General features: G+C 47.2%; 45 protein-coding genes (1 of these 45 only partly in view). 6 read left to right on the top strand and 39 right to left on the bottom strand.

All coding sequences use genetic code 11. The annotated features are described in order from the left end of the window. Positions 1-102: 102 nt before the first annotated feature. The 30 genes from BMY78_RS30670 to BMY78_RS30525 all read right to left on the bottom strand — a co-directional run bounded on the left by BMY78_RS30670 (position 103) and on the right by BMY78_RS30525 (position 38932). Entirely contained in the window at positions 103-534 is a 432-nt protein-coding gene (locus BMY78_RS30670) for a VOC family protein (RefSeq protein WP_090905076.1), read from the bottom strand. Between the two features lie 299 nt (positions 535-833). Further along, a complete protein-coding gene (locus tag BMY78_RS30660) occupies positions 834-1061 on the bottom strand; it encodes a hypothetical protein (protein WP_053782996.1) in 228 nt (75 codons plus the stop codon). A gap of 293 nt (positions 1062-1354) precedes the next feature. Next, positions 1355-2227 carry a sugar phosphate isomerase/epimerase family protein gene (locus BMY78_RS30655; RefSeq protein ID WP_090905072.1) on the bottom strand — a complete coding sequence of 291 codons (873 nt, stop codon included), beginning with the start codon at positions 2225-2227 and terminating at the stop codon, positions 1355-1357. Between the two features lie 12 nt (positions 2228-2239). Further along, positions 2240-3115 carry a sugar phosphate isomerase/epimerase family protein gene (locus BMY78_RS30650; protein ID WP_090905070.1) on the bottom strand — a complete coding sequence of 292 codons (876 nt, stop codon included), beginning with the start codon at positions 3113-3115 and terminating at the stop codon, positions 2240-2242. A 139-nt stretch (positions 3116-3254) separates the two neighbouring features. Continuing rightward, a complete protein-coding gene (locus BMY78_RS30645; RefSeq protein WP_090905068.1) occupies positions 3255-6356 on the bottom strand; it encodes an alpha-mannosidase in 3102 nt (1033 codons plus the stop codon). Next, entirely contained in the window at positions 6353-8665 is a 2313-nt protein-coding gene (locus BMY78_RS30640) for a glycoside hydrolase family 3 N-terminal domain-containing protein (RefSeq protein ID WP_090905066.1), read from the bottom strand. The genes BMY78_RS30645 and BMY78_RS30640 overlap by 4 nt, the downstream gene beginning before the upstream one ends. A 44-nt stretch (positions 8666-8709) precedes the next feature. Further along, positions 8710-10932 carry a helix-turn-helix domain-containing protein gene (locus BMY78_RS30635; RefSeq protein ID WP_177185929.1) on the bottom strand — a complete coding sequence of 741 codons (2223 nt, stop codon included), beginning with the start codon at positions 10930-10932 and terminating at the stop codon, positions 8710-8712. A gap of 196 nt (positions 10933-11128) precedes the next feature. Further along, on the bottom strand, positions 11129-12766 hold the full coding sequence (locus tag BMY78_RS30630; protein ID WP_090905062.1) for a type 2 periplasmic-binding domain-containing protein: 1638 nt from the start codon (positions 12764-12766) through the stop codon (positions 11129-11131). Positions 12767-12894: 128 nt separating this feature from the next. Next, positions 12895-13803 carry a carbohydrate ABC transporter permease gene (locus tag BMY78_RS30625; protein WP_231952803.1) on the bottom strand — a complete coding sequence of 303 codons (909 nt, stop codon included), beginning with the start codon at positions 13801-13803 and terminating at the stop codon, positions 12895-12897. Positions 13804-13818: 15 nt separating this feature from the next. Next, on the bottom strand, positions 13819-14799 hold the full coding sequence (locus BMY78_RS30620) for an ABC transporter permease (protein WP_090905060.1): 981 nt from the start codon (positions 14797-14799) through the stop codon (positions 13819-13821). A gap of 314 nt (positions 14800-15113) precedes the next feature. Beyond that, positions 15114-16526 carry an alpha-L-fucosidase gene (locus BMY78_RS30615; RefSeq protein WP_090905058.1) on the bottom strand — a complete coding sequence of 471 codons (1413 nt, stop codon included), beginning with the start codon at positions 16524-16526 and terminating at the stop codon, positions 15114-15116. Positions 16527-16891: 365 nt separating this feature from the next. Beyond that, positions 16892-17950 carry a Gfo/Idh/MocA family protein gene (locus BMY78_RS30610; protein ID WP_090905056.1) on the bottom strand — a complete coding sequence of 353 codons (1059 nt, stop codon included), beginning with the start codon at positions 17948-17950 and terminating at the stop codon, positions 16892-16894. Between the two features lie 260 nt (positions 17951-18210). Next, positions 18211-19077: a sugar phosphate isomerase/epimerase family protein gene (locus tag BMY78_RS30605; RefSeq protein WP_090905054.1), complete on the bottom strand. Its 867-nt coding sequence runs from the start codon at positions 19075-19077 to the stop codon at positions 18211-18213. A 142-nt stretch (positions 19078-19219) separates the two neighbouring features. Beyond that, positions 19220-20641 (bottom strand): alpha-L-fucosidase, encoded by a 1422-nt coding sequence (locus BMY78_RS30600; protein ID WP_371129209.1) that lies wholly within the window; start codon positions 20639-20641, stop codon positions 19220-19222. 137 nt (positions 20642-20778) lie between these two features. Then, positions 20779-20949 carry a hypothetical protein gene (locus BMY78_RS33025; RefSeq protein ID WP_161490621.1) on the bottom strand — a complete coding sequence of 57 codons (171 nt, stop codon included), beginning with the start codon at positions 20947-20949 and terminating at the stop codon, positions 20779-20781. Positions 20950-21136: 187 nt separating this feature from the next. Further along, positions 21137-21325: a hypothetical protein gene (locus BMY78_RS30595; protein WP_024629467.1), complete on the bottom strand. Its 189-nt coding sequence runs from the start codon at positions 21323-21325 to the stop codon at positions 21137-21139. 101 nt (positions 21326-21426) lie between these two features. Next, the gene (locus BMY78_RS30590; protein WP_090905053.1) at positions 21427-24213 is read right to left on the bottom strand and encodes a glycoside hydrolase family 3 C-terminal domain-containing protein; all 2787 of its coding nucleotides are present in this window, start codon (positions 24211-24213) and stop codon (positions 21427-21429) included. 461 nt (positions 24214-24674) lie between these two features. Continuing rightward, on the bottom strand, positions 24675-25763 hold the full coding sequence (locus BMY78_RS30585) for a low temperature requirement protein A (protein ID WP_090905051.1): 1089 nt from the start codon (positions 25761-25763) through the stop codon (positions 24675-24677). Positions 25764-25822: 59 nt separating this feature from the next. Beyond that, positions 25823-26785 (bottom strand): ring-cleaving dioxygenase, encoded by a 963-nt coding sequence (locus tag BMY78_RS30580; protein WP_090905049.1) that lies wholly within the window; start codon positions 26783-26785, stop codon positions 25823-25825. Between the two features lie 68 nt (positions 26786-26853). Beyond that, on the bottom strand, positions 26854-27081 hold the full coding sequence (locus BMY78_RS30575; protein WP_090905153.1) for a DUF896 domain-containing protein: 228 nt from the start codon (positions 27079-27081) through the stop codon (positions 26854-26856). Between the two features lie 205 nt (positions 27082-27286). Continuing rightward, positions 27287-28303, bottom strand: coding sequence for an SPFH domain-containing protein (locus BMY78_RS30570; protein ID WP_090905047.1), 1017 nt, complete (start codon positions 28301-28303; stop codon positions 27287-27289). 71 nt (positions 28304-28374) lie between these two features. Then, positions 28375-29151 carry a TPM domain-containing protein gene (locus BMY78_RS30565; RefSeq protein WP_177185933.1) on the bottom strand — a complete coding sequence of 259 codons (777 nt, stop codon included), beginning with the start codon at positions 29149-29151 and terminating at the stop codon, positions 28375-28377. Between the two features lie 23 nt (positions 29152-29174). Continuing rightward, positions 29175-30206: a TFIIB-type zinc ribbon-containing protein gene (locus BMY78_RS30560; protein WP_090905045.1), complete on the bottom strand. Its 1032-nt coding sequence runs from the start codon at positions 30204-30206 to the stop codon at positions 29175-29177. Positions 30207-30251: 45 nt separating this feature from the next. Then, entirely contained in the window at positions 30252-30956 is a 705-nt protein-coding gene (locus BMY78_RS30555) for a PspA/IM30 family protein (RefSeq protein ID WP_177185932.1), read from the bottom strand. A gap of 206 nt (positions 30957-31162) precedes the next feature. Then, entirely contained in the window at positions 31163-32116 is a 954-nt protein-coding gene (locus tag BMY78_RS30550) for an alpha/beta fold hydrolase (RefSeq protein ID WP_090905041.1), read from the bottom strand. Between the two features lie 177 nt (positions 32117-32293). After that, positions 32294-33097, bottom strand: coding sequence for a carbohydrate ABC transporter permease (locus BMY78_RS30545; protein WP_256222531.1), 804 nt, complete (start codon positions 33095-33097; stop codon positions 32294-32296). Between the two features lie 69 nt (positions 33098-33166). Beyond that, on the bottom strand, positions 33167-34036 hold the full coding sequence (locus BMY78_RS30540; protein ID WP_090905039.1) for a carbohydrate ABC transporter permease: 870 nt from the start codon (positions 34034-34036) through the stop codon (positions 33167-33169). A 70-nt stretch (positions 34037-34106) separates the two neighbouring features. Then, on the bottom strand, positions 34107-35420 hold the full coding sequence (locus BMY78_RS30535; protein ID WP_090905037.1) for an extracellular solute-binding protein: 1314 nt from the start codon (positions 35418-35420) through the stop codon (positions 34107-34109). A 114-nt stretch (positions 35421-35534) separates the two neighbouring features. Further along, positions 35535-37121 carry a response regulator gene (locus BMY78_RS30530; RefSeq protein ID WP_090905035.1) on the bottom strand — a complete coding sequence of 529 codons (1587 nt, stop codon included), beginning with the start codon at positions 37119-37121 and terminating at the stop codon, positions 35535-35537. Then, positions 37109-38932: a cache domain-containing sensor histidine kinase gene (locus BMY78_RS30525; RefSeq protein WP_090905147.1), complete on the bottom strand. Its 1824-nt coding sequence runs from the start codon at positions 38930-38932 to the stop codon at positions 37109-37111. Before BMY78_RS30525 ends, BMY78_RS30530 begins: the two co-directional genes overlap by 13 nt. A 277-nt stretch (positions 38933-39209) precedes the next feature. Here BMY78_RS30525 and BMY78_RS30520 point away from each other — a divergent pair, with 277 nt between their 5' ends. From BMY78_RS30520 to pdxA, 4 genes are all read left to right on the top strand, one after another. Beyond that, on the top strand, positions 39210-40892 hold the full coding sequence (locus tag BMY78_RS30520) for a sigma-54-dependent transcriptional regulator (protein ID WP_090905145.1): 1683 nt from the start codon (positions 39210-39212) through the stop codon (positions 40890-40892). A 166-nt stretch (positions 40893-41058) separates the two neighbouring features. Continuing rightward, a complete protein-coding gene (locus BMY78_RS30515) occupies positions 41059-42045 on the top strand; it encodes a 2-keto-3-deoxygluconate permease (RefSeq protein WP_090905033.1) in 987 nt (328 codons plus the stop codon). A gap of 62 nt (positions 42046-42107) precedes the next feature. Continuing rightward, complete coding sequence (locus BMY78_RS30510; protein WP_090905031.1) at positions 42108-43403, top strand: four-carbon acid sugar kinase family protein; 1296 nt, start codon at positions 42108-42110, stop codon at positions 43401-43403. Then, positions 43400-44401 (top strand): 4-hydroxythreonine-4-phosphate dehydrogenase PdxA, encoded by a 1002-nt coding sequence (gene pdxA, locus BMY78_RS30505; RefSeq protein WP_090905029.1) that lies wholly within the window; start codon positions 43400-43402, stop codon positions 44399-44401. The genes BMY78_RS30510 and pdxA overlap by 4 nt, the downstream gene beginning before the upstream one ends. 121 nt (positions 44402-44522) lie before the next feature. On the opposite strand, the gene BMY78_RS30500 is transcribed toward pdxA, so the two are convergent. The 6 genes from BMY78_RS30500 to BMY78_RS30475 form a co-directional block, all read right to left on the bottom strand. After that, a complete protein-coding gene (locus tag BMY78_RS30500) occupies positions 44523-45653 on the bottom strand; it encodes a glycoside hydrolase family 88 protein (RefSeq protein WP_090905028.1) in 1131 nt (376 codons plus the stop codon). A 33-nt stretch (positions 45654-45686) separates the two neighbouring features. Further along, positions 45687-47561 (bottom strand): helix-turn-helix domain-containing protein, encoded by a 1875-nt coding sequence (locus BMY78_RS30495; protein ID WP_177185928.1) that lies wholly within the window; start codon positions 47559-47561, stop codon positions 45687-45689. A gap of 127 nt (positions 47562-47688) precedes the next feature. Further along, positions 47689-48021 (bottom strand): hypothetical protein, encoded by a 333-nt coding sequence (locus BMY78_RS30490; protein ID WP_090905024.1) that lies wholly within the window; start codon positions 48019-48021, stop codon positions 47689-47691. 49 nt (positions 48022-48070) lie between these two features. Continuing rightward, a complete protein-coding gene (locus BMY78_RS30485) occupies positions 48071-48955 on the bottom strand; it encodes a carbohydrate ABC transporter permease (RefSeq protein WP_090905022.1) in 885 nt (294 codons plus the stop codon). A 30-nt stretch (positions 48956-48985) separates the two neighbouring features. After that, positions 48986-49912 carry an ABC transporter permease gene (locus BMY78_RS30480; RefSeq protein WP_076291973.1) on the bottom strand — a complete coding sequence of 309 codons (927 nt, stop codon included), beginning with the start codon at positions 49910-49912 and terminating at the stop codon, positions 48986-48988. A gap of 81 nt (positions 49913-49993) precedes the next feature. Then, positions 49994-51682, bottom strand: coding sequence for an extracellular solute-binding protein (locus BMY78_RS30475; protein ID WP_256222542.1), 1689 nt, complete (start codon positions 51680-51682; stop codon positions 49994-49996). A 246-nt stretch (positions 51683-51928) separates the two neighbouring features. Here BMY78_RS30475 and BMY78_RS30470 point away from each other — a divergent pair, with 246 nt between their 5' ends. Further along, complete coding sequence (locus BMY78_RS30470) at positions 51929-53080, top strand: glycosyltransferase family 2 protein (RefSeq protein WP_090905018.1); 1152 nt, start codon at positions 51929-51931, stop codon at positions 53078-53080. A 167-nt stretch (positions 53081-53247) separates the two neighbouring features. On the opposite strand, the gene BMY78_RS30465 is transcribed toward BMY78_RS30470, so the two are convergent. The 3 genes from BMY78_RS30465 to BMY78_RS30455 all read right to left on the bottom strand — a co-directional run bounded on the left by BMY78_RS30465 (position 53248) and on the right by BMY78_RS30455 (position 56998). Continuing rightward, the gene (locus tag BMY78_RS30465; protein ID WP_090905017.1) at positions 53248-54102 is read right to left on the bottom strand and encodes an aldo/keto reductase; all 855 of its coding nucleotides are present in this window, start codon (positions 54100-54102) and stop codon (positions 53248-53250) included. 169 nt (positions 54103-54271) lie between these two features. After that, positions 54272-55522: a macrolide family glycosyltransferase gene (locus tag BMY78_RS30460; protein WP_090905015.1), complete on the bottom strand. Its 1251-nt coding sequence runs from the start codon at positions 55520-55522 to the stop codon at positions 54272-54274. Positions 55523-55744: 222 nt separating this feature from the next. Continuing rightward, complete coding sequence (locus BMY78_RS30455; protein WP_090905013.1) at positions 55745-56998, bottom strand: mechanosensitive ion channel family protein; 1254 nt, start codon at positions 56996-56998, stop codon at positions 55745-55747. A gap of 200 nt (positions 56999-57198) precedes the next feature. On the opposite strand from BMY78_RS30455, the gene BMY78_RS30450 reads away from it, so the two are divergent. Beyond that, positions 57199-57671 carry the 5' portion of a hypothetical protein gene (locus BMY78_RS30450; protein WP_090905011.1) on the top strand. Its footprint extends 250 nt past the window's final position, so the window shows 473 of its 723 coding nt (coding positions 1-473); the start codon lies at positions 57199-57201; the stop codon falls past the right edge of the window.

Genomic DNA, 57671 nt, shown 5'->3' with positions numbered 1-57671 from the left:
GCAGGAGTCACAAAAAACCTCCAGACACGTTACTCATGTCTCGGAGGTTTTGTAGTTTCATCATATATAGTGGAGGCACAAACTCGCAATTTCTACTGATGTTTACTGATGGTTGGCTGCAACACAGCTAATCTGGAACTGAACGCCAAATTTATCGATAACCATGCCGTAGGCCGGACTCCAAAATGTTTCCTGGATCGGCATTTTCACTTCGCCACCGTCTTGCAGTTGGTTGAAAATCGCTTTGGCTTCTTCGGCAGTATCTGTGTTCACCGTGACATTCACATGATTACCTACAATATAAGGCATGCCAGGGAATGTATCAGATAACATCAATACAGAACTTCCAATCTGCAAGGAAGCATGCATGATGCGATCTTTCGCTTCGGGTGGTACGGGGTGGTCTGGGTTGGAAGGACCATCGCCAAATGTCTGGAGAGCCAGCACTTCCGCTCCAAATGCCTTTTTATAAAATTCCACTGCTTCACGTCCGTTACCATCCGTTACAAGATACACATTCAAGCTAATCGCCATTCGTGCTTCATCTCCTTGATATCATGTAATTTAACCATTCCTGCCACTTGCGACATGAGTATATACGAATAGGTTGTCCGTTGACAAGAAGGGATTTCTGCAAGCTTCTCTATGAACAATTCCTGCCTCTCAAAAGGGGATCTGGCCACTTTGTCCCTCATCTTGGGCAGTGCTAGGTCAAAAAAGATCATCCATTGGTAGGATTGTCCTGTAATCCTTATTTTATCCTCGCTGTCTTCACAAAAAAAAACCACTCTCCCGAATCCTGTCGGTAAAATGGCGTGGTCGATCCTATGAGGTTAGCGCGTTTTTACGATGCTATCTATTTCACTTTTCAACAAGAGGTATCGGTGAACACTTCTCATGATCGGGACCTTAGTTAGTTTATTCTTGTCTACATAAAGTTTCATCTGATCTTTGGTCAGACCGAGCAAACTCCCTGCTTCAGAAACCGTCAATACAACCTCGGGATTCGTAGCATTAAACGTTTTTTTCACTTTCTGGTTCCAGTCCTCGAATACCTGCATAGATCAGTGATCTCCCCTATCCATAGCCAGTCATTTTCCAGGCTGAATAGATCCATTATACCATACTTGTGATGATCGTAACTTAATCCTTATGTAGAACCAATTAATGTTAGTAAATTAGGCTTCGCGAGCCAACACCTCGAACTGCCTTAATGCCGGGAATGGAGAGGCATCTGAGCACTTAATCAGTTCGCTTAACGTTACCCATTCCACGTGTATATACCTCAACATAAGAAGTGCATAAAGAGCCACTTCCTTCAAGTGGCCCCAAGATATAAAACTAAATGATTGCCTTAAGCCTCTTCCCAGAAGCGGCGCAGGTTGCTCATGGCGATTTTGGAAGCAGATTTGCATTCCTCCATGCCCTCAAACTCAATCGTAATGTTACCATCATAACCGGAGTCTTTAATCAGCCTCACAATTTTGCGGATTGGAATATCTCCTTGCCCCACAATGGCACCGCGTAGAAAGTTGCCGTAAGCGGTTGTGAACCATTCCCCTTCACCCGGATGCTCATCATAAGGGCGGAAATAGAAGTCCTTGAAGTGGACCAGAGAAGCGTACGGCAGATTTTTCATGACCCCGATAATCGGATTCTCATCCACGCACATGAAGTTGCCGATATCGAGTGTCGTTTTGAAGTTGGGACGATCTACGGCATGAAGCACACGCTGCACACGGTCACTGGCCTGCACACTGAAGCCGTGATTCTCAATGGTTGTTGTAATGCCAAACTGCGCAGCATAATCAGCGATGATCTGGCTTCCCTTCACCATCAGCGGCAAATGTTCCTCAAACCAGGCAATGGTCATTTTCTCCTTAGGCAAAGTAAACGCCGTTACGTCATGACGCATATGCTTTACACCCATTCGGTGTACAACATCGACATGTCTTTTGACCCGAGCTATCTCTTCTTCAAAAGCTTCTTCCGTCTCCTGCACGAAATTCGCAGGCATCGAATAGTTGGACAGCTCAATACCCGCAGAAGCAGCCCGCTCCCGAATGGCATCGGCGAGATCAGGATTATCCTCCACGGTGTAGCCATACGGAACCATCTCCATATGCTCGCCACCATTTGCAGCAATCCAGTCGATGATATCCAGAACCGTCATTTCACCCGAATTCAGATCGTTCAACAAGCTATACGTACTCAGGCCCACTTTCATCTGCTCAGCTCCCTATCGGTATTGTTGGATAAATTTAACCGCTTTGCGAATGTCCTGTTCCGGCTGATCGCCTACCTCGCGTTCAATCGTCAGATAACCTTTGTAGCCAATATCCCGAAGGGCTGCAAAGTATGCGTCAAAATCCACACTGCCCTCGCCCAGCGGTACCTCACGGAAGAACGTTCCGGAAGAGACCATTTCGGCAATTTTCTCATGATCCATAGGGGCATATCCTACTGCACCGTATACGTCCCTCGGGTCTACTTCCTTCAGGCGCACACCATCTTTCACATGGGTATGCACAATATAATCCTTGAGCAGATGAACACCTCGTGCAGGATCATCTCCGGTAACCATCACCATGTTCGCCGGGTCAAAATTCACCGAAACCCCGTTCGTAGACAGGGTATCCAGAAACCCTTTCAGGTCTGCTGCCGTTTCCGGCCCCGTCTCAATCGCGAAGTAGGCTCCTGCGCTTTTGGCGTATTGGCCCAGTTCCTCACATGCGGCATGCAGTGTGGCATACACTTCGGAGGAAGGATCGTGCGGAACAATACCGATATGTGTTGTAACGATATTCGTACCTAGATCCAGAGCAAGGTCCACGATGCGCTTGGACTTCTCTACTTTCCACGGATTATCTTCCTTGACCTGAAACCCGTGACCGCCCAAATCGCCAACCAGGGCAGAAATTTCAAGACCGAGAGAATCGATATAACTTCTTAACTCCTTGCGAGCTGCCGAAGAGAGGTTTTCGGGGTCCATCTCTCCATGGACTGCATAGATCTGTACGCCTTCTGCACCTACATCTTTCGCTTTGCTTAATCCTTCACGTACACCTACACCGAAGCTATCCACGATAACGCCAATCTTGTTTGTTAATTTCATGCCATACCCTCCCGTTAAATCAGTATTTGATTTTCCATTCCTGGTGAGCCTTCATGACGGACGGAATGCTCTATACAATTTTCGACCCCTACCCGGTCACTCCTTTTTCTCCGATCATTTCTTATCCGGTTTCCTGAGACTAATCTGTTGAAACCAGCTTCACGGTTTGAATTTCATATGGCTTGAACGTCAGCTCAAACTTCCCATCATGACAAGCTAGTGGTCTAATTTCATCCTCCAACAGATTGACTACAGACGTCTGTATACACGCGTCAGCCCATTGAACCTGAACCGTTTCTCTTCCACCAGATGACTCATAGAAACGAAGTATCGTTCCCGTGCCATCTTCGGAAGCCTTGATTGTATCCAGAATAACATGTTCACTATGGAAATGAACCCAGCTATGTTCTGCCGGCAATGTGCCAGAGTGTCGTTCACTCGCAACAACCCGAACCGGGTGGTTTAGTTCCATCGCACGTCGTACCACACCCGCTTCCCGCCAATCTCCCTGATGCGGCAGCAGGGAATAGATAAATTCATGCTCACCCTGGTCAGCATGTTCATCCGGCCATTTTGGAGCACGAAGCAGGGAAAGACGGATCGTCTGATCCTTGATGTCATATCCATATTTACAATCGTTCAGCAGGCTTACACCACTGTTGCCCTCGGAGATATCCGCCCAGCGGTGACCACACACTTCAAACTGGGCCTGCTCCCAGCTGGTGTTGTTATGGGTTGGTCGCTCCAGCGCACCAAACGGAATTTCGTAGGCTGCCTTGGCTGATATCAGATCAACGGGAAAAGCCACTTTGAGCAGCTTATGGCTCTCCGCCCAGTTCACCTTTGTCTTGAAATCAACACGTCGCTGATGACGATACAGGATAATATCCTGGTGAATCTCCGACTCGTTTAACTTCCAGTGAAACCGAAGGATATCCTGCGTTACTCCACGCTGTACTACTTCTTTGGAGATCAGCTCTGCCACTCCTGCTCGCTGCGATTCAAACCGCGGATCAATATCCCAAGCATCCCAATACGTTGGCCTGTCATGGAAAAACTGTAACTCATTCGCTTTATCGCCCGGCTTCAGCCACTCCCGTTGCATGGATTTGTCATACCATCTGGTGATCTCTCCTACATCGTTAAATTCAAGCGTGTAAAAGTCCGTTTCCCAGACAGAAGGGAAAGATTCATCCTGTTTCAATGCAGGCAGATTGGCATCCGGTTCATGGCGTAGCCATAACGTTGTATATCCAAAGGCCGGAATAGATCGGACATAGACTGACAATGTCAGCACGTCTCCATTTGCCTCCAGGTCACTCGGCAGACGAATACCCCGATGGTCGAACGCTGCTATACCGCTCAGTTTCTCGTCGCCTGTAATCGTAATGACTTCTCCCCGCTCCCAGCCTAGGCTATTAAATACAACATAGGGCAGACCGTCGAAGCCATCTGTCGCAATGCGGTCCTCAATACGGCCAAGAGTACCATCCATAGCCGATGTCCCCAGAGCCAATACTTTCGTATACTCTTCCGTAGATGTTACGTATACTTCGGGAATGGACGTGCCCGGGATAATATCATGGAATTGATTCAGCATAATCAGCTTCCAGCCTTCATCCAGATCACTTTTCGACTGAGCTGCTTCAACTCCGGCAAACTGCCCCCAGATTTCCGCTTCCCGATACAACACCTCCGCTTTGCGATTGCTCCGTTTGTTGCGCGCATGGGTTGTATAGGTTCCACGGTGCAGTTCCAGATATAAGTCGCCATGCCATTGGGGCAGCTTAGGATTGTTGTTCGAAATTTCTTCGAAAAACGCGCCAGCTGTACTGAAATTGCTGATGGGCTGCCCAACCATGAAATGGGATCGCTCTGCGAACGCAACCATTTCGTTCGTTACCCCTCCTCCACCATCGCCATGCCCATACAGCAGCATTTGCTCGGGGTGTACATCCTTCTGCTTGTAGGATTGCCAGTGCTCATCGACATCCTTGGGCCGGGTATGTTCATTCACTCCATGATTGAGATACGCAAGCACCGAGGTGCCGTCAATGCCCACCCAGTGGAACAGATCATACGGGAAAACGTTGGTATCATTCCAATTGAGCTTGGTGGTCATAAAATAAGGAATATCAGCCAGCTTGAGCAGTTGTGGCAGCGAAGCACAGTAGCCAAACGTGTCAGGAAGCCACTCGATGTTTGAACGCTTGCCGAACTCCTCCTGATAAAAGTTCTGCCCGTATAAGATCTGCCGCACCAGCGACTCGCCACTCGGAATGTTCAGATCAGGCTCTACCCACATGCCACCAACTAGTTCCCAGCGGCCTTCGGCAATTCGGGCTTTGATTCGTTCGTACAGCTCTGGATAGTGTTCTTTCACGAATGCATACAGCTGCGGTTGACTCTGCGAATACACGAACTCCGGATACTCATCCATCAAAGTACACATCGTGGAGAAGGTGCGGCTGGACTTGCGCACGGTCTCACGCACAGGCCACAGCCAGGCAATATCGATATGGGACTGCCCAACCAGATGCATGAATCCGTCCCGGTACTCTTCCGGGTCTTCCTCCTGCACCGACTGTGCGAGCCATTCTTCCCAATGCTGCACCCACGCCGCTTCACTCCAGCGCTCCGGTTCGTTGTACATCTTATCCATCACCTGATGAATATCCCGGATAAGACGGGTGCGCTTTAAGTCTATCTCCGGCAATGCTCTGAGTGATTCTGCAAGTACCGTAATGCTATACATTAGACTCTGTAAAGGCGAATTAACACGAACCAAAGCGGCTCGGATGCCCTGAATTGGCGGCTGGATGACCGCCTGTCGATTCAAGGGGTCATGTGGTTCCGGTATGGGATCATATAGCTCAATCTCCAGCAAAGGCGTAGTTCCCACACGGCTCTTCGGTAACGGTACATACCCATGATTGCGATCCAGTCCGTGATAAGGCATACCATTTACCCTTAGCAGCCCTTCACCCCCGGCCTCGAAGATCAATCCGACCCCATCTTCCTCCCAATTAGCCGGAATCTCTACGATTTTGCTCAGAAAATAAGTCGTTCCATGGTTGCTATGGAGCGGATTCAAGCTTTGAACAGCCGCATTCTCCTGTTCATACTCATATTCCCCTGGCCGGATATACTTGGCCTTCTGCATCTGCCACTCCGGAAGCTCAAGGGTATCCTTCCATTGCTGCTGAGCCAGATCTTGAATGAATCGCTGAATTCGAATCATACCTCCACCCCCACCTTCTGGATGTGTAAACTACAAGCAGCCCAGTCTCTAGAGCTGCTGCCAACCATCAGTTTGAATTCACCTGGCTCCACAACAGGCTGAAGACGGGAGTCGACCAGCTCCAGATGTTCTTTTTGCACAGGGAACGTCACCGTCCGGGTCTGTCCCGGCTTCAGATGAATTTTACGAAATCCCTTCAGTGAAATTTCGGCTCGGGTGACCGAAGCTGATACATCCGTAATATACAGCTGCACCACCTCATTTCCTGCAACCACTCCCGTATTTGTGACCTCTACCTGCACCTCGGCTTCATCGTCTGGTCCGACTACTTCCGGCACAACTCTTACATTCTCGTACTTGAATTCCGTATAACTCAGCCCAAAGCCGAACGGATATTGTGGTACCAGATCTGTCTCTAGATATCGCTTACCCCGAGTGCGTTTGGCATTGTAGCTGACCGGAAGCTGACCTACATGCTTGGGAATGGAGACGGTAAGACGACCAGATGGATTCACATCACCGAACAGAATATCTGCAATAGCGTTGCCTCCCTCCTGCCCCGGGTACCACGCTTCCACAATGGCATGGGCATGCTCATCAATCCATGATTCAGCAATCGGCCGTCCGTTAATATATACGACAATAACCGGTTTCCCCAGCTTATGTACTTCCTGCACCAGTTCCAACTGAACCCCCATCAGGTTCAGAGACGAGCGGTCTATCCCCTCGCCGCACTCCATATCGTTCCATGGATCATCCGTAACAACGGATGCCCCCGTCCGCAGATCAATGGTCCCTTCGCCAAAATCCCGGCTACTTGACCCTCCCATCACCATAATGATGGTGTCTGCTTCTTCAGCACAGGCGAGCGCTTGCGCAAAGCCCTCTCTGGAATCCCCTTTGATCCGGCAGCCTGGTGCGTACAGCACCTTTCCGGTGTCAGCACCAAGCTTGCGCGTAATCCCATCCAGCACCGTAACGATCTGTCCTCTCGGCTGCGGCGAGGTGTAGTCGCCAAGCTGGTTGTAGACGTGGTTCGCATTTGGGCCAATGACCGCCAGTTTTGTACCTGTTTTACCGAGCGGAAGGGTGTTGTCTTCATTTTTGAGTAAAATGATTCCCTCTTGCGCGACTTTTCTCGCCAGCTGAATATGTTCTTCACATCCGATCACCTGCTCTGCAAAGTCAGGATCAACGAAAGGTTGTTCGAATAAACCTAGTCTGAACTTCATCTCCAGCACCCGCCTTACCGCTGTATCCAGATCCTGCTCTTCAATTAATCCTTGCGACAGGGCCTGCCCGAGATGCTTACGGTACATGTACCCGGACATTTCCATATCCACCCCTGCCTTAAGCGACTGAGCGACGGCCTGCTCCCCGTTCTCCGCGGTGTTGTGTCCATTGACGAGCATCTGAATTGCACCAAAGTCAGTAATGATAAATCCGTCAAAACCCCATTGCTCGCGCAGCAGATCATTCAGCAGATACGAACTCGACGTACAAGGCACACCATCAATCTCGTTATACGCTGTCATGACAGAACATGCTCCGGCTTCCACTGCTTTCTTGAACGGCAGCAGATCCACCTCGTGCAGCTCTCTCAGTCCCATATGCACCGGAGCAGCATTGCGCCCACCCTCCGAGCTGCCATAGGCTGCAAAATGTTTGAGTGTCGCCACAATCGTCCGATTGGAATCGAGCCGGTCACCCTGTAAACCTTTTATCGCTTCAACCGCCAGTTCACCGATCAGGTATGGATCTTCGGCAAAACATTCCTCCGTCCGTCCCCATCTCGGGTCCCGTACGACATCAAGCACAGGCGAATATGTTGCCGCTCCTCCCTGGCTCCGAGTCTCCACAGCAATCGCTTCACACATCTTGCGGTACAATTCCGTGTTCCAAGCACTTCCTACTGCTAACGGCACCGGGAATACGGTTGCCCCAATGGCCATATGCCCGTGAGAACACTCTTCCCCGAACAATATGGGAATTCCCAGCCGGGAGTTCTCCATGGCATACCGCTGAATTTCATTAGTGGCAACAGCTCCTTGCCTAGGGGTCAGGCCAGTCTCCAGCGTCACTTCCGTCCAGGGATCAGCACGAAGTGCTCCATACAACGACCCAATCCCGCCCTCTGCGATGTCCTTTTTAAACTCATCTGTAACCTGAACCGTACCATCTGCTTTCTTCACATAAGTCTTCCACCCCATCGGCTGGATCAGCTGTCCTATCTTCTCCTCCGTAGTCATCCGCCCGAGCAGATCTTGGGTCCGCTCCTGAATGGGAAGCGAAACATCTTTATAGTCCATATGCACATTCTCCTTATGAGTTCGGCTTAGTCTGGTGCATGGGCTCACATGGCTTTTCGGTAGTCGCTAGGCGCTACACCCACCACATTCTTGAACGCCCGATTGAAGGAATTGTAATTCGTATACCCAACTTCCTCACTGATCTCCTGAATGGCCTTATCCGTCTCCAGCATGAGCTGCTTCGCCTTCTCAATACGGTGACTAATCAGAAGATCCACGAACTTCTCACCAATTTCGTCCTTAAACAGCTTGCTTAAATATTTTGGATTGATATCAAATAGATCACTTAGATAATTCAGTGACAGCTCGGGGTTGTTGTAGTTCTGTTCAATATACTTGCGAATTTCAAGAATATGAGATCTATGTTTTCTGGAGCAATGAAGCGTCTGCATCTCATCAGCCAGCTCACGGAAACCTTCCCAGCACAGCGCGCGTAAATCATCCAACGTCTCCCAACCTTCCAACCTAGGAAGAAGTGGTGTAAATACAGATGCCCATCGCTCCTGATACTCTCGTGGAAGTTCTGCGAACTCCCGGTTATAGTGCTGGAACAGCAATTGGACCGTATTCATAATCTCCTGGCGGGAGAGCACGGATTTATGGATCTGTTCGAACAAGCGGTCAAAATGCTTCTCCCACACATCTTCCGAGAGTCGCATCGCCTGCACCAGCAAAGAGATCGTCTTCAGGAATTCATACACATCATTGGTTGAGTTCGGTACCTCCCCGCATGGAATGATCCGATTCATGCCGAGCACAGCCTTGTATTCCAAGGCATGCACCGCCTCCTTCAGCGAAGCTCTCAGACCACGGACATCCACTGCCACTCTTCCAATACCAATGGTTACGGTGAAGTTCAAATACTGCCCAACCCTGTCCAGATAACCGGAGAGCAGTCTCTGCTCGGTTTCCCCACCTTTCTCCATTTCGGGAATCCAGAGTATGGCATACAGACGCTGATCCGATATCCACTCTGCCCATACTTCGGTGCCCTCGTGCCTTGCACTCTCCTGCAGAATGCTGGATAACACAAATTTCAGGAGGGATTGATCCTGATTGTGGTACTCCTCCATGAACCGGGAATACTGATCGATCTCCACCACCATTACAGCCCATCGATTCTCTAACTGCGGGAGCTTGAACCTGCTCATCTCCGCTGTAAGTTCACTACCGGTAAAGTCCCGCGTACCCTCCAGCAGCTCCTGAAATAAATATTTCTTCTGCAAAATCAGGTTCTCTTCATGCTCCTCCTGATATTGCTTGGTTTGATCAATCATTCGCTCCAGCGTAGTCTGGATAAAACGGAACTCGTTATCCTTCGTATAACCCGCCCCTGGCTGTTTCTGCGAAGCCACCGTCTCAATCAACGTGACAATCTGCTGGATGGGCTTGTAATTTCTACGTGTCACATAGATCACCCATATCACACCAATCAGGACAACAGCAACGGCAAAAACAAACCAGATATTATAAAATTTCAGGGCAAATTTGACGATCTTGCCATTATTCAGTCCCGTCTGTACCTTCCAGCCGCTGTAGCTGGATGTAAACTCGGAGAATACTTCACCTGAGTCTGTTTTGGGAGAAACCGCCGTAATTCCATCCTGAATTCCTCCGTCCCACAGATTGCCACCGGAGCGATTGAAGATATTCACGAAGGTGAATTCAGGGTCATACATCTGCATGATGGATTTCTGCAAGGTCGGCAGATCGACGTTAACAACCACAAGACCCGTGCCGTTTCCGACACCGCGAATGAGTGTAATGACCTGTTTTCCTTCCTCTGTCGGAAATGCCTTAAAGGATCTCGCCCCCACCCACTTTTGCGTTGCCGCAGCACGACTGTCTTTAATAAACGCTGCATCCGGGAATTCCTCAATCGGCACTGCCTTGCCGTTGCTGAATACCGTATCGTCGTTGTATCTCACCAGATATATGGAATCAATCAGCGGATACTCTATTTTTAATTCATCAATAACCTGGACTGCTTGAATTCCGGCATACACATCCTCGCTTCCGGTTACCGAATAATAATTTTTCAGGTTGGGATTGGTCAAAATATCACGCAGCACCTTGAAGTCAATGGAACGTAGTGAATTGTCCAAATATTGCGTTACCTGTGACGCCAGAAATTCATTGGCCTTGAGTGCTTCTCTCCGGTTCTGTTCATTGAATACCTGAAAGAAGATAATAAACAGGATTGTGGTCACGATAAAAAAAACAGGCAAATACGATAGCAGCAAACGTCTAAACCAACTGTTGTTCATCTCCGAGGCCCCCCACCACTGTTTATACGCATGAGCATTTTGCATAATCTGGAATGACAACCGCGCCAATCTGGTCGCTAATTTTCCATAAATATTCAGTAAATTATATCGGATGAAGTGGGGTTGTCAAAAGGAGAAGACCGTCCCGATTCCTGTGTTGGCATCGGGACAGCCTCATTCATGAATCCATCAAGCTTTATTGATTCTTCTCAATCGCACGCTGGTAAATCTCAAGGTAATTGCTGAGTCCCAGACCATCAAAACCTTTCACGTACGCGCCCCATTCCTTATCGATGCTCTTGCTGCCGATAATGAATTGAGCCATATTGGTCATCACGTAATCCTTGACGGCTGTCGTGAGCTGCGCAGCGGTTTCTGTATCTTCAGGACGGATAAATACGTTCGCAGGATAGACTTCTTTTGGCGCATAAGGTTCATATACATTGGTTGCTTGCGCTAGACGTGTACCGTAACCCTCCGCTTCCAGTGGGTTCTGACCTTCTGCAAACAGATTGCGGAACGTATTGGACAAGTCATGTGCTCCGATCTGTGACCAACTCTCGTTGACTACAACATTTGGGTCACGCTCAGGCAGGTTGTAGTAGCTGTATTTGGCAGGCTCACCATTGATGTTTTTCTCATCGGCATCCGCCTTCTTCCAGCCTTTTCCTTCGGTCGGCCCGTACTCTGCATATAAAGCGCCTTCTTCACTGAACATATAATCTACAATTTTGATCGCGGCGATCTGTTGTGCTTCGGTCGCTTTATTGGTGATGGCGAACTCAAACTCACCTACGCTTTGCGTAGCGCCTGTCGTCTGCACACCATCTGGCCCTTTCAGTGGAGGCACGATGTCCCAGTGCTGGTGGCGGGTGATATCTTTGTCATATGTGTTCACGAGGTAGCTGACCAGCGCTGTCGTAATGGAGCCGACCACTTCATCGCCTTCCTTGTTACCCAACTGCCCGATTGCCTGATCGTTCTGTGTGAAGGAAGCCGGATCAATCAGGCCTTCTGCATACAGCTTATGCATGTACTCCAGCCCTTTTTTCCACTCTTCCTTATTCGCTGCAAAATCAACCTTGCCATCATTCACGATCAGATATTTATCGTTGTCATTATAGATAAAGCTGTTCATTAAATAGGCATCGATGTTGCCGTTCCACACGTACTTGTTGGGTGCACCCGTGAGTGGAATCTCATCGGCTTTGCCGTTGCCATTCGGATCTTGTTCCTTGAACGCCTTCAGAACCGTGTAGAGTTCTTCTGTCGTGGTAGGCATTTTGAGACCCAGATTGTCCAGCCACTCGGTGTTAATCCAGTATTTCTGAGCGTACGTACAGTGGTAACATTCATTGAAAATCGGCAGAGCGTAGATGTTGCCATCCGGCGCAGTTACCGCTTCTTTGAAGTACGGCTTCTCCTCCATCATCTTGGACAGGTTCGGACCGTACTGCTTGATCAGATCCTGCAGCGGGAGGAACACGCCCTGTTTTCCGTATGTTTGAAGGTCTGAGGTCGTGAACTTGCCATGGAGGAACACTTCGGGATAATCCCCACTCGCCAGCAGCAACTGTCTGCGGTCTTGCAGAGCGTCCGTCGGGGCCAGATCCCATTTCAGGGTAACATCGAACTTGTCTTCGATAAATTTGGTGAACTCATTTTCTTCCATGGACGCTTTACCTTGTGGGGCAAAGAAGGTCATCGTTACCGGGCCACCGCTCTCCCCGCTACCGTCGCTCCCTGTACCCGCATCCTCGGATGAACCACATGCGGACAACAAAGCCATCGAAGCAAAGACCAGAAACAACATCGAAATCCAAGATTTTTTCAATCTGACTCCTCCTTTTTGTTGAAAACGGCATAACATTCTGATTGCGTACTCGTGTTAAACCTTATCCCGGAAGCCGGAGTGTTCCCCCACCTCCTTTCAAGTGACGTAACGGACGCAGATGACAAAGATCATCCTTTGAGCGAGCCAACCATAACCCCTTTAACAAAATGCTTCTGCACAAACGGGTACATGATGAGAATAGGAATACTGGCAACTACGATCAGTGCGTATTTCAGGACCTGCTCGAACCCCTGATCTCTTAGCTGCTGGCTCGTATTGGCCAACATTGCTGGGTCTGCGGCGTTTAGAATTAGCAGATTGCGCAGCACATACTGGAGTGGGAACAGCTTCTCGGAACGAAGATAGATCAGGGCATCAAAGTACGCATTCCAGTGGCCCACCGCATACATCAGGGTCATGACCGCCAGAATCGGCTTCGATAACGGAAGAACCACGCTGATCAAATACCGGATGTCCCGACATCCGTCCATTTCCGCCGCCTCCCCCAGCTCTTCCGGGATGGAAGACTGGAAGAAGGTTCTCGCTACGATGACCTGGAACACGGCGAGCGCCCCTGGCAGCCACATCGCCCAGCGAGTATCCAGCAGATGAAGGTCTTTCATCAAGAGATAGGTTGGAATCAGACCGCCATCAAAGAACATCGTGATCATCATGAAAATAATGATGGCTCCCCGTCCGTAAAACGACTTGCGCGATAGCGGATACGCGAGCATGACCGTAAGCGCCACATTGATAAATGTGCCTACAACGGTATAGATGATCGTGTTGTAGAAACCGAGCATGAGCTGCTGGCTTTTGAAAATGGAGATGTAGGCCTTGATGTTAAAGTCTACCGGGAACAGCCACACCTGACCGGATGTAACGGCACGCGAGGAGCTGAACGAAGAACTGATGATATACAAGAGCGGGTAAAACACCGTTAGAAGTATGGCGAACAGAAAGATATAGTTGAATGTCATGAAGATACGGTCACCGAGCGGGTCCTTGATCCGGTTACGATTCATCAGGTTGAACATGGATGAGCTCCTCCTTTACCACAAGCTGTTCTGGGATACTTTGCGGGAAATGCCGTTGACGATAACCAGCAGGATCAGGTTGATCACGGAGTTGAACAATCCTACTGCCGAGGAAAAGCTGAAGTTGGCCCCGATTAGACCGACCTTGTACACATACGTAGAGATGACTTCCGATGCACTCGTGTTGAGCGGGTTCTGCATTAGATATATTTTTTCAAAGCCCACGCCCATAATGCTACCCAGACTTAGAATCAGCATGATGACGGTGACTGGTACGAGCGTTGGAAGGTCGATATGCCAGATTTTACGAAGCCTTGAAGCGCCGTCCATCTTCGCTGCCTCATAGAGGGATGGATCAACGCCAGCGAGAGCCGCGATATAAATGATCGATGAATAGCCCATGCCCTGCCATACACCCGACCACACATAGATGGATTTGAAGTATTCGGGAATGCCCATAAAGTTGGTCATCGGGAAACCCAGGAAGGTAAATAGCTTGTCTACAACACCCACATGCGGTGACAGCATCAGAATGATAATGGATACCATGACGACTGTGGAGATAAAATGCGGAGCATACGTGACCATTTGGACGGTCTTCTTAAAGTAACCTGTTCGGATCTCATTCAGCGCGAGCGCCAGCAGGATCGGAATGGGAAATCCGGCGAGTAACGAGTAGAAACTGATCCCAATCGTATTCTTGATTAGCAGCCAGAAGTTCGGGGATTCGAAAAAGGCTTCAAAGTGTTTCAGTCCAACCCATGGGCTGCCCCAGATTCCTTTGACGACACTAAAGTCTTTGAAGGCAATCTGTACACCAACCATTGGAATGTACTTGAAGATCAACAGATACAATACGGGAGGAAGCACCAATAGATAGAGCTCCCAATGCTTCTTCAGGCTTCTGATAAATGGATGCTGTCGCTTGGGTTCTGCGTAATTCTTTCCTTGCTGGAGCTCCACCGGTGCAGGTATGCTTTCCGTAGCTCGACTCATTCGCGTCACTCCTTCTACACCTTAAGTGTAATAATACATTACATTTACATCCCTTAAACATCCTTTTCTTTGACTCTTTTTTCTGTAACAGCGTCATCCGTGTGAAGATTAATGTCAGGTAACGCTTTCTTAAATCGATAGTACCTTGAGCGGTGTTCTTTTATCAATTTGCAATTTTCTCCCACCTCTCCTTATTCCCAAAACCCTTGCCGGACAAGGGGAAATCGTCCTTTAGCATAGGTATATCGCAAAAAATCACCAACCCAAAAAATCCCGAAGGACTGTAAAAGTCCCCCGGGATTTGAAGTGTAGATTTATTGGTTTGTGAACAATCTGAACGTCAGCGTGATAGGTGCTACTTCTGTAACTGCCGCTTGTGGCAACTCTACAGCAAGTCCATCTTCCGTCCTTTGGAATGACAGCACATCATCTGTGCCGACGAGTTCAATTCGCTCCACCTTTTCCATATATGGAATGATCACCTGTGATTGTACTGCCTCGTTTTCGCTTCTGTACAGACGGAAGGCATACGATACGTTGAGATCTTCCTTACGTGTAAAAGCCCACTCTCCTGTGAAGTATGGTCCACAAATCCGCGTGCCATAGATGCCCTCCCCGTGAGTGCCGATCCATTCTCCGAGGGCTTTAATGCTTCGGACTGCCCCTTTTGGAAGACGTCCGTCCGGTTGTGGTCCCACATTCAGTGCCAGATTACCGCCCTTGGATACGACCTCAAGCAGAATATGCGCTAACTGTCTTGCTGACTTATACTGATCATCATATCCAAACGCAAAGGAATTGCCCACCGTGATGCAGCTCTCCCAAGGAATATTCATTGGATGATCAGGGATGGTCTGTTCCGGAGTTACGATATTCTCATACGGTCCACCTACTGTGCGATCTGCTGCGAGGAGCCACGGCTGAGTTGTTTGACGTGCCCGCTCCACCACTTCTCCCAATCGGATATCCTGACCGTGACGGCCTTCACGTACCCAGCCTGCATCCAGCCACAGACATTCGATTCGTCCGTAGTTGGTCAGCAGCTCCATAATTTGCTCATGCGTGAACTCCACGAATTTCTCCCACAGCCATGGATACGCTTTCGGATCATAGGATGGTCCACGCCACATATGGCTTCCCCGCTCCATGCCAGGTGTCCAGTAATATGGCGTATGCCAGTCCGCTTTGGAGAAGTAAGCCGAGATGCCAAGTCCCTTGGCACGAAAAGCATCAAAAAGCGCCCGGCAAATGTCCGCATACTTATGGGTATGAAAAGGAGTATCCTTGCCCGTGATGCGATAATCGGTGGTATGTGTATCCCACATGCAGAAACCATCATGATGTTTAGTGGTAAACAGGAAATATTTGAACCCGTTATCAGCGGCCATCTGTGCCCACTCTTCAGGCTGAAAGCGAATGGGATTGAAGGTTTTGTTGAGATCAAAGTACTCCTGCTTGAAATGCTCCATGTCGTCAGTCCAGTCGATATCATTGCGCGACCAATCGCCATCCTCGTCACTTAGCGCCCAGGACTCCACGAGTCCAAGCTGAGAATAGGGACCCCAATGCATCATCAGCCCCAGCTTCTGATCTTTGAACCACTCCAGACGTTCATTCAGCAACGGATCTTCAGGCTTCACCCATTCCTCTTCTTTGCTAAAGTTGTGCACTCCGGCTTCGACAACCTGCTCTTCCTGTTCCAGCACCGTATCTTTGGTTTCGCTCATCCCGTTCATCTCCTTTGGATTGGATGTCATACGCTGAATAAATAGCATTACACTGGACCACTGCGCGGTCAAAACAATCTTCCGATCGCTGTTATCCCCAGATTTTTTCGATTCCCTTTCCTAAGGGGAAAATCCGGGGATAAAGGCGAGCGCTCCGCTTCTTCAGATTCGTTCTGCCCTCTCCGTTATTGTGTAAATATTTCGTTCAACTAAGAAAGACATATTAAGCCCAGTCATTTCGATTGCAGTGCATTCTTCAGATTGGTTCTAACTCCATTTTGGCGAAATGTTGGTTCAACAAGTATAGACTTGTTAGACCTCACTACTTCGAGCGGCGTTGCCATTTTCGGATCGCAACAGCATATTTACAGTGAAATCTCTCGTCCTTCTCGTGCGGACTCGTAGATGGCACAGAGGATTTTCATGATTTCAACGCCATCCTCAACGGGGCTTAGCGTCTCTTTGCGTCCTTGGGTACTGTCGATAAAATGATTGACTTCATTACGGAAAGAACCTGCGAAATCAAGGGATTTGAAATCCACCTGTGGCGTCATGTTCAAAATGGTATCGAATTTCTCACCAATCAGTGAAATTTCCGGTTCCAGTTCAGCTCCACCTTTATCGCCATAGAGTCTGACCGAAGTTTCATCCTGCTTCGCGTGCAGTGTGAAGCTTACATCCACCAGCAGGCTGGCCCCGTTCTCGAAACGAATCAACGCATTCGCCATATCCTCTACGGTGTTTTTGTTCGCATCATAGTCCGCTGCCTGGTAGAACGACAGATTACGGATATTGGCACGGTTACCCAATCGATTGGAGACATTCGCGGACACGGTTTTCACCTTCGGTTTGCCCATCAGGTACCAAGAGATATCAATAATATGCACGCCAATATCGATCAACGGGCCGCCGCCAGAACGTTCCACATCTGCAAACCAGCCGCCCGGATTTCCCAAACGCCGCAGACAGGATGCCTTGGCATAATAGATCTCTCCCAGCTCGCCTTCATCAATGAACTTCTTCAGGATCTGCGCATTGTCACTATAGCGGCGTACAAAGCCAACTTGAAGCAGCTTTCCACTGCGATGAACAGCCTTCTCCACCTCCAATGCATCTTCTACCGTCTGACAGAGCGGCTTCTCGCAAAGTACGTTTTTACCCGCATCCAGAGCAGCAATGCTGATCTCGGCATGTGTATCATTCCAGGTACAGATGCTGACCGAATGGATTTCAGGTAATCCCAGGAGCTCTTTATAATCCGTGAATACATGAGTAGCGTTATATTTTTTCGCCGCTTCCTTGGCACGTGCTTCATTCAGGTCGCATATGGCGTATATTTCAACTTCGGGATTGCTGTCATACGCTTGTAAATGAAAATCGGAAATAGATCCTGCACCGATCACGGCAATTTTAAGTTTGGACATGGATTTTCCCCTCCATAATAAGTTGAATGATGGTTATATCAGTTAATTCAAAACATATGATAATCGGCTTAACGTAACTGCGGTGAATGTTTGGACTTTCGGCCGCTGTTGTCTACAGATTTCTTGTATCAACCGCTCTCAGCAGTTGAAATCCGCAGACAAAGGCGGGCGCTACCGCTCCTACAGTTCCAAACTTCCCCTCTGTTACTTCAGCCTTACATATAAAAATTGATTCCACTTATATAGTAGTAAGTCGCTGCTTATGCTTCCTCCCAGAAGCGGCGGACGTTATCCATCGCAATTCTGGATGCTGTTTTGCAATTTTCCATACCTTCGAATTCGACAGAGATATATCCGTCATAACCGGACTGCTTCAGCACACGGAATACTTCCGGCATGTCGATATCCCCGTGACCCACAATCGCTCCGCGCAGGTAATTGCCATGTGCGGTCTGGAACCAGCCCTCTCCAGGATTACGGTAGGATGGTCTCCAATAGAAATCTTTGGCGTGCACCATGGATGCATAAGGAATGTTGTTTTTCACAGCGCTAACCGGGTCTTCATCCACACACAGGAAATTGCCGATATCCAGCGTTGTCCTGAAGTTTTCACGTGCCGTCTCATGCACCAGCCGCCGGACACGCTCACTGGACTGCACATAGTAACCATGATTCTCCACACTTGTGGTAATGCCGTGACTCGCTGCGTAATCGGCAATTCGCTGACAGGCCTTCACCAGAACAGGCAGGTCCGCTTCAAACTGGGCAACAGTGCCCTCCTGTGCAGGACGAAACGCAACATCATGGCGCATTCTCGTAACGCCAAGTGCGGCAGCGACATCCACATGCTTCATGACAGTAGCAATCTCATTTTCAAGCGCATCCGGGCCTTCTCTAGTAACGAAGTTGGCACCTATTGCGTAATTGGAAATATCAATTCCCACGTCTTGCGCAGCCTCTCGAATCTGGTCAATTAATTCCGGTTGGTCGATCAGGCTGTACCCGATCGGAACAATCTCCACATGTTCTCCGCCCTGCTCGGCGATGTAACGAATGGCGTCGGGTACAGTCAGTTCCTTGGCATCCAGTGCCTGTTGCAGACTGTATGTGCTGAGTCCTACTTTCATATCCTCTCATCCTCTCCTGCTGGTGTGTGGCTCTACCTTACATATACCTTTTTCCATAAGATCATACAATTACCAATAATCGTTTGCTACTCTATTTTCCATGGGATGAATCCAAAATCGGCTTATCTACAAATGTTACGGCTCAATCGCCAGCTTCATGCACCTCTTGTTTGCTCAGATATACACCCAGCCAGGACAACGTTGGATACCATCTGGATTCATGAATGGTCAGACGAATAGTTCTGGCGGTAAAAGGTTCGAAACTACAGATTCGTTTGTGACCAACAATCGTGCCGCGATACAGCTCCTGCCAATCGCCACTCTCACCCTTTGCCTCCAGCGTAAACCGCTCAATTCGTTGGCCTGAACGGATATGCTCCATGAGAACAACTCGGTCGAACCGCTTTTCCTCCGGCAGCTCTACTTCCAGCCAAGCCAGTTCAGTTCCTTCAGATGGGCACCAGAACGTATCAGATTCCTCAAGCAATACCTGGGTAGCCACATGTTCATCACCCATGGTATCCGATGCCTGAATTCTCGCCCCAACAGCCAGACTTTGCCGATAAGTACTGCGCAAAAAGTCTCCGAGCTGCTGCAGCCGCTCAATATCCTGTTCGTGAATAAGGCCGCGTCGATCTGGTGGAAGGTTTAGTAGAAAATTGGCGTTGCCGCCAACCGCTCCATCATAGATGCCAAGCAGTTCCTCCAGCGATTTGACTTGATCGTCCTCGCTTGCATGATAGAACCAACCCGGACGGATGGATGTATTCACTTCTGCGGGATACCAGATGAGCTTGCCCTCATGCTGCCGGATCACTTCCCGACTCCCCAAATCGGCATCCTGTGTATTAATTCTGCTGGCAAACTCACCATCATCCACCTGCTGCGATTGCTCCTGGATCTTCTCATTATCTTGCAAGTAGGCAGGTACGACGCTCCATTCCGAAGTCCGGGTATGACCTGCCTCATTGCCGCACCAGCGAACATCCGGTCCACATACCGAGATTACAGCCTCTGGCTGCAACTCCCGGATCAGCGCATAATAGGAATCCCAATCGTAGACCTGCCTTTTCCCATTCGGCCCCTCTCCGCAAGCTCCGTCGAACCACACGCAGAAAATTTCACCATATTGGGTTAACAGCTCACGCAGCTGATTTTCGAAAAATTCGTTGTATCGCTCTGAATCTCCGTAGGATGCTTCATGACGGTCCCAAGGAGACAGATAGATACCGAACTTCAACCCGCCTTCACGGCAGGCATCGGCAACTTCTTTCACCAGATCACCCGCACCATTTCGCCAAGGGCTGGCGGCTACCGTATGTTTCGTGTACTGGCTTGGCCACAAACAAAACCCGTCGTGATGCTTGCATGTGAGAATTAATCCGGTCATACCGGCAGATTTGCACGCCTGAACCCATTGCCGGGCACTCAGATGAGAAGGGTTAAAGATATCGGGATCTTCATTTCCCGTTCCCCACTCCTGATCTGTAAACGTATTCATGGTAAAATGAATAAATGCATAGAACTCCATCTCCTGCCATTTCAGCTGACGTTCTGATGGCACGACCTGTGCCGCTGCCTTCACCCAATCGGTTGTATTTACTGGATTCCTCTCCTCTCATGCCGGTTCTCTGTCCGCTTTCCGTCAAATGCCATAAAGGACCGACAGAGCACAGCATCTCCAGCGGTCCTTAATTATGTTCATCTGTCGTTGAAAGTCAGCTGCCTGATTGCAATTCGATCCCTGTGCCACGAAGACTCTACCAATCTCAGCGGAACGATCCACGAACCCTCCTGCTGTCCCCACATCCTGCTCACCACATCCATTGCCTTTTCATGCTTGCCTGCAAACCATGCCGCCATAACCTTCATGAATGGGTCTCCTTTCGGAAAATGATGGGTTAGCCATTGGAGTAATCACATTTGTTATTTTCGTTATCATAAAAATGTTATTGTTTTATTCATAAACAGTCTAAGACGTTATGAATGAAACGTCAATACACAAAAAAGACACCCCTAAGGGTGCCTCTCTCTTGATCAATATCGAATATTATTATGTTCATTTTCGCTTTGCCTTTGTCATTCGATTAAACATTATCAGTGCAGCAATCAACATGGCAACAATTGCGATATTACTTGCTGCATCATGCGACATGCCGAACAGAACGCCCAGATTGGTAACCAGGCCTCTGACAATCAGCGCAACCGCAATCAGCAGAATGGGGCTCCAAAAATTATACCTTCTCATCCTTCGCAACACTCCTGACCAGATTGTTCAGAAATTCCGGATCTCATAACACAATCATAACAGTCGTCATGTTCAGTTACAACAGATCAGACGATCTTGCGTTACACTTGTTTGAATTCGATCCAGTCGATCTGCAGACCTGGTTTGGTGAAGTCCAGCTTCAATTCGTACAAGCCTGCTTCCAACTCCACTTTGACAAGTTTCTGTCTGATCCATTTACCTTCAGTACCATTGGTTTGAATGGTCGTCATCAATTGATCATTGAGAATCACATTACATGCACTTTGAGCCAGTTCCGGCTCAGGAGACATGATCTGTACAATAATCCGGTATTGACCTGCTTCGTCTACTTTCATGTAGACAGGTTCGCCCACAACGGGTTTGACCTGTGCATTCTCAGCCAGCACTTGTGCCTGCTCTGAGGAAAGTGAAGCATTCGCTTGGAATGAAGCGACATTCTCTACAATCTCATGTTTTCTGGAGAAGACAGGTGCATTCATGATGAACTCACAAATATTCATGGCTGAACGCTGAAGCTCGCCACGTGTCAACGTCCCATTTTCCAGAGATTCAATCGTGTTGTCATCCCAGCCGTTGATTTCTGCACCATAGTTAGGTACAACCATGTACAGGTCGTTTTGAGCGCGAACCATCCAGTTGGTGTTTTTCCGATCTGCTGGTCCACCTTCAACGCCATCATTCATAATAGCCCACCAGTCGGTCATTACGATACCTTGGAAGCCCCACTCTCCACGAAGAATGGTTGTGTTCAGATCATAGTTCGAAGCTGCCCAATGTCCATTAATCGGATTGTAGGAGGTCATGATCGAGTTCGCACCGCCTTCTTTTACGGCAATTTCGAACCCTTTCAGATAGATCTCACGCAAGGCACGTTCAGATACAACAGCATCCACTTTACTGCGATGTTTCTCCTGATTGTTGCAGGCGAAATGTTTCAGCGTAGCATTAGAGCCACCCTTCATGATTCCTTTTGTACATGCAGCAGCAAATACACCGGAAATCAGCGGATCTTCCGAGAAATACTCAAAGTTACGTCCGTTCATCGGACTCCGGCGAATATTCAATCCAGGCCCGAGCAGTGCATCCACCTGATTTCTCAGCAATTCCTGGCCTTCCATCACATACAGCTCTTCGACGAGTTCTGCATTCCATGTTGCGGCAAGCAAAGTTCCAATGGAAACTTGTGTAGCCTTCTCCCCGCTATCCATACGAATACCGGATGGGCCATCTGCAGTACATGCAACAGGGATTCCGTAATTAAACAGACTGTCACTAACACCGCCAAATGCGGAAGCTGTACCCGATGTAACGAGTGGGCTGCTCATGCCTTCACCTCTCACGATGGCTGCCAGGTCCTGATCACTCAATTGGGCGATAAAAGCCTCCAGGCTGACTTTGCCATCCTTCACGTCTCTCAGCTTGTAGCCCTGATTGCCGGTTTGCTCCAGCGTTTGCGGCAAGCATTGTTCAATTCGTTCAGCCATGGATACTTGGCGCGTCGGTACATCTGCATAGATCAGCTCGTAAGATCCATCATCTTTGCGCACTCCCGGCTTCATTCTCGTAAAGCTTTCGGTCGGTGCCATTGCCTCCTGGAGCTGTTCCACGAGTTGAATCGTTTCTACGACGTAGCCATCTTGGCCATCAATGCTGACATGCTCCACATTTTTGACACTGGTTCCCACGTACAAACGATATGTTCCTGGCTCAAGTACATACGCCGATGCATGTCCTGTTACGCCAGCATCATCATAGGAAGCCATGGAATCTACAGGGAAGCTCACAGTCAGGCGCTGAGACTCACCCGGCTGAAGCAGATTCGTTTTGCCGAATGCCACCAGAGCTTTCGCAGGTTTCCCTAATTGACCTTGTGGAGCTTCATAATAGATCTGTACTACTTCTTTACCGGCATAGGTTGTGCCCGTATTGGTGACGGTTACATTCACCTTAATGCTGTTTTCTCCGTCTTGGGAGATCCATTTTGCGTCTTCGGCCTTGGTTGTGAACGTGGTATAGGACAAGCCGTATCCAAATTCAAATTGTACTTTTTCAGGTCGAAACGTTTCGAAATAACGATAGCCTACGTAGATATCTTCTTGATAAAGGTTCTTAAACTCATTCCCGTAATTGCTTGTGGAAGGATAATCTTCAATGGAATATGCAATCGTATCGGTCAATTTACCACTTGGTGTAACGTCTCCGGCCAGTACATCGGCGATCGCATTACCACCCTCCATACCGCCATGCCACGAGTAAATGACACTTTGGATTGGATGAACATAACTTTCATCATTCAACCAGCTCATGTCCATGATATTCGAAACATTCAACACAACGATCGTTTGTTCAAAATGATTCGTGACCTGCTTCAGCATCGCTTTCTCATCTTCCGTCAACCGGTAGCTGCCTGGTGCATCGACGTTATCCTGATCTTCGCCTGCTGTACGTCCAATCACCACGATTGCTTTGCTGGATTTACTTCTGGCTTGAGATACCACTTCATCCGTTAAAGGCATTTCTTTCTGGTTCCAAGGCTCTGCCGCCCATACTTTTCCACCGTCATCAAACGGGTTTTCCTCAATCCATTTTTCATAGACAGCTGCCAATTCTTCATTGACCGTAAGTCCTTTTTTGCTGCGCAGACCATCTAGCAGATTGGTTGTATACGCCACATGAACGCTGCCGCCTGAGCCTGTACCACTGCGATAATAGTTGACTTGAATCCGTCCAAATACTGAAACGTTTTCGTCTTTCTGAATCGGAAGAGCTCGTCCTTCGTTCTTCAAAAGCACTGCGCCTTCAGCGGCAACCGTACGGCTAAACTCTGCAAACCCTTCCAATGGAACTCCGATTTGATGTGTGCTCAATGATTTCCCTCCTGATTGTCATCTCCATCTCCACGAATCACTATGTATAAAATGAATTTATGAATCTCACACTTGGGTCACTCCAATGACAGAACAACCTTCCGATCACTGTTATCCCCAGATTTCCTTAATACCTTTTTAAAAGGTTGAAATCCGGTGCTAAAAGGTGAAGCGTATGCTTCCGATGTAGCTTTCTTTCAGAAAGCTTTTGGCTTCGCTTCTTCAGGTTTTTTCTGTCCTCTCCGTTATCGTGTAACTCTTCTTGGTTCATTTTATAAAGAAAGTTATTCGTTAATCTGGTAGATTCACTTGTATCTAGTCTCATATTAACAGATTCTATAGTAGAAAATAAATCAGGTTAAACGTTTTTTCTCACAGTAGACATGATATTTACAATTATCCAACTAAAAAAGCCACGAACGTCATTCGTCCGTGACTTTTATGCTTGTGCGACCAACGCATCAGGTCGTCAATTTGGCATAGACAAGAAAGAACACCATGTTCTCTCCCACGATTGCATAATTAGGCACCCGATAGATCAGATCCACAACGATAAACGCGGCCATTATCCCCAGCATAAACACCAAGTGACGCGGACGTAGCCGCAGATGAGCATGTCTGTATCGGTGGAACACCAGCGAGGTGGACAGAAAATACAGCAGAACCGAGCCAAATACAAAGGCCAACATGAAACCATAATTGAGTTCATTCAGGTATAAAAGTTGAATAGAAGCGGCAATCATGCTCATGGATATATAGATGAACAGATGGCCGTAGATGATCGCTTGCCCGGCGGTCTGGATCTCTTTGCTAACCTTTTTCTCAACATTATCAAAATACTGCCACCACATCGCAATCACGAATATGGATGTAAACGCCGCGAATAGAACAGATCGTACATCCCAGTGATCCATTTGCAGCACGGCAATGATACTGACAACCGACTCACCGAGCAGGATAAGCGTAAACAGAGCAAAACGTTCCAATAAATGATGCGTGTGTATCGGCACCTTCACCAGATTTTTGCGTCCGATGAGCGGAAGAATGATATCCACGGCAATTCCCACGTACAAAACCGCATATCGCAGCCACGAATCAAAGAACAGGGAACCTGTTGAGATCAATATACCGATGATGAAGCATACGCCCAGATAACGGGCGGCCTTCTGTTGATGTTCGCTTTTGGAATTATGAATCATAAAATATTGAATGGCTGTCAAAGCTCTCGAACCGATATAACCCGCAAAGAAGGGGAGATAGTATTGATCAAAATCAACCGAGAGGCTCGCCGTCATCACCAGAACGGACAGGAGTTGAAGGATAAGAAAGACTCGATGGATGAAGATATCCTGACCATAACGATTAATGAATAGGGTCTGACCGACCCATGCCCACCAGACAGGAATGAAAATCAAAACAAATTTCATCAGATATTCAAACGAAATCACGCCGTGTTCAGCATGCAGCAGGACATGACCCGCTTTGGAGACTGCCGCTACAAAGAGCAAATCATAGAACAGCTCCAGCCAGGTAACCTTTTTTTCCATCATCCTTCAATGCTCCTTTAGTTGAACTCATCTCAAAAAGATTACTTGTTCTTACCTCTTGTTTAACGTGCCATCATAGAATGCGAAGGCTCTAACGTTCTGACTTGGATCGGCTGCAAATTGCCTTCAATTTGGGCGCGATATGGCTCAAACCACTCTGGCAACATGAGTTTCTGTCCGAGCGACTCCGCCGGCTCATCTTTCGCGAATCCAGGAGGATCGGTAGCAATTTCGAACAGGATTCCGCCCGCTTCTCTGAAATAGATTGCGTTAAAATATTGACGGTCCCGAACAGGTGTTGGCTGATAGCCGTACTGTTGTACAGCTTCTCTCCACTGCTCGTGCTCTGCAAAATCTTTGGCACGCCACGCAATATGGTGGACCGTCCCTGCTCCACCTGCCCCCAAAGCCATCCGGGTGACAGGAACATCCACGACATTACCGATATCTCCGATGGACCGGAATCGTACATACTCCTCATTTTCATCTACTTTGGTGAATCCGAGTATTTTGTCCAGCGCATCCATCGTTCTCTGCGGATTGACGCTGAACAGCACGGCACCTCCAAATCCTTTGATGGCTTTGTCTGCGGGAATTCCTTCATGCACCCAGGTGCTGGCTGCGCCCTCTTCACGTTCAACCAGTTCAAGACGCAAGCCCTCGCTGTCTTCGAACTGCAGCAGCTCTTCGTTAAAACGATTGGTTTTTGTTACCTCAATGTTATACTGTTCCAGCCGATCCTGCCAGAAGCCAATAGTCCCAGGCGGAATCACATACGAGGTGATGCCGACCTGACCGCCACCAATTTTGCCTCGCGGTGATCCGGCTGATGGGAAGAATGTGATAATGGTACCTGGACTTCCGTTCTCATCCCCAAAGTACAGATGGTAAACGTCTGGTGCATCGAAGTTGATTGTTTTTTTCACAAGCCGAAGTCCCAAGACACCAGCATAAAAGTCGACATTAGCCTGCGGATCTCCCGCAAAAGCTGTAATATGGTGAATACCTGCAGTTTGAATTGTCATCATCATTTCCTCCTTGGTTTATAGATCATTTATATTATCTTAATATTAAGATATTAAACCGAACTGAGTCAGTTATTATTTTGTTGGGCCTGTTCCTGTTTCAGTTTATCCGGAGTGACGTCATCGCCGTTCGGATCATAGATGGTTACATTCAGCAGAATATCGTTGATCGAACCGCGAAAGGTTTGCAGGTATTCCTGGCGCAGACGAATTTGTTCCGCTTTCTCCATCTCCGTCAACCCTGCGGCTTTGGCTTTTCTTGAAAGTTCATTTATTCTGGTCAATGTTGGAATCATCATCTTGGATCTCTCCTCGTAAATCGAAATTAAGATATTTGCTTTTCTTGGTGTAATTTATATTCAAATTAAATATCTTAATTTAAAGATAAATGATTTATGATCCGTTGTCAACCGTTTTCTCCCATTTAAAATTTTGTATGAGAAAAAGGGCCTACTCCAACGTTTGACCTTAGAGTAAGCCTTTCTAATATTTAGATATAGGTTAACCCAACTTCTGACCACAGTTTGGACAGAAATTTGCCCCTTCATTCTTGGCGCCACAGTTCGGACAGAAGTTCGGCTTTTTATGGTCTCCAGACGAAGAAGATGCACCTGCATCGCTGTTTGGATTACCCGCAGGCTTTTGATCCGAATTCTGGTTCTGGTTATTCTGGTTCTGATTCATGTTCTTCATCATTTCATTCGCCATGTTCATGCCCATCATCATGCCCGCCATATCCGAAGCAGCGCCGCCACCCTTAACTTTACCGGATGAGATGCCATCCGTCATGCTGACCTGCTGATATTTTTGCAAATTGCCGATCATTTCATGTGAAGCCGTCTTCGTAATCATATCCTGGATCTCCTGCGGATAGTTGAAGCTCATCACCTGGAAGCCTGTGATCCCGATCCCGATGTCCATCATTTGCATATCCAGATCTTCCTGAATACCTTTGGCAATATCCGAGGCATTCGCCTGCAGGTTGAACATGTCCTTACCCTCACGGCTGATCCATTTCATTAGCAACTGATCCAGCACAGACGTAATCCGGATTTTGACATCTTCGACCAGATAACTCTGCTTGATACCCGCGATTTTATCGATCAATGTCACATAGTCACTTACTTTAAAATTAAACGTACCATTCGCACGAATCGGCATCCCGCCTGGAAGTTGAGGAGTCGGAATCAATACCGGGCTTTGCGTACCCCACCGAACCGTAAACTCCTTCGTATTCACAAACAGCACTTCGACCCGCATGCCGCTGTTGAATCCGAACTTGAAGCCTTTTAAGGTAGACAGAAATGGAATGATCTCGGAATCGATATTAAACGACCCCTCATCCTCAAAAATCCCTTCCACCTTGCCGTTATTCAGGAAGATCGCATCCTGTCCCGAACGGATAATCAATTTACTTCCCTTCTTGATCTCACGGTTACTCCACTTCCAGAAAATCATATCATCTCTGAACTCTTCCCATTCCACTACATTTGAAAATTGATTTTTGAAAAATCCCATACTCGTTCCCATCCCTTCTATAGTAAACATTTTGCAGCATCATGACATAAGCTATGTTGTTGTTTTTCCTACTAAAAAGATCCTCTACTACCACTGTGCGAATGACCGCCTCGGCTGGTACCACCGCCACCGCCGCCTCCGCCACCATTGTTGTTGTTCTTCTCAATTTTGCGTTTGGTTACCGTTGTACGGATATACCGATCCTGACGATCGATTACACTGGAAGTACTTGAATCCTCATAGGTCGCCCGGTTGACTGTCACACGTCCGCCAGAACGATAGGCCATTACCCCAACAGCAATACCTCCAATCGCTACTGACGCAATAAGTTGGAACCAGATATTGAAGAGAATATTATCAGGATTCACGCCCGGCTTATATCCCATATATTTGTAGGAGAGATTAATATATTTTTCAAAAGCAAGCTTGTAATTCCCCTCTGTCAGATCGGGAGTAATTTTGTTTCTAATTTTATCCAGCCTTCCACTGTCCAGATAAACTTTGGCTTTATAGAATCCAGCCAGATAAACATCCCGATTGTACATATCCAACGTTAGAATGACCGCATTTCCATGCGCTTTATCATACCCAAGAGCGTGCTCATCATAGAAATCTTCGGTCAGCAGCTGTACATCCTGATTCTCCGTATTATTCGTTGTCAGAATAACAAAATCCGTCTGCCTCTCTGCCCCATATTCATTCGCCAATGCGTTCAGTTCACTTTTCTCCTGCTCGTTCAGCAGATTAGCTTCATCGTAAATCAGGTTTTTGCTGTCTGCCGCCGATACCACTGACATTGGAATCAATGGAGAAACGAGAGTAATCACCAATAAAATGAGTGTTGCCATCCATGCCAGATGTTTTCTTTTTCTCACAGGAATCCACCTCCCATCATCCAGGAGACCAGTTTCAATGACAACAAGGAAACGGCTGAAATTCCTGCGAACCATCCGGCAACTTTAGCTTTGCTAATAGGCGGTTTACCCACCACTTTACCTGTCTGACCATTCATGGCAAAGGTATACTGCGAACGATTGTAGTCATAGTAAACCATCCATACCGGGAGCAGCACATAGTCTGCATTTTTTAACGTAGTATCAATCTGTTTGTCCGTGTAACTAACACTGTTATAGCCTGAAACGGTTGATGCAATATAAGAATCGATATAAGAGCTCGTTTTTTCCTTGGCGCGCGGGTACAGTTCCTCATCGGTATAACTATATTTTTCCGCAATGTACCCGGCGAGATACGGGGTTTTGAAAAGCTTTAACTGGTTATACGGAAATGGCTCCAGCTTATCCATCAGTTCATCTTTCATTTTCTCCGAAGCATCGATGGGCAGATTCACATAATTCAGCCGGATTCTCCGGTAAATATCAAAATGCTGTGTTTCCGTATAATGATAATCACCCTGCGTGTAGGTTCTGATTTTTGTGCCACGGCCATGAACTTCGATTTTGTTATGTAACTCATATAACCAGAAGGGCACGTAAATCCCGGTAATGCTCTTGACCCGGTCAGCTGTCATGAAGCCGCTAGGAGTCAGCAAGCCGTTTCTGCACCACTTTTTGAACGCCTGCTGGGCCTCATCCTTACTGATCGAAAAGGGTAAGACCATGGCCGGTGCCAGATCTCCCGTCAGTCGATCACTCAGAACAACGGCCGCTCCACAGAAGCTGCATGTCGTTGCACTTGTCTCCGGCTCAGTCACAATATCCGCGCCGCAGCTGTTACAGTGATACTCCTTGACCTCATTCTCCGTGAATACCTGTTTCTTCAGCGGATCGGGGATCTGTTCGATATTATCCTGTCGTCCGCAGCTGGGGCAGGATAACGCTCCAGTTGCACTGTCAAAAAGCATTCCACTGCCGCAGTTAGGACACTTGTACTCGATTACCGGCATTTGCTCACCTCAATGTTTAACGAAATGTTTTACCTTATATATTCGTTATTTATCTTCCAATTTCTTCTGAATTGCTGCAAGCTCTTCCTCTGGACTTGGCGTCACCTGTGCATTATTACCCGCTTCGGCATTCATTTGCTGCTCCAACTGCGCAATGAGCACATCCAGATCATCTTCCTGCGCCCCAGCACGAAGTTCAGCCAAAGCTTCAGCTTCGTTAAGTGCCTGATTTGCCTTGTCTTTCATCGCCTTCAAAGCAGCATTCGCATTGGCAGCCGAAGCGTTCCGTTCATTGGCCTGTTGCTGCCTATTTGCAGCCGCCATCCTGCCCTTCAGATCCGCATGCCGAGCTTCCAATTGCCCCATATCCGCAACCAGCTTCTCGTGCATATGCTTCATCATTTTGGCTTTGGCCGAAGCCCGATCATAGGCAGCTTGTAATTCATTCCCTTTCACAGTCTGCGCTGCCTTCTTTTCCAGAAAACCACGTGCCTTGTCTTCATCACCAGACTCCGCAGATTTCTCTGCATACCGCTGTAATTTCTTAATCTCTGCATTGCATTCGTCCAAAGCCCTCTTCGCCCGGCTCTCATCCGAGAGAACCGCAGCCGTCTCGGCCTTCACCTGACCCAGATCACTGCTCAAGCTCCGCATATATTCATTCACCGTCTTCTCCGGATCTTGCGCCCGAGCCAGCACATGGTTCATATTCGCTTTCATCACGTCCCTAAACCTCGATAAGATTCCCATCATTCGTTCCTCCTTCGATCAGTTCATATGTACTATAATACATGAATATGGGGATGAAGGTTTCATTTACTGCCACTGCAACCATAAATCTGAAGTAATCCAAGCGTGACACAATCTCCTTACATTATAAAAGAAAAGACGATCGCCTATGGCGTCGCCTCATTAACTAAAACCTCTTCCGAGATCAGTGATTTACTTTTCATTATTCACAGTTCTTCTATAAATTTGATACTTTCCTCTGCAATTAGATCGGGATCAGCATCATGAACGTAATGACCGTTATGTAATAAAAGATAGCGCCCATTCTTCACAAACTCAACGTAGTTTACTAAGTAATCACTCCAGTTCTCGAAAGGTAATTCTTCTCCACTCGATATAAAAAAATACATGGGCACATCTGGAATACCTCGTTCTAAAACTTGTGCTGCATTATTCCTAATCATTTTAACTTCTTCATTCATGTTCAGTGTCTGCGTTTTTTTATAAAATAATGCCCTATAGATTTCCTCCTCTTGGGAGGACAACCGCTTCTCTTCAATCGCGGCGGACGAGTTAACGATGGCAGGGAAAAAACGAGTAATTCCGACACGAGCTCCTAAGCCTGTAAGGCTCATCATACCAACTGAAGGTAGAGGATACTCTTCATAAACTTCTGGAATAGCAGGATCAAGACCAATAATAGCCTCAACTTCGTTTGGATACATTTGTGCCCAATATAGTGCTTCTATACCCGACATGGAATGCGGAAACAACACATAGGGCGGTGATTCTCCCGCTAACGTCAGAGCTGCTCTGGTTTCTTCCAACATCGTATCGATATCACGGGGGACCTTTGCCGTTGCACTGAAACCGTAGCCTGCCTTCTCAACAACAGCAATCTTGTATTGATCCGACAATCTGGAATAGAGCGCCTTGAAATCCAATACAGGAGAAGATGTGCCCCCACCTGACATAAAGACCAGGGTATGTTCTCCGGAACCTTCTGTATAGACATGCATTGGGTGATTATTAACATCAACCATTACACCTGGGGGTGACAGTATAGCCGCTTCTTTCTTTAATTTAATTGTATGATTCGTGAAACTAATCGTTATGAACAAAAGCAAGATACCCAATAAAGCCAAGGCACCATAACCCATTCGTTTAAATACAATTCTCATTACATCCCCCCAACATTCTATCCCATTTCCAATGATTATAGCATGTAAGCTAGTCAAATCAGACAGCGTTCATTCGTACAAAAAAGGCCGCCCCTCGTCGTTACTGACAGAGGACAGCCCTTTTCAATAACGCCAAGTCAACATTCCTTATGCCGTCCTTTGCGTTTTATCTCGTGATTAGCCCTTGATTGCGCCGGCGATCATGCTTTTCTGTACCTGTTTGTTCAGCAGCAAATAAATAATAATGGTTGGCAAAGTCGTAATCATCAGCCCCGCACCAATAATGCCCCATTGTGTAATGTACGTGCCCACCATAGACATCATGCCCACCGTCAGCGTCTGATACGCCTCGTTATTAATAAACGTGACCGCAAACATCAGCTCGTTCCAGCAGGCGAGAAAGGTAAAGATCGCTACCGTGGACACCGCAGGACGAACAAGCGGCATGATGATGGAGAAAAAGGTTCTGTATATGCCGCAGCCATCGATGACCGCTGCTTCCTCCAGCTCGCGTGGAACCCCTTTGAAAAAGCTGCCCAAAATAAACACGGCCATCGGGATGCCAAAAGCAACGTAAGGAATGATCAACGACCAATAGGTGTTCAGCAATCCTAAATTCTTCAATATGATGAACAAGGGAAGGAGTGCGGCGTGAATGGGAACCATCATGCCCAGAAGGATCAGATTCATCGTGAAGCCGCTCCATTTCCAGTTCATCCTCGTAATGGCGTATCCCGTCATAGAGGCGAGAATTAATACAAGAATAATGGAGATGACCGTTACCAGCACACTGTTGAAAAAATAACTCAACACATGGCCATCTGACAACGCCTTGGTATAATTGCTCCAGAGAAAGGATTTCGGAAAGGCTGCAACATCGCCGCTAAATATCTCGCTATTATCTTTGAGGGAGAAAAAAGCAAGCCAGACGAGCGGATACATCTGTATGACAGCTACGATAATCAAAAACAGATGCAACAATAGTTTACCCACCGGTTTGGGTTTTGGGGACGACAACACCACTTCAACTGTACTCAGTTTCCTCACCCCCTAGTCGGTTTTGAACCATTTATTAATCAAGACTGTACAGATCAGACATTCCAGAATGATAAAGACGGATATCGCACTACCGTAGCCATACCTGTACGTACTAAAAATCGTTGAATACATTAACGTGCTTGGCACTTCCGTCGTAAACAGCGGGCCGCCGCCCGTCAGGACATAGATCAGATCGAACACCTTAAACGCTCCGATAACCGAAAAAATAAGACAAACTTTGAGAATAGGCCTCATCAGTGGAATCGTAATGGAAAAGGCTGTCCGTAGACGGGAAGCCCCGTCCATCTTGGCCGCCTCCACAATATCCTGCGAGATCGACTTGGCCCCTGCATACATCAGCAGCATGTGATACCCGACATACTGCCACAGCGTAGGTACAAACGAGGCGGCGAGGGCCGTATTCTTCTGTCCAAGCCAATCCTGAGCCAGGTGGGACAGCCCTACACTCTCCAGCAAAGCGTTCAGAAGGCCGTAGTCTGCGTTATAGATTTTGGACCATAACTGTGCAATCACAACGGTTGAGATCAGAACCGGTATGAAGTAGACTGTGCGATAAAACCCTTCTCCCTTCACACTTGACGCCAGCACAAGTGCCAGCAGCAGTGAGATCGGCAATTGAATGAACACCGATGCACCAGCGAACAGCAGGGAATTTTTGATCGAATTCAATACGCGCGGGTCTTTAAACATCTCAACATAATTATCCAGTCCGATAAATACCCCTTTGCCTATGCCATTCCAATCCAGCAGACTATAATAACTGGAGACAAAAATCGGGATGAGCACAATGGCGCAGAACAGCACAACTGTAGGTAAAACAAAGATCGCAATCGTGGTTTTATTGGAAAATACAGCGTTCATTCTCGTTCTCCTCTCCAAGCTGCAGCCAAGGATCACCCCTGACTACAGCTTGTTTGGGTATGTGCATGAATCAGAGACTCAGTTCCGTTGGTTTAAGCTGAGCCATCTGTTCGCAGAACTCCTCTGGAGTAACGTCGCCTGCCAGAAGCTGTGCAATCAGGTTTTTGTGTGCTTCAGCGGATTCAGCGGGCAGAATGTTGTCCCACCATGCAATAAATGAAGTCGCTGTTTTCATAATTTCCGCACTGGATTGGTCAAGCGTGGATAATCCGGATGTGTCCAGATCGTCCGTGTTCCAGCTCGGAAGTCCTGCGCCTGCCAGATAACCTTGTGTGCCGAGCTGCTCACTCAGATACTTGAGGAATTCAACCGCTTCATCGGGATGCTGAGTGTTATTGCTAATATAGAAGCCATCCACGGCTCCGCCGAATATTTCCGTATTATTCCCTTTGCCGTCTTCAAATACTGGGAAGGGAATGACCTTCACCTTGCCCTTGGTGGCCGAGGACGGATCTTCGATTCCTGCATTCACCCAGTTGGCCTGGAACATCATGGCTCCATTACCTGCGTTGAATGCACCCAGCATTTCATCATAACCCATGCTGAACATGCTGCTGTTAAATGCCCCTGCTTTGGCCAGCTCCTGCATTTTGGTTGCCGCTGCGACAAAGTCGGGCGAATTCCATTTTGCCGGATCTTTAAATGCTTCAATGACCGCTTCATTCCCTGCCTGACGCATCGCAATGATGTCATACCAGTACATGCCCGGCCAGCGATCCTTTTCCCCCATCAGCGCCGGGGTAATTCCAGCGGCCTTCAACTTCTCTACCGCATCAAGCAAATCCGTATAGGTGGTCGGCAGCTTGGCTCCAGCCTGCTCGAACAGCTCAGTATTCACATACAGGTTTGCGATATGGGTGTAGACCGGAAGGGTGTAGATTTTCCCATCCTTTTCAATCACCTCTGCCATGCCTGGAGCCATACGTTTTTTCAGGTCATCCGTAATATACTTGGTGATTTCCAGCACGTTTCCTGACTGGATATAAGGCTCCATAAAACTTCCCCCACCCATACCGTAAAACAAATCAGGCGCCTCGCCTGCTGCAATGGATGTTTTGATTTTGGTTTTGTACTGCTCGCCCGTCGTGCCTGTCCGTACAATCTGGATGTCGGGATGTTCATTGTTCCATTTCTCGATGATTTGCGGCAATAATTTCGCCGAGGGGTCTGTATTACCTACGGACTGATCCCACAGCTTCAAGGTAACGCTTCCATCACCGCCTGAACCTTTGCCCTCTGATGACTCGGAAGAACAGGCGACCAGGCTGCCTGCAATACCCAACGCCAACACCATACCCAGCGATCTTTTTAATAGCGCTTTCATCTTGTGACCTCCCCTAATCAGGTTTTGTTCTACTCGTACTATTTTAGGGAGTCCTTTCCAATATCTCCATTTAGAAAACGCACATTCGCTTTTAAAATTCAAACATGTTCCAGGTCACGATTTACGTTGTCTGTACTCATTCATGGACCTGCCTGTGCTTTTTTTGAATAAAACACTAAAATAATGCGGGTCCGTGATGCCGACCTGCTCGCCAATCTCATACCCCTTCAACTGGGTCTGTTTCAGTAAGGTCTCTGCCCTTTTCATACGCAAATTCGTAAGATACTCGACAAAGGTTTTCCCCGTTTCCTTCTTCATCAACCTTCCCAAATGACCTGGACTGACAAAGAAAGCCGCAGCGGTATTCGCCAGGCCGATATTCGGATCGCTCATATGATCTTCCAGGTACATCTTGACCTGACCGATCAGGTTGTCTTCCTTGGTCTGGTTTTTGGAATATACCGTTTCGGAAACATATTGAACGTAGTCTTCCAATCGGGTTATCAGTTCCGGCAGATGGTCGGCTGTAAGAATGGACACCAGTGCTTCGGTATTCAACACCTGATCACTCTCGATCTGCTGCTCCATTGCCGCTCGCTGGCATTCTGTGATCACGTCCATAGCTGCAAGGCGAAACTGTGACACACTCGAAAAGGACACATCAAAGATATGATGCAGCACTTCAATCGCACGCGCAGCAGAACCAACGCTAATATAAAATTGCAATCGCTGAAGAAGATCGGCGTTCGACCGATATGACTGCTCCCGGTTATCCACGATATCCTCGAAACAGACCACTTGATTTTTTCCGACAAAGGCTTGGTATTCCAGAGCGCGGCAGGCTTCCTGATAGGCTGCTGGGCCCTCCTCTACATGGCCATGCTTGCGTCCGATGCCTATGCTTAAGGCACAGGGATAGGAATTGGTAAGAAGGGGAATAAGCGCTTCGCCATCTTCAATAAAATCCACACCGGAATTGAAGCTGATGATCACAATCCGGTTTCGAGTATCCATCAAATGCACCACACCCGGTTCTTTTTCATAAAATGAGTCTATTTCGTTGCTGCACTCCATGCTGAGCAAAATCAACTGCTCCTCCGTCTCCTTGGCGGATGCAGTTGAAACTTCGATGACGGCGATCTGGATTTCACGGGTCGTCAGAAGCATCGGAATGTTAAAATAGGCCGCCTTCTCTCGAATTTCTGCCTGCGTGGTGAGTACGCCATTCAACCATTGCAGCATAAATTTTTCACGTAGGTAAGGGAAATTACGTTCCAGATCTGCCCTGAGCCTCTGAATTTCCTGTTCACGTTTTCGCTCCTCATCAATCATGGCCCTCAGCTTGTCCGTCACTGTAAGCAGCTCGGCAGCACGAATAGGCTTTAATATAAAATCCACGATGCCTATCTGGATGCTCTGGCGTGCATATTCAAATTCGTCATGCCCTGTGACGACCACGATTTTAATATCCGGGTACTTCTTCAGAATTAATCGGCTTAATTCAATCCCATCCATGTTAGGCATATAAATATCCGTAAACATAATATCCGGCTGCTGTTTGTCCACCAGATCCAGAGCTTCCTGCGCGTTCGAGGCTTCGCCCATGATGCTCATGCCTTGCTCCTCCCAGTTAATGCGCATACGAAGCAAGTTCCGTATCAAATATTCATCGTCTACAATCAGCACGTTCAATTGTTCCATGACGCATCTGCTCCATTCGGTATTTTGATCAAGATAGTCGTTCCTTGTCCTGCTCCACTGTGGATCGTGATGCCGTCTTCTATTCCATAGAACATTCGCAAGCGTTCCAGCGTCCCCCATAAGCCAAAGCTTCTGATTTCACCGTTCTGCTCCGTTTGAAGAATCTGATCGATCTTATGCTCGGACATGCCTATCCCATCATCGGAGATGGATAGTTCGACTCCGCCTTTTGTTTTGCTCGCATGAATTCGGATGGTGCCCTTTGATCCTTTGGGGCGAATACCATGATAGAGTGAATTTTCAGCCAACGGTTGCAGCACAAGCTTGGGAATAGGCGTCTGCAAGCAGTCCTCATCCACGTGGAATTCCATCTCGAACGTATCCTGATAACGTGTTTTCTGAATTGTCATATAGTTTCTTACAATCTCGATTTCCTCCCCAAGGGTGATCACGTCCCGGCCTTTGCTGACACTCATGCGATAATACGTGCCCAGCGCCTCCAGCAGCTCGCATACCTGATGATTGCGCCCGGACAGTGCCAACGAAGTAATGGAATCCAGTGTGTTATACAAAAAATGCGGCTTGATCTGGGCCTGGAGTGTATTCAGTTCAGCTCTTCGAATCGTCTTCTGTTCTTCCAACTTGCGTTTGAGCATCTGGTCCATTTGTTCAATCATTTGGTTGTAACCTCTGAATAGCTGTTTAAATTCATAACTGTTCAGTTCCATATTCACTTTTCTGAAGTTGCCGCTCGGTGCTTTGTTCATGGATCGCAGAAGTTTATGAATGGGCTTGATAATACTGTTCGAAATGATGAATGAGCTGACAAAAAACACCGTTCCGTTCATGATTAGCATGACCAGGGCCAGTAACACAATGGATTTGTTGCGGGTATCGACCGTGTCGTACGAATTCATACTGATGAACTTCCAATGCTCATTGCCATCCGATCGATACGAGACCGCATATTTCTGTGATCCGTTATCCAGCGTAAGCGACCCTGAGCCGCTCTGCTCAAAATGCTGCTCCAGCTCCTCTTGGTGCGCAGCCAGGATGTCCTGAAAAGAGGTATTATCGGGATCGACGGTGGAGTTATCGACAATGATCTGATTGTGCTCATCCAGGATGGCAATCTGAAACGAATCCTGATTAATGAGGCTCGCGTACGCTTGCGCAAAGGATTCTCCTTTGATATTCATAACCAGCATCCCAAGCGGGGAGGTATTATCGATATCCCGAATCATTCGAATGAAGGAGACAAACGGTTTATCTTCCGCATCGGTGGACTCAGACTCGCTTCCATTACGTATCAGCACATACTTTCCTTTGTTGCGCACAGCCTGTTCATACCATGACGTTTCTTCAACATTCGCTTCCAGAAATGCAGGCAGTTCCTCTGTCCCGACGGAAAAGCGATGTCCCGAATTGTCATAAATATATACCGAATCAATCATTGGAACCGCTTGCATCAAATTGTACAAGTATGTACTGACCTTGGCCTGAGTTTGCAAATTGGCATAGACATCGCCTTGTCTTAACAAGTTTTGCAGATTGTGATCTGAGAAAATCATTTTGGAATAGTTATTTACATTGTCAATAATCAGCTCCACATTGGTCTGGATGGAGGTAATCGTTTGCAAGGACGTCTCATTGATTTTCTTCTGGGCCGAGTTCGCAGAGATTTGGGTTAGTACCCAGTAACTGAATACAACCGTGAGCAAAATGATTAGAAAATAAGCAAATGGTATTTTAAAGGCCAGTTTCTTAGGTTTGCTGCGAATGAAAGCTTGAAATTCATCAATCCACTTCATAATCACCACTGTCGTCCCCCGTTCAATATGACCTTGATCTGTTCTCACATATGCATTATAGCCTCAGCTTTGTTTTTATCTCAATGAACGTATCACCACTTACTCAAGCGCAGCTTTGCTGGCAAGCCCTTCTGAAACACCTCTATCCTCCTTGTTTAGTGAATCCGGCAGGAGCCAGGGATGCCATTCCTCTGCAAGTTGGCTATAATAAGGAAAGCCCTCTGGTCTGATGTACCAGCAGGAACCATGAATGATTTTTATAAAAGGCAGGAAAATTATGCGTACACGAGTTCATATTATTGCTCCTTACGAATCCATGACTACGATTATAGAAGAATGCATTCCGCTATTTCCCCAGTTAGCTATTCAATATGAAGTGGGCGACCTGATGAAAGGCGCCGAATTGGCGGCCCAGGCTGAACGAAACGGGGCGGAGATTGTGATTAGCCGCGGCGGTACCGCCCAACTAATTAAGGAAGCCGTAACCATTCCCGTCATTGATGTGCAGTTGTCCGGATATGACATGATTCGTTCGCTAACGCTGGCAAGCCAGTTCAACGGCCAAACGGCAATCGTTGGTTTTGCCAACATTACTTCAGGGGCGCAGTCCATTATCGATCTAATGGAACTGCCATTAAAGGTATATACCATACGCAGCTCCGAGGATGTGGCCAGGCTGCTGCTGGAGCTGAAAGCGTCAGGGTACCGTCAGATTGTTGGCGATGTCATCACCGTGAATACAGCCAAAACCTATGGAATGGAAGGATTGCTGATCCAGTCTGGCAAGGAATCCATCCTCAGAGCGCTTGAAGATGCACAGTTGGTATATCGGTACTTGAGCAAAAATCACGCGATATCCATCATACTGAATAACCTGGTTACCAAGGAGCATCCGAATCTCATGATTTTGGACGACCAAAACGAGGTTGTATTCGAGAATTTGACTGATTTTGAACAGAATCCACTGACCGATAATCACATTTACCTCACCAATACCAATCTGGATTTCCATCAATCCCAAGTTCAAAATGTGTTCATCGTGGATGATTACCAGCTTACGGTAACGGCCTATGAAACGACGTTAAGTAACAAAAGCTATAAAGTGTATTCCCTTGAAAAAGGACAGCCCTATGCTTTTGCACAATTCGGCATAACGGCGTATACCGATATATCCATGGAGCCGATCGTTGCCGAATCCCCTGCCATGCAGGGCGTATTGAAGAATATCCGGGCGCTTTACGAGAATCACGAACCCATTTATCTGCTAGGTGAAGCCGATTCGGGCAAGTCTTTTCTGGTAAAACATATTCATCAAATGTACTCCAGCGGTGGGCTGATGCTCCAAATCGATCTTGCTCAGGTTCCTCCAGGCCATTTGCACAAAATTCCACTCTCCAAAGTACGCAACGTGGAGATTAACCATTTGGAAAATGGCTCGAAAGATGAGGAATTGATCTCCTTCATTCAGACCTGTCTTCAGAGGCAGATCGGGGTATTCATCCTGGGGGAACAGGGATTGAATCCAAACAGAACGCTGGATGTCGAGCTGAATACAATCATTATGCCGAGCCTTGTGGACAGGCAGGAGGATCTTGCTCCACTGATCCAGCATTTCCTCAGCGATTACTACCAGAAGTATGGGACAGTTGCGGTGAAGATGAAAGAGGACGCGCTGCAGCTCATTAGAGATCAAGTTCCGCATTTGACAGCGAACCAGCTGAGGCATCTCATCAAACAGGCTGCACTGAATGAGCAGGACTACGTCATCTCAGCCGAGACCTTATCACATCTTCTTGGTGAACAGCCCTCATCCAATACGATGAAGCTCAATGGTACGCTGAAGGAAATCGAAAAAGAGATTATTCAACTCGTTCTACATGAGGAAAACAATAATCAATCCAAGGCGGCCGAACGCTTAGGGATTAACCGTGCCACGTTATGGCGTAAACTTAAAGAGTAACTTTAGGTTTACGCTTTTTTTACGCTTCTATGTGTTGCATAATTAAACACTCATAACTATTACTTAAAATTTACAATAAATAAGTGTTGCTAAAATAAACAATTTGGGATAACATAATCCCTGCAAGCGCTTTATAAAAACGATTACTTCATAAGGAGCCACTACTATGAACATTAAAGCAACATTAGATCGTATTCCTGGCGGTATGATGGTTGTTCCCCTGCTGCTCGGTGCAACCATTAACACATTCTTTCCGAATGCTTTGCGGATCGGAGGTTTCACCGAAGCCTTGTTCGTCAATAGCTCAAGCACATTGATCGCCCTGTTCCTGTTGATTGCTGGTACGCAAATTACGTTTAAGACGGCCGGTTCTTCGGTTGGTAAAGGCGTTACCTTGCTTGTGTTCAAGTGGGCAGTTGGTGCAATATTAGGTTTGATCGCCATCTATTTTGCGGATTCCAATGGTTTATTCCTTGGTTTGGCACCGCTTGCCATTATTGCCGCGATGACGAATTCCAACGGCGGACTGTACATCGCATTGGCCGGACAATACGGCAAAGAAGATGACAAGGCTGCTTATCCGTTCCTCGCGCTCAGCGACGGACCGTTCCTCACCATGGTTGCTCTTTCCATTTTCGGTGCGATGGGCTTCGCCAACGGCATGTTCTCCCCGATGGCTTTTGTAGCCGTACTGCTTCCACTGATCGTCGGTGTTGTTATCGGTAACCTGGATCGCAACCTTGCTGAATGGCTGCACAAAGGCAGCGACAAGCTCGTTCCATTCTTCGCCTTTTCACTCGGTATGGGCATCAACTTCTCGTCGATCATTCAAGGTGGATTAAGCGGTATCTTGTTGGGTGTCCTGACTGTACTGATCACTGGCGGCGTTGGATTCCTGCTGTTCAGAGCTATTGGCTGGAACCCGATCGTTGGTGCTTCTGAGGGTTCTACTGCCGGTAATGCTGTAGGTACGCCTGCTGCCATCGTAGCTGCAAACGCTTCTTTTGCCCCGATTGCCGAGATTGCTACGGTACAGATTGCTGCAAGTGTTGTGACAACTGCCATTCTGCTGCCGATCTTCATCGGATTCCTCTCCAAAAGGCTGGAGAAATCAGGCGGTGTCGAGAAATACAATCAAAGACCGTCCACATAAATGCAATGAATTTAGCTGACCGGACTTATATTAAATTTTGATTTCCAAGGAGGGATGACTGCATGAAATTAGCCATTATTGCAGATGATTTGACCGGCGCCAATGACAGCGGGGTGCAGCTTGCCCGTCATGGATTAAAGACAAGCGTACTATTCAACATGGACGAAGATAACATTCGTCATTACGATGCAGTCGTGTTTGATACGGATAGCCGTTCCATCACACCGGAGGATGCGTATCAGCGGGTTAGCCGCGCAGCGGAATTGCTGTTAAGGAACGGATTTGGTACCATTTTCAAAAAAATGGATTCGACCATGCGCGGAAACATCGGGATTGAGATCGACGCTTTGTACGATGTGGTCAAACCCGATTTCATGATGATTGCCCCGGGCTATCCCAAGAACAACCGCACCATTCTTAATGGCACGCATTATCTGAACGGGGTTCCACTGGCCGATACCGAGATTGCGAATGATCCTAAGACACCTGTGACCCTTTCGTATCTTCCGGATTTGCTCAAGCTCCAGACCAAGTATGAAGTGGGCGAGATTACGGTGAGTGATCTTGAATCGGGTACAGATCATATGAAGACGCAACTGGAAACCTTGAAGGCAAACGGCATTCCCTATATCCTCGTCGACTCGACAGATGAGCAGCATTTGGAGCAGGTTCTGAGTATCACCAGTGAGCTGGATTATTCATTTGCCTGGGCAGGCTCGGCAGGTATCGCGAACTACCTTCCCACTCATTACGGCTTGGGAGCCAAGTCTGCGGAATTAAACATTCCGGCAAATCCAGGTCCAATCCTCACTGTTGTAGGGAGTGTGAACAAAAACTCTCGTGAACAGCTCAAGCTGTTGCTGCAGAAAACCAACGTATCATCCATCCCGTTCCACTCGTTCAAAGCCGTATCGGGATCGGCAGATCGTGAGCAAGAAATCGATCGGGTGTATGAGGAAGTGATGGCCAAAGCCGTGGAAGGTAATGACGTTGTTCTCTATTCAACCGCCGAACAGGTAGATATTGAACTAGCACGTGCTACGGGTGAAGTCAGAGGACTTAATCACACCGAGGTCAGCAATGAAATTGTACGAGCCATAGGTGAAATCTGTGCCAAGCTGCTGGAGAATGGGTACTTCAAAGGTGTATCCATGACGGGCGGAGATACAGCTAAACAAATCTGTATGAAGTGGAATATCAGCGGTTTCGAGCTGCTCGATGAGCTTGAAATTGGTGTACCCATATCGAAATTTATTGGAATTGAGGATCTGCACGTGATTACCAAAGCGGGCGGATTCGGCAAGCCCGACGTCTTCATCCATGCCATTGAAAAATTAAAAGGAGGAGTTACCGTATGAAACCAACCGTTGGAATTACCATGGGAGATGCAGCAGGTATTGGACCCGAGATCATTATGAAAGCATTGGGCCATCAGGAGGTCTACAACAATTGCAATCCACTCGTCATTGGCGATGCCAAAATATTGGAGCGTGTCCTGCCTGTCATCGGATCGAGCCTGAAGGTACATGCTATTCTTGAGCCATCCGAAGCCAAGTATGAATTCGGCACTGTAGACGTTATTGACCTGGATCTCATTCCTGCCAATCTGGAGTATGGGAAAGTATCTGCCGTTGCGGGAGATGCAGCATTTCAGTTTCTGGCGAAAGCCATTGATCTAGCCAAAAAACAGCAAATCCACTCCATCTGCACGGCGCCTCTGAACAAGGAAGCCCTGCACCTGGGCGGGCACTTGTATCCAGGTCACACCGAGATTTTGGCCGATTTGACCGATACAGAGGATTTCTCCATGATGCTGACTACACCCAATCTGCGAGTAATTCACCTTACGACACATATGGGCTTGATTGATGCCATTGCGAGCATCAACCCGGAAAGAACATACACTGTGGTTAAGCTGGCTCATGATACGTTGCAAAAAGCCGGCTTCGAAAATCCACGTGTAGCTGTTTGCGGTATTAACCCACATGCAGGTGAGAACGGATTGTTCGGTAATGGTGAAGAGGAAGAAAAACTGCAGCCCGGCATCGAACGTGCGCAAAAGGAAGGCATTAACGTGGTTGGTCCACTTCCGGCGGACACGTTATTCTTCCGCGCTGGCCGTGGCGATTTTGATATCGTTGTGGCTTGTTATCACGATCAGGGACATGCCCCTATCAAAGTTATGGGTATTGAAGAAGGCGTGAACATTACGGTAGGTCTCAAAGGCGGCATTATCCGTACTTCGGTAGACCATGGAACAGCCTTTGACATCGCAGGCAAAAACATCGCCGATGATAAAAGTATGCTGGCCGCCATTCGTTCCGCCATTGAACTTGCGCCCAAAGCGCAAATTTAACAGCACGTATTCACATATAAAGATTAAAAGCAGCGATTCTGTCATCACGGAAGAATCGCTGCTTTTTCTTTTGGGGTCAAAATATTTTGATTCATCGGCAAGGAACTTGTTCATAGTCACTTTATTGACGATCGTACCAATAGCCAGGAATACCTCGTTCAAGACGCATCAACGCTTCAAGATAAAAATAATCGCCCCAGATCGTGTAATCGTCAGGTGAATCTCCACCTCTTACGGAGTAAGAACCATGCTTTAGCAGACCCTCGGCTGTGTCCGAGCCCTGCGTGGAATAATGATGAATTAAGGATTTCATGGACGATTCCGCTGCTTTCCGAAAAACCTCCTGCTCAGGATCTGCCTCATCAAGCCGTCCGGCAATTTCTAGCAGACCACAGCAAACAATGGCCGATGCAGAACTGTCCCGTTTCGTGTCAGGCATCTGCGGGGCATCAAAATCCCAGTACGCTACTTCATCCTCCGGAAGATGAGCAAGGAAATAACGGGCAAGACGTTTGGCTGTCTCCAGCAGCTCTGCACTTTGCAGATAGCGGCTGCACAGTGCAAAACCATATATCCCCCATGCCTGTCCGCGAGTCCAGGTAGAACCATCATTGTAGCCTTGATGCGTACCACCTCGAATGGCTTCTCCGGTAGCCTGGTCAAAATAAAAGGTATGATAACTGGAGTCGTCTCCACGAACGAGGAAACGGCGGCTTTTCAGCGCATGCAGCTCGGCAACGCGGCGATACTCCTCGTTATTGGTCTGCTCATACGCCCAGAACAGCAGTGGAAGATTGAGCAGGCAATCGATAATAATTCGCCCTCCGTTATTCACATCACCTTTCCGTCCCCAGGCCTGAATCAGTCCTGCATCCTCCCGCCAACGTTTCATCAGCATATCGGCGGCTTCCAGCGTGAGTTTCCTTGCGGGCGCGTCATGCTCCACAATCCATTGTGCCTTAGAAGACAAGGAATAGAGGAAACCAATATCATGATGATCGAAAATGATTTTCTGTTCCATTCGCCGACGGAAGTTATCGACGCTATTCACTGCAGCCTCACGAAACCTCGGGTCCTGAGTATACTCCGTGCATAACCACAGGATGCCTGACCAGAACCCTGCCGTCCACTCCGTATTATCGTTAAGCACATAATGCTCATCCCCATTACTAACATGGGGAAAGCGCCCTTCAAATCGATCTATATTACGCCGGATGACAGGGAGTGCATCTTCAATAGCTTTTTTCCACATGGAACAGTTCCTCCTCTAGGCAAGTCATATTCTTCAACCCTCTTGCTGGACAAGTCTGCTATTTTGCTTATATTGGCCGGGTGTAATTCCCTCATATTTCTTGAAGACACGAATGAACGAATTGCTGTTCAGGAAACCCACCCGCTCGGATACGTCCTGGATCGTCAATTCCTCTGCCTGTAGAATTTTCTTGGATTGCTCAATTCGATATTGGTTGATGTAATCGATCACGTTGACCCCGGTCTGTTCTTTGAAGTACTTGGAGACATAGGTTGGATGAAACCGAAAGCGCTCGGATAAATGGGTTAAGCCCAGATTGACATCCCCATAACTCTCATGAATGAATTCCACCAGTTGATCCCTCAATTCCTCACTGCGGGAACGCTTGCGCTCATGCACCGTCTGGCATACCGTCTCCAGTATTCGCAGCAATTCGGACTCGATCTCCTCAAAGGTCTCACATGCAAACAATTGCCGAATCAGATCGTTGCGCTGCGTCATCTCGTTCTGGTCATCCGTCTTGATCTGTTCGGTAGCTTTCAGAAAGGTACCAATCAACTCAAACATCAGACAGCGAGCCAGTTCAACAGACAAGGGCTCTCCGGCAAAATTAGTCATGAGAATTTCGTTCATCACTTCCGTGGAACGGGCATAATTTCCTGTAGCGATATAATTGATGAGCTGTCTCTCCAGATCGAGAGGGTAATACAGCTCCTCCTTGGGCCGACGAATTCGGTTCGGGTCAATAATTTGACCGATCCCCAGAATCAGCCTGTATTCCAGCGCTTCTTCCGATTCCCGGAAACAATCTGATATCTCCGTGATACGTTGATGAACATGGCTAACGCCAACAGAGAAATACACGCAGAATCGGGAGCCGATGAAACGCTGAGCTTCTTCGACTGCACGAATTAACCGATGACTGGTATGCTCCTCACACTCCCGAATATTGATCAGGAATGCAATTCTTCCATCAATGTCCGCAGAATATACATGACCGATTGAGCCGATCATCTCCTCCAGTACATTGGTCAGAATCAGGTGCACAAATTGATGCTTCTCCTCCTGGTCCTGCTCACGTACTCTGGAACGGAACAGCCCTTCAACATCCTCAATGTGCAGGAGCAATACGGCAAACGACTCCGTCTCGAACCGAATACCCGAACGTTCCAGGGTCGATGCAAACTCCTCACCAACCTGTATCCTTCCCTTCATCAGCTTGGAGAGCAAACTGCTCCGTATTACGCTTTGCTGATCCTTAAGCCTGTTCGCAAATTGATCCTGCTCTTCCCAGGCTTGGATCAGAACAGATTGCAAAATGCCATATTCATCGTCCGGCTGCTCCAGTTTCCATTTGACCTTATCCGAGATAATGTTCATGATCCGTCCCAGCGGACGGTAATTCCGTCTGGTGAACCACCAGGCTGCCACCCCGCCAAGGATAAGCCCTGCGGCAATGCCTCCAAGCGTAATATCGCGGATAACCGTCAGCTTCTTGGCATAGATTCGGGTAGGTATGATGGATACATACTTCCAGTCCTGGATCTTAGAAGAAATCTGCGATATGGTCACGGATTCTCCGTTCCAATCGATCGTTTCCGTTCTTTTCCCAGCATCATCGAAAAGGTTAAGGTCCTCCCCATTCATGTAAGGGGTTTCAAGTGATCCGGTAGAAAATAACGTTTGACCGTCGTGATCCAGAATGAACACGGTGCTCTCTTTTTCCAAACGTACGTTATCAATGGCTTGCTGGAATCGGTTGGGGTCCAGGTTAACAACGAAGGTCGCAGGGCTGTCAGCGCCATTCTGAATAGGAAACGGCTGAATATAGACCAGCGTGTCTTCAATCCGTCGATCTTCACTCCGTACCTCCATCTTTCGGTACATGCTCTTACCGGAATTGTGCATAAGCCGGGTCCATGCTTCCTCGGTTACATTGGTGCCCTGATAGAACATGTCATATAGATAATTTTTTTGAATAAGTGAAGACGAGGACAACGCAATATCGGGTTGTTTGATATAAATATACAATTCACTAATCAGGCCGTTTCCCGACGCGTGTAGATTTCAGGTTTTTGATCAGATCAATCCCCATGATTCTCCAGCGTGCATCCTGTTCAGATGCATGATTAATGAAGCTCATGAGTTGAGAGTCAGCCATTAATTGATTGCTAATGCTGCCAATATCACCAATTTGGTTATCAATGGTTTCCTGTACCTGAGATAACAGCACCATGTTGGAACGATTAACTTCTTCCTCAAGCAACATGCGAGACTCGGCAAAAACAGCAGCACCGATCACAATCGGTATGAGCAGAATGACCATGTAAGAAATGCCCCAGGATAACAGGATGCTTTTTCTCTTCATGCGTCTCCTCCTCACCGTTTGTTATTTGGTATGGCTTGATAAGGCAACTCTATTCTTTGATTGCTCCGATCATAACACCTTTAACAAAGTATTTCTGCAGAAACGGATAGATGAACAATATAGGCAGGGTGGCTACCATGACGGTTGCGTATTTTACACTTTCCCCGATGGCCTCTTTGTCCATAGCGCTCGCTCCTGTGGTCATCGAGTCTGTACTGTTCTGAATCAGAATCTCTCGCAGCACCAGCTGCAGTGGAAACAGGTTCCGGTCCCGAATATACAGGATCGCACTGAACCATGAATTCCAGTGACCGACGCCATAAAAGAGAATCATCACCGCAATAACAGGCATAGACAATGGTACGACGATCCGCCACAGAATGAGCATCTCTCCTGCCCCGTCTATACGGGCCGACTCTAGTAGACTTTCCGAGATTTCCGCAAAGGAAGTTCGCATAATAATCAGATTATAGCTGCTGATCAGACCGGGTACAATCAGAGCCCAGAGGCTGTTCCCCATATGGAGCGTGTTATTGATCAACAGATAAGAGGGTATGATTCCGCCGTTGAAAAACATCGTAAACACAATCGCCAGCATAATCGGATTACGGAGCATAAAGCTTTTGCGGGATAACGTGTACGCCCCCAGAATGGTGAACAGCAGATTAAGCGCCGTGCCCACCACCACAATGAATATCGTATTCCGGTATCCGGACAGAATATTGGGGTTGCTTAGCACCAGCTTGTAGCTCTCCATTGTAATTCCTTTGGGGAAAAGCAGCAGGCCTCTATGGGCCATGAGTTGACCTGAGTCGCTAAGCGATGCATTCAGCACATGCAGCAGCGGATACAAAGTTACGATAATCAGCCCTGTCATCAGAATCGCGTTCGCACCGCCAAACAACCGCTCTCCAATGGACCTTTTCATTCGCAAAAGAAATCCCTCCCTTCACCTCGTTCTTGGCTAGAACAGTTTCGTATTGGATATCACCTTGGACAGACGGTTGGCACCGATTAGCAGCGCAAAGTTAATGACCGACTGGAACAGACCCACCGCGGTTGTATAGCTGAATTCAGCACTTTCACTAATCCCTTTGCGGTAGACAAACGTCGAGATTACATCTGCTGTATCATACACATTCGGATTATAGAGCAAAATAATTTTCTCGAACCCAATCTCCATCAACCCTCCAATGCGGAGTATGAGGAGAATCATAATCATCGGGATGATGCCGGGAAGCGTGATATGCCACACCTGGCGAAGCCGACTCGCTCCGTCCACGTTGGCAGCATCGTAGAGCTCGGGGTTAATGCCGCTAAGCGCAGCCAAATAAATGATGCTGGAGAAACCAAGCTCCTGCCAGATCGATGAGGCGGTATATATGGTACGAAAATTGGCCGGATCACTGAGAAGCGCACTGCTCTGACCGCCAAAATAACCAATGATGGTGTTAAACAGTCCATCTCGGGAAGAAAAGTCAACAATCATGCCGCAGATGACAACAATGGAAATAAAGTGAGGAATGTACGAGATCGTCTGCACCGTACGTTTGAAGATTTCATGTCTGAGCTCATTAAGCAGAAGAGCAAGAAGAATGGGAGCCGGAAAACCGAACAACAGCTGATAAAAGCTTAGCAAAAGCGTATTCTTCAGAATTCTCCAGAAATAATAGCTCTGAAAGAAATCACGAAAATGCTGCAATCCGACCCAATCACTGCCCCATATGCCTTTGCCCACCGAGTAGTCTTTGAACGCAATGATGGCTCCGTACATCGGCAGGTATTTGAAGACGAGAAAATATAAAACGACGGGGAGAGCCATCCAATAGATGGCTTTATTCTTTTTGTAATTGAGCCATAACAAGGAAAACTTGTGCGACAACTCCTTCATCCCCTTCCTTTTTCATTCCAAAGAGGGCGTCCAGGGCAGCAAAGCCGTAAAAAGGCTTCATTACCCTTGGACATCTCTTCCTTATCTGGCGTTATACCGATCCAGGGCAGCTTGCTGAATTTCAATAGCTCGTTTCACGTTAAACTTGTTGATCTGATCCACAAACTTGTCAAAGTTTTCAATCGGTTCAACCCCAATGACAAACTTGACGAACATCTCGTCCCGGTAAGTTCCAATATCACTCATGATCTTGCTGTACTCCGTGGATTCTTCTGTCGTCAGACTGGTCGGAGGAAGGCCTACCTTCAGCGTATTCTCGCTATATTTGGAGAACAGAACCGCTGCATCCTTCTGCTGTTGGAGCTGATAATATTGCTCGTTGTACCGGTCGTCATCCTCCCCAACGAAGGGATAGTTCGCAATAAAATGTTTGGCCATGGCTTGAGCAACCGACAGGCCGTCCGGATTTTTCAAAATCTCATCAGTATAGGTCGGGTAACCGTCCTTCATCGTGTAGGTGAGGCCCTCTACACCGAAATTTTTCAGCATATGTCCTTCTTCACTGAAGAAATAATCGAGTGCTTTGACCGTTTCCTCCGGATGTTTGTTGCTATTGGTGAGCACAACGCCGCTACTGCTCCACTCCCAGGAACGTCCGGTAAACATCGGTTCATCGCCCTTATTCAGCACCGGATATTGTGTGGCTGTCAGGTTGGCGTTCGGATCCGTTTCCTGCAGAGCGGGCAGGTAGCGGCCTACACCTCCACCGATGAAGGTGAAAAATGCACCCGCTTGACTGCTCAAAATTTTGGCGTCGTATGTTTTCTGGTCATTGGTAGCAAAATCGGGATCAATCAATCCCTCCTGATACCAGCGATGGAACATGGTTAGAAATTCCTTATATTCAGGCTCAATTGGTCCATAGACTACCTTGCCATCTTTCATAAACGTATTATTAGTGATGCCATAAGCCTCCAGATATGTCGGTGCCGCTGGTCCCATCGTGGTCATTTTGGGTGGTGCACCAAACAATAGCGGCGCTGCTACGCCTTTTTTCTCTTTGAAGGCCTTGAGTACCGTCTCCCACTCCTCCAGCGTTTCCGGTTTCTCCAGCTTTAGCTCATCCAACCAATCCTGACGGATGAATGTGCCGCCGAAGGTTTTGTATTCCCCCAGACGCAGATGCGGTATTGCATAGATGTCTCCGTTGTCGGCTTTTAACTGTTTGGCGACCTCAGGATTCTCTTCCAGGATCTTTTTCAAATTGGGAGCGTATTCATCAATGAGTTCGTTCAATCGAATGATGATACCATCATTGAATAGCTTGGCGTAATCTCCATTGACAAACATGGCATCAGGCAGCTGATTCGAGGCAATCATGACATTGAACTGTTCGGTCTCGGCACCCACAGCGGGATGCTGGAATTCGATTTTGGTATTGGTTTTCTTCTCCCATTCCTTAATCGCCGTAATTTCATTCATGCTCTTGAGTGTGATGGAAGCATTGGTATTCATCGACATCCAGATTGAAATGGGGGTGGGTCCATCTCCTCCTGCTTCACCTGCACTTCCATTTCCCCCTGAACAGCCCCCAAGAATAGCAATACTCATCATTAGGCAGATTCCAATTGCCAGTCGTTTTCTCCATGACCTTTTCATCGCTTCACGTCCCCCCATTGAATGTGTATCGTGGATAAGCAGCCCTGTCATCGCTCTCCATAAAGTTACCGCTTGCCCGATATATTGGCTATCCTCCATTCTTGCCGGCATATCCAAAATTTGATATTTCCTTGTGCAGCGCAGGATTTGCACATGAATGCAAGAGATCAAGATCATAATTCCAGATTGAACGATGAGCGTGAGCACAAGAAAGAGATCGATCAAGCCCGTTTCAAAAATCATAAGGTGTTTGACCAATCGCTGCCACATATATGGAATAAACTAATATCACTTCTTAATTGAGCGTGTTCGATTTTTTCATAAGGAGCGTCCAACAACGTGAAGGAGGAAACAGGAATGGCGATCCGCTACAGCGTCATTATCCCAACCTATAATCGGGCCCATCAGTTATTGCTTACTCTGGCAGCCTTAGAGACACAAACCTATCCGAAGCACCTTTTCGAAGTCATCGTAGCTGATGACGGTTCCACTGATGGAACGAAAGAACAGATCCAGGCATTCCAGTCTTCATATCCTTTGACCTACGTATCGCAGACGGAGCAACGTGGCAGATCAGCGATCCGGAATTTGGGACTTCAGCATGCCAAAGGGCTATATGTTATCTTCTGTGATGCTGACTTTCTGGCATTACCCGAATTTATTCGAACCGTGCGTCAATATCATCGTAAAAATCCCAGAGCCGTCGTTTCGGGTTTTCCACATTCCTTTGCCGATGCTTATACCCACTACTATCCAGACTTCTCGCCCTCGGAAAAAGATCATTGCCGTTCAATCCTTACCCCTTCAAACTTATGGCGTCCTGAATTTGATGCAGCGAATGAAATCGTCCCACTGGTCACACCGGAAGACATCATTCAACAGACAGATACATTGTCCAAAGTGATTTTCCCAACCAAAATACCGCCTGGTGTCATCAAGCAATTTGCCAGCACCGATGTGGCTCCCTGGATGTTACTTGTCACTCGGTGTGTATCCATCCGACGAAGCCTTCTGAATCGAGTTGGAGGTTTCAATGAACGATTTGTACTGTATGGGCTTGAAGACTGGGATCTGGGCTACAGACTGCATCGTTTGAAAGTGCCCTTCTACTGTATGAAGGAGGTCGTAGGTTATCATCAAGAACATCCTACCCATTTCCGAGGGGAAGTGCTCAATACAGAAAATCTGAAAATCATGCTCGAAACCTATGGATTCAATGATTCCGCACTCAATTTATTCTGCGTTGTACCACCATCAGCTGACCTCCAAACCTACAAAAAAACGCTGCGAATCTTGCGCAGAGGCTTCCGGTCCAGAACAACACGTTCTTCCGCACGATTGTTAAAGAAAACATTACGGATTGCTGCCAAACACTTCGCGCTTCAAACAGATGTGGAAGCGTATAAAAGATCGCTCGCAAGAATACAGAGAAAAGCAAAAGGCAGAAAAAGTCGGGTGGCTCGCGTTTTACAGGATATGGCGCAGAGATCTAAGGAATTGGTTGAGTAGTCAGCTGTATCACTAACTTCGCCCATATTACTCCTGCTCCAATTGCACTCACTTTTTTAATACAACAAAAAGCCTCCTATCTACATCTCTGTAGAATAGGAGGCTATGTTTCCTTATACTCGTTTTCCCCACCTTACGGTGAATCGCACGTTTTTAAATTCAGCCTTTTAAAATTCTTCGTATTCACTCGGGTCCTGATTCCAAAGTCGTCCATCTTTACGATTATAAGAAGAAATGACTTCCATCTCTTTCTCGCTCAACTCGAAATCGAAAATATCGATATTTTCTTGCTGGTGTTGAAGCGAGCCTGCTTTAGGAATAGGAATTGACCCAAGCTGGGTATGCCAGCGCAAAATAACCTGCGTACCCGTTTTGCCATGAGCTTCGGCAATACGAAGGATCTGCTCATCTTTTACGATATCTTGTACTGCATCATTACCACGACCAATCGGACTCCACGATTCGTTAACAATGCCATGCTGCGAATCCTTCTCCCGCTGATCTGCTTGATCAAAGAATGGATGCAGCTCAATCTGATTCAGACTTGGCGCTACTCCCGTTTCCTTAATCAGGCGTTCATTGTGTTCCGGAAGGAAATTGCTAACTCCGATGGAACGGATATATCCGCGTTTTTTCGCCTCAATGAGTGCCTGCCACGCTTCCACATACATATCCTGCTTGGGATTCGGCCAGTGAATCAGATATAGATCATAATAATCCAGATCTGCTCTGTATAGAGATTCCTGGATGGCTACAATCGCCTTTTCGAAGGCATGGTAACGCCCTGGCAGTTTAGATGAAATGAGCAGGTCTTCTCTGGAAACCGAGCTCTGCTTAATGGCCTTCCCGACAGTCGCCTCGTTCTCATAGTTATACGCTGTGTCAATCAGTCGGTAACCTGCATCCATCGCGGATGCTATGGAATTGACCCCTTTTTCGCCTTTTAAGCTATAGGTACCAAAGCCAATGGCAGGTACGTTTAAGCCATCATTCAACGTATATTCCGGAATTGTATGATTCATCTGGTAAACTCTCCTTTGCGAAAGATATACTAAAACGATATGGAAAAGGTGATATGCCCTCTCCGTTTATTCTACCCCTCCATACGCGGATGAATCAAATATAAGCCACCAACCCGTTATGCCGGGTGGTGGCTTTCTTGTCTAATTTTAATAAAGGCAAGTTGCCTCTTTATTCATGCGAAGAGATCGGCGTGGCCGATAACGACCGATCGCCCATAAAGTTCTGAATGGCGATAGCAGCCTGCTTGTACCCGCCAGCGTCGCGTAACGTTTTCCCAATAACCTCAGCATGTTCCTTGTAGGAGGCATTGCCGAGCACTTCTAATACCGCGTTTCTCAGTACGTCGGGTGTAAGGTTATTTTTATCCACGATGACCCCTGCTCCGAGCTCCTGCACCCGGCCTGCTACACGCGGCTGATCCGAGGTTAACGGGAGCATCACCAACGGTACATTATAATATAAAGCTTCACTTGTACTGTTCATGCCCGCATGTGTCAGAAAAGCATCCACACCCTGCAGCACTTCCAATTGTGGGAGATAAGGTCTGATGATGAAATTGTCAGGAATGAGATCAGCAATCGGCTCCAAATCAGTATCCTTCCCTGAAGACAGTATAAACTGCACAGGCAAATCACCGAAAGCCGTAAAGCACAGCTTATAAAAATCAAGATCCTTATTTAAAATGGTTCCCATCGAAATATAAACCGCCTGTTTATAAACGGCTTGCAGAGATTCCTTTGCAAAGGATGGTGCATCCTTACGGGGGGTAATCGATGGGCCAGTGAACACAAAGCTCTCATCCAGCTTGTCCCCCATGGGTTGAAAATAGCGGTTTGTATAAACAATCTTCAGTTGTCCTGGATGCCCTGAAAGCTCCGCCAAAGAAGGAACAGCCACATTGAACTGGGACGCTAATTGCTGGGACATCTCGATGATGTCGTTATATAGCTCCTTGACCTCCTCATCGTCCTCCTTCAGTTGATTTTGATTACCTGATCCGAGAGGTTCCACAAAAACAAAAGTGGTGGTTGAGCATACTGCTGGGATACCCAGCTTTTCGCCTAAAATTTGTCCTCCCCAGCCTATTAAAGAGTCAAAAATTAAATAATCGTAGGTTTCATTTTCAATCAGATTCAGGACATCCGGAATAAAGCGTTGAATAATTTTTTTCATAACCATATATAAAAATTGGTAAGGATGCTTGATTTCAAATGGCTTCATATCTGGGTTGTTGAGCAGGGTAGCCTCGTTGAAGGAGTAGGCTTTAAATTGTGCACCTAACGCTTCAATCTTCGTCCGATATTTTTCCGTACAACAGTAGACGACCTCATCGCCGTACTCTATCAGTTCCTTGATTATTCCGAGTGTCGGATTGATATGTCCTTCTGCAGGCATCATTACAACTAATACACGTGCCACGAAATTCACCTCCATTAATTTTTAAATCTTCAAAGCGGACATTTTATTTCTAACCTCTAGATGATGCGTGAAAAGTAGAATCTGGAAATCATACCCATATGATTATACTATTAATTATTTCCATTTTTGTAAATAGTGTATATGTCACTTTTTGAACAAAAAAAGCACCTTTACGGTGCTTCCTCTGTTCATACTCATTTTGGATTAGGTAAATAACCTATCTCAATATCCTCTTGAATACTGGGGGATTTCTTTTAGTTGCACGATATCATGACCTGTTGGATTCTGGAAGGCACGAAGGCCAAATGTCGGCGCAACGGCGAAGATGTGGTCAAAGATATCGGCTTGAACCGATTCATACACACCCCAGGTGATATCATTGCTGAATGCATAGATTTCAAGTGGTAGTCCGTTATCTCCAGGTGCCAACTGTCTCACGATCAACGTCATATCCTTATGAATTTTCGGATGATTCCTTAGATATTGATGGATATACTCCCTGAATACACCCACATTCGTAAGCTGTCTACCGTTCACAATGCTGTCCGTATTAATGTGGTGTTCCATATTGTATTCGTTAATTTCATTTAATTTTGTCTCGAGATAGTCCGTAAGATAGTGGATCTTCTGAAATTCCCCAATCATTTCCTTGGTGCAGAAGCTTATGCTGCTTGTATCGATATAGACGCTTCTTTTAATCCTTCTGCCACCGGATACCTGCATGCCTCTCCAATTTTTAAATGAATCCGAAATAAGTGCGTAGCTCGGAATCATCGTGATCGTTTTATCGAAATTCATAACCTTTACCGTGTTTAATGTAATATCGATGACGTCGCCGTCGGCATTATATTTGGGCATTTCAATCCAGTCACCAACACGCACCATGTCATTCGATGATAATTGCACGCCTGCCACCAGTCCCAATATGGAATCCTTGAAGACAAGCATCAGAACGGCTGATAACGCACCAAGTCCACTGAGAATAATCAACGGATTCTGACCAATAAGGCTCGAGATGACGATAATGCCCCCAATGATGAAAAGAATAATCTTGGCCACCTGAATGTATCCCTTAATGGGTCTGATCTTGGAGACTTCATAGGAGCGATATATGGTATCAAAGGCATTAAGTAACGCATTTAATACCGTGATGGTTATGACGATCATATAAGTTAGAGCTGCCTTTTCAATCAAAGCCTGATAGGACGGGAAGATATACGCTGAATAATAGATGATAATCGCCGGTACGAGATGCGAGAGCTTGTGAAACACTTTTTTCTCCACAATGATTTTATCCCACGTGTACCGATTGTTGTTGATGATTTGGATAATAATCTTCAGTACGATTTTTTTGGCTATAAAATTGGCCAGTATGGAGACCACAGCGATAAATACCACCATGATCATATTCGAAAGATATCCAATGGTTTGTTCACTCATGCCCGTTCCGTCTAGTTGATTTTTAATAAAGTCCATTGTATCCTCCTGACGCGGTTTATATTAACTTATTATTATAAATTACATTCTAGTACGAAGTAAAATTTCAAAAAAATACAGTAATCGGTTGATGGGGTAAAGGGGGCTTGCCCCCTCACGAGTATCACGTCACACAAATGGGCTAATGTGCATAGACTGGGCTAAATATAAACCAGATCCTTGCATTGGAGATGTGAACATTGAGTAATCCCAAAAATAAAATTAAGACTCAGCCTATTGCCATGAAAAAGCTTTCTCCCGTAAGCATGGTAACGGAGCTTCCACCCGTCCGCGGTAATTTAAGAACCTCTTCCTCAAGTCCAACTAAGGCCATTCATAATGAAAAGGATACAACATCCGCTATCGATGCATGTGTAGACCGCGCTTTTCGTATTCCTATATTTTTGAGTACAACCAACACGGTAAATGACCTGCAAGAGCAATTTCTGACCCGTCTGATTAGGGAAATTGAAGATGCATTGCTCTTTCCCCGCACATTGCCCGTTAGTGAACAATACCCGGAAAACATTCTAACGAATATACGACGCCTGGTTTTTTCAAGCTATGGATTACTCGCAATCAACTTCCGCAGATTTTATGTTCAAATTCTTGATTCCAATGTAGGAGAGCCACCAACGACCACTCCGTTCTGGGAAGGATCGACCTTTTCTCA

Origin of the sequence: Paenibacillus sp. OK076, assembly GCF_900110055.1 — a bacterium.
GTDB lineage: Bacteria > Bacillota > Bacilli > Paenibacillales > Paenibacillaceae > Paenibacillus.
This window is presented reverse-complemented; position numbering and strand designations above follow the sequence as displayed.

Excerpts from the sequence above, each read along its gene's own strand:
- BMY78_RS30530 (WP_090905035.1), bottom strand. The coding sequence starts at position 37,121 with ATGGAACAATTGAACGTGCTGATTGTAGACGATGAATATTTGATACGG.
- BMY78_RS30655 (WP_090905072.1), bottom strand. The coding sequence starts at position 2,227 with ATGAAAGTGGGCCTGAGTACGTATAGCTTGTTGAACGATCTGAATTCG.
- BMY78_RS30580 (WP_090905049.1), bottom strand. The coding sequence starts at position 26,785 with ATGACAATTCAAACTGCAGGTATTCACCATATTACAGCTTTTGCGGGA.
- BMY78_RS30455 (WP_090905013.1), bottom strand. The coding sequence starts at position 56,998 with ATGGACTTTATTAAAAATCAACTAGACGGAACGGGCATGAGTGAACAA.
- BMY78_RS30535 (WP_090905037.1), bottom strand. The coding sequence starts at position 35,420 with ATGAAAGCGCTATTAAAAAGATCGCTGGGTATGGTGTTGGCGTTGGGT.
- BMY78_RS30560 (WP_090905045.1), bottom strand. The coding sequence starts at position 30,206 with ATGCCGGTAATCGAGTACAAGTGTCCTAACTGCGGCAGTGGAATGCTT.
- BMY78_RS30520 (WP_090905145.1), top strand. The coding sequence starts at position 39,210 with ATGCGTACACGAGTTCATATTATTGCTCCTTACGAATCCATGACTACG.
- BMY78_RS30615 (WP_090905058.1), bottom strand. The coding sequence starts at position 16,526 with ATGAGCGAAACCAAAGATACGGTGCTGGAACAGGAAGAGCAGGTTGTC.
- BMY78_RS30610 (WP_090905056.1), bottom strand. The coding sequence starts at position 17,950 with ATGTCCAAACTTAAAATTGCCGTGATCGGTGCAGGATCTATTTCCGAT.
- BMY78_RS30625 (WP_231952803.1), bottom strand. The coding sequence starts at position 13,803 with ATGTTCAACCTGATGAATCGTAACCGGATCAAGGACCCGCTCGGTGAC.
- BMY78_RS30480 (WP_076291973.1), bottom strand. The coding sequence starts at position 49,912 with ATGAAGGAGTTGTCGCACAAGTTTTCCTTGTTATGGCTCAATTACAAA.
- BMY78_RS30650 (WP_090905070.1), bottom strand. The coding sequence starts at position 3,115 with ATGAAATTAACAAACAAGATTGGCGTTATCGTGGATAGCTTCGGTGTA.
- pdxA (WP_090905029.1), top strand. The coding sequence starts at position 43,400 with ATGAAACCAACCGTTGGAATTACCATGGGAGATGCAGCAGGTATTGGA.
- BMY78_RS30585 (WP_090905051.1), bottom strand. The coding sequence starts at position 25,763 with ATGATGGAAAAAAAGGTTACCTGGCTGGAGCTGTTCTATGATTTGCTC.
- BMY78_RS30555 (WP_177185932.1), bottom strand. The coding sequence starts at position 30,956 with ATGGGAATCTTATCGAGGTTTAGGGACGTGATGAAAGCGAATATGAAC.
- BMY78_RS30570 (WP_090905047.1), bottom strand. The coding sequence starts at position 28,303 with ATGGGATTTTTCAAAAATCAATTTTCAAATGTAGTGGAATGGGAAGAG.
- BMY78_RS30465 (WP_090905017.1), bottom strand. The coding sequence starts at position 54,102 with ATGAATCATACAATTCCGGAATATACGTTGAATGATGGCTTAAACGTA.
- BMY78_RS30670 (WP_090905076.1), bottom strand. The coding sequence starts at position 534 with ATGGCGATTAGCTTGAATGTGTATCTTGTAACGGATGGTAACGGACGT.
- BMY78_RS30475 (WP_256222542.1), bottom strand. The coding sequence starts at position 51,682 with ATGCCGGCAAGAATGGAGGATAGCCAATATATCGGGCAAGCGGTAACT.
- BMY78_RS30605 (WP_090905054.1), bottom strand. The coding sequence starts at position 19,077 with ATGAAAGTAGGACTCAGCACATACAGTCTGCAACAGGCACTGGATGCC.
- BMY78_RS30595 (WP_024629467.1), bottom strand. The coding sequence starts at position 21,325 with ATGAGAAGGTATAATTTTTGGAGCCCCATTCTGCTGATTGCGGTTGCG.
- BMY78_RS30490 (WP_090905024.1), bottom strand. The coding sequence starts at position 48,021 with ATGAAGAGAAAAAGCATCCTGTTATCCTGGGGCATTTCTTACATGGTC.
- BMY78_RS30550 (WP_090905041.1), bottom strand. The coding sequence starts at position 32,116 with ATGAGAATTGTATTTAAACGAATGGGTTATGGTGCCTTGGCTTTATTG.
- BMY78_RS30500 (WP_090905028.1), bottom strand. The coding sequence starts at position 45,653 with ATGTGGAAAAAAGCTATTGAAGATGCACTCCCTGTCATCCGGCGTAAT.
- BMY78_RS30660 (WP_053782996.1), bottom strand. The coding sequence starts at position 1,061 with ATGCAGGTATTCGAGGACTGGAACCAGAAAGTGAAAAAAACGTTTAAT.
- BMY78_RS30525 (WP_090905147.1), bottom strand. The coding sequence starts at position 38,932 with ATGAAGTGGATTGATGAATTTCAAGCTTTCATTCGCAGCAAACCTAAG.
- BMY78_RS30495 (WP_177185928.1), bottom strand. The coding sequence starts at position 47,561 with ATGCACAATTCCGGTAAGAGCATGTACCGAAAGATGGAGGTACGGAGT.
- BMY78_RS30620 (WP_090905060.1), bottom strand. The coding sequence starts at position 14,799 with ATGAGTCGAGCTACGGAAAGCATACCTGCACCGGTGGAGCTCCAGCAA.
- BMY78_RS30645 (WP_090905068.1), bottom strand. The coding sequence starts at position 6,356 with ATGATTCGAATTCAGCGATTCATTCAAGATCTGGCTCAGCAGCAATGG.
- BMY78_RS30635 (WP_177185929.1), bottom strand. The coding sequence starts at position 10,932 with ATGAACAACAGTTGGTTTAGACGTTTGCTGCTATCGTATTTGCCTGTT.
- BMY78_RS30470 (WP_090905018.1), top strand. The coding sequence starts at position 51,929 with ATGGCGATCCGCTACAGCGTCATTATCCCAACCTATAATCGGGCCCAT.
- BMY78_RS30515 (WP_090905033.1), top strand. The coding sequence starts at position 41,059 with ATGAACATTAAAGCAACATTAGATCGTATTCCTGGCGGTATGATGGTT.
- BMY78_RS30510 (WP_090905031.1), top strand. The coding sequence starts at position 42,108 with ATGAAATTAGCCATTATTGCAGATGATTTGACCGGCGCCAATGACAGC.
- BMY78_RS30575 (WP_090905153.1), bottom strand. The coding sequence starts at position 27,081 with ATGATTCCAACATTGACCAGAATAAATGAACTTTCAAGAAAAGCCAAA.
- BMY78_RS33025 (WP_161490621.1), bottom strand. The coding sequence starts at position 20,949 with ATGAAGGTTATGGCGGCATGGTTTGCAGGCAAGCATGAAAAGGCAATG.
- BMY78_RS30565 (WP_177185933.1), bottom strand. The coding sequence starts at position 29,151 with ATGGCAACACTCATTTTATTGGTGATTACTCTCGTTTCTCCATTGATT.
- BMY78_RS30640 (WP_090905066.1), bottom strand. The coding sequence starts at position 8,665 with ATGGACTATAAAGATGTTTCGCTTCCCATTCAGGAGCGGACCCAAGAT.
- BMY78_RS30540 (WP_090905039.1), bottom strand. The coding sequence starts at position 34,036 with ATGAACGCTGTATTTTCCAATAAAACCACGATTGCGATCTTTGTTTTA.